Genomic DNA, 57,671 nt, shown 5'->3' with positions numbered 1-57,671 from the left:
GAACAGGACTTCACCGTTGCCGGCCATGCTTTCGTGGCGGTGGAAAATATCCATCTCGCCGAAACGCAGGCCGCTTTCCAGAATATTTTGCAGCAGGGCCGGGCCTTTGAAGCCGGCGGCGTCGCGGCAGATCACGCTGATCACCAGCACCTCTTCGGCAGCCGGTTGATCCTTGACGGATTCTTTATGGGCACTCTTGGTCGGGGACTCATCCGGGAAGTCATCATCACGGCTGCTGAAGCTCGGGCCTTCTTCCAGGTCCAGGTTCAGGTCGCCCTGCGATGGCTCGCTGGCCGCGCTGCGCTTGCCGCGCTTGGGCTCGCGGGCTTCACGCACCGGTGCGCTCATCGACGGCAGGTCGTGCTCGTCCAGTTGCGGCTCTTTATGGTTATCCAGGACACGTGGAGGCCCCAGCAGCTCGGCGCTGCCGTCGTCGTCCGGCAAATTGGACAGGTTGCGGTCCAGGCGAAATTTCAACTTGCCCTTGCCGCCGCGCATCCGACGCCAGCCATCAAAAAGAATACCGGCAATGACAATAATGCCGATGACGATCAGCCACTCGCGCAGACCGATTTCCATGTAATCCCGTGCCTCTAATAAAAAATGCTGAAAAATAAGGGGTTTAGCACCGTGCAAACCGCTTTAAAACGTGGCGCCAACTCTATGTTCTGAATGACGTTTTGCCCACGCATACGAAAATTTGACATTAAACTAGCACGACCAAAGATAACTTTACACCGTCTGTCAAAATGCCTTGAACAAATATGTCCATTTGCCACTTTTCCCAGACCGGTAAATCACCCTACATCGCGCTGGAAATCTTCCTACGAAGTGCGCCTCAGGATTCCACCAGCGCCATCGCCTCTTCGACATCCACCGCCACCAATCGCGAACAGCCCGGCTCGTGCATCGTCACGCCCATCAACTGATCGGCCATTTCCATGGCGATCTTGTTGTGGGTGATATAGATGAACTGCACGGTCTGGGACATCTCTTTAACCAGTCGCGCATACCGTCCAACGTTAGCGTCATCCAGCGGGGCGTCAACTTCGTCGAGCATGCAGAACGGTGCCGGGTTCAACTTGAAGATCGCAAATACCAGGGCCAATGCGGTCAGTGCCTTCTCGCCACCGGACAACAAATGGATGGTGCTGTTCTTCTTGCCCGGAGGCCGCGCCATGATCGTTACCCCTGTATCGAGTAGATCTTCGCCCGTCAGTTCCAAGTAAGCGCTGCCACCACCGAAAACTTTCGGGAATAACGCCTGTAAACCGCCATTAATCTGATCAAAGGTATCTTTGAAGCGATTACGGGTTTCCTTGTCGATCTTGCGGATCACGTTTTCCAGGGTGTCCAGCGCTTCCACCAGGTCGGCGTTCTGCGCGTCCAGATAACGTTTGCGCTCGGACTGCTGCTGGTACTCGTCGATGGCCGCGAGGTTGATCGCGCCGAGTCGTTGAATGCGTGCAGCAATCCGCTCAAGTTCTTCTTCGGCTTCTTTCTCGTTGGCCTGGGCGGTCAGGGTATTGAGCACGCCGTGCAAGTCGTAGCCGTCTTCCAGCAACTGGTCTTGCAGGGTCTTGCGGCGAACCGTCAGGGCCTGCCATTCCATGCGCTGTTGTTCGAGCTGGCCACGGATCAGTTGCGATTGCTGTTCGGCCTGGGTCCGACGCTTTTCGGCGTCGCGCAGTTCACGGTCGGCGTCTTCCAGGGCGATTTGTGCAGTCTTGAGTTCTTCGTCGACGGTCATGCGCTTGTCGAGCAACTCTTCGAGCTTCAGGCGCAGCTCTTCCAGCGGGGCCTCGCCCTCCTCCAGGTTGAGGCTCAGTTGCTCGCGCTTTTCGGTCAGGCGTTCGGACTGCATTTCCAGGCGCTCGAGGGCCTGGCGCGTGGAGTCGTGTTGCGCCCGCAGGGAGCCGAGGCGCACGGCCAGTTGATGGGCGTGGTCCTTGTGCTGGCGGGCTTCCTGACGCACCCGGTCGAGGCGCTCGCGCAAGCTGTCGCGCTGGGCCAGCAGCAACTCGCGCTGCTCGGTGTCCAGGGCCATGCTGTCGAGGGCGTCCTGCAGTTGCAGGCGCGCTTCGCCGACTTGTTCGTGTTCGAGGGCGCGCTGCTCGCCCATCTCGGCCACTTCTTCATCGAGCCGGGTGCGGCGCAAGGTCAGTTGTTCGACCTTGGCTTTGCTCGCCGAGAGCTGGGCTTTCAATTCGCCTTGCTGGCGCGCTTCGTCCTGCAACAGCCGGCGCAGGTGTTCGCGGCCGGTCTCTTGCTGACGCTGGGTGGCGCGCAGGGTTTGCAGCTGGTTTTCCAGGGATTCGAGTGTGGCTTCGCGCTCTTCGCGCTCGGCGGTCAGGTTGACGATTTCCTGGCCACGGGCCAGAACGCCGCTTTCCGCTTCGCTGGCGCGACGCACCCGCAAAAAGTGCCGGCCGACCCAAAAACCGTCACGGCTGATCAGGCTTTGCCCGGCCGCCAATTGGCCGCGCTGGGCCAGGGCCTGCTCGAGGCTGTCCACCGGCTTGACCTGGCCGAGCCAAGGCGACAGATCAATCGCCGCCTCGACCTTGTCCAGCAAGCTGCCCCGCACGCGCGTGCCGTCAGCTGCGGGGCTGAGCAAACGCAGATCGCCCTGGGTAAACCCCGCCAGGTCGAAACCGCCAAAATCATCCACCAACACGGCTTGCAGGTCGGCACCAAGCACGGTTTCCACCGCCAGTTCCCAACCGGCTTCGACCTTCAAGCCTTCGGCCAGGCGCGGGCGCTCGGCCAGGTGTTGCTCGCGCAGCCATTCGGCTGTGCCGGTGCCCGGGTCGAGCGCCGCTTGCTGCAAGGCTTCAAGGGAGGCCAATCGACCGTTAAGCCGCTGCAAATCGCCCTGAGCGGTTTGCTGCGCCTGGGTCGCCTGTTGCAGTTGCTGACGCAATTGCTCCAGGCGTTCCACTTGTTGTTCTTCGCTGGCTTCCAGCTCTTCCAGTGTCATTTCGCTTTCGGCGAGTTTCTCGCTCAGCTCGAGGATCGCCGCGTCTTCCGGGTCGGCCGCGAGCAACACGCGCTCTTCCACCAAACGCCGCTGACGCTCGGCCAGGCGCTCCATGCTGGTTTCCAGTTGCTGGATGCGCGACTGCTGCACCTCAGCCTGGCGGCGCGGCTCGGCGGATTGCAGGTTGAAGGTGTCCCACTGCTCCTGCCAGGCGTGCATGGTGGTTTCGGATTCTTCCAGGGCCGCAGCGGCTTCCTCGGCGGCAGCGCTGGTGACTTCCTGCTCGGGAGTGAGCATGTCCAGCTCCTCCCCGAGGGTCAGCAGCAAAGTGCGGTCGTGGCCCAGGTGCGATTCGGTTTCCAGGCGCGCGCGTTCGGCTTCCTTCAGGTCGTCCTGCAACTGGCGCAAGCGTTGCTGGCCGTGCTGGATGCTCTGCTCGACCCGGGCGATGTCACCGCCCACCGAATAGAAGCGCCCCTGCACCAGATTGAAGCGCTCGGACAGGTCATGGTGGCCGTCCCGCAGGCGCTCGATGCTGGCGTCGGCATTGCGCTGCTCGGCCACCAAGGCTTCGAAGCTGATTTCCTGGGTGCCGATGATCGCTTCGCGCTGGCCCACCTGGTCGTTCAACGCCTGCCAGCGCAAGGCCGACAGTTGCGCCTTGAGCTGACGCTCCTCGCCCTTGTATTCCTGATACTTCTCGGCCGCCTGGGCCTGACGGTGCAGCCGCTCCAACTGGCGCTCCAGCTCGTCACGCAGGTCAGTCAGGCGGGCGAGGTTTTCGTGGGTACGACGGATACGGTTTTCGGTCTCGCGGCGGCGTTCCTTGTACTTGGAGATGCCAGCCGCTTCCTCGATAAAGTTACGCAGGTCTTCGGGCTTGGCTTCGATCAGCTTGGAGATCATGCCCTGCTCGATGATCGAGTAGCTGCGCGGGCCCAGGCCGGTGCCGAGGAAGATGTCGGTAATGTCCCGGCGGCGGCACTTGGTGCCGTTGAGGAAGTAGCTGTTCTGGCTGTCGCGGGTGACTTTGCGGCGGATGGAAATTTCCGCATAGGCCGCGTACTCGCCCACCAGGGTGCCGTCGGAGTTGTCGAACACCAGCTCGATACTGGCCTGGCTCACCGGCTTGCGGCTGGTGGAGCCGTTGAAGATGACGTCGGTCATCGACTCGCCACGCAGGTTTTTCGCGGAGCTCTCGCCCATCACCCAGCGTACGGCGTCGATGATGTTCGACTTGCCGCAGCCATTGGGCCCGACCACCGCCGCCATGTTACTGGGGAAGTTCACCGTGGTCGGGTCGACGAAGGATTTGAACCCCGCCAGTTTGATGCACTTGAGCCGCACGCTTAGGCTTCCGCCAACGCAGCAATGACCAGCGAGCAACTGCGCTCGCCGTAGGCCGAGAGTACTTCGCGAATCTGTGGCAGGTCACGGGCCAGCACGGCGGCGAGCAATTGCTCGAACAGCACCAGGTACTCGCTCATGGACGCCTTGCGTTGATCCAGCGCCAGGTAATAGGCGCGGTTCATCGCCGGCTGCAGGTTCTCGACGGTTTCCTGCAAATACGGGTTGTTGGCGAACGGATACGCAGCGCGCATCACATTGAAGCTTTCCTCGACGAAGGCACGAATGTCCTGACGTTCGAAGCTGGCGACCAGGCGCTGCTGGATCTGCACGAACGGCGCCATGTCGGCCTGGGTCTGCCAACCGGCGGCGACGGCGTTGCCCAGCAAGATATACAGCTCGCCCATCAGCGTGCACAGGCTCTGCACCTTGTGGGCAGTCAGCTCGGTGACATGGGCGCCACGGCGCGGCAGGATCGCGATCAGGTGCCGACGCTCAAGGATCAGCAAGGCTTCGCGCACGGAACCACGGCTGACATTAAGCGCCAGTGTGACCTTCTGCTCCTGGATCCGCTCCCCAGGCTTGAGGTCCCCGCGAATGATACGTTCGGCGAGGTGGTGAGCGATTTGCTCGGCAAGACTATCCGGCGCCTTGAACGTCATGTTTTCCCTTCAAAATCTTCTATCGGTACAAGCGCGGCAGTGTAGCGCACTTGCCGGTTGATGGCGTACGGCCCACAAGCACGAATTTGGCATGAAATAAGCAGCCGTTAAAGTCCAGAAGCCCCCAAAAACGGCGGTTCCAGAGAACTGGACCATAATTAAGGATGTTGAAATCGCATTTTCTTGACCCTTAGGTCAGAAAATCGTTGACCGAAAAGTCAGACATGACTAGATTCGGCGCAAAGCGGTTAACAACAATAATGAGTCTGCGAGGCCTTCCGTGATCCAGTTTTTACTCAACCAGGAACTCCGTAGTGAGCACGCCCTGGACCCGAACCTGACTGTGCTCAACTATTTGCGTGAGCACCTGGGCAAATCCGGTACCAAGGAAGGCTGCGCCAGCGGCGACTGTGGCGCCTGTACCGTGGTGGTCGGCGAGCTGCACACCGACGATCAAGGCGCGGAGCAGATTCGCTATCGCAGCCTCAACTCGTGCCTGACCTTTGTCTCGTCCCTGCACGGCAAGCAACTGATCAGCGTCGAAGACCTCAAGCACCAGGGCCAACTGCACAGCGTGCAACAAGCCATGGTGGAGTGCCACGGTTCGCAATGCGGCTTCTGCACCCCGGGCTTTGTGATGTCGCTGTTCGCCCTGCAAAAGAACAGCGACGCGCCCGACAGCCAGAAAGCCCATGAAGCCCTGGCCGGCAACCTCTGTCGCTGCACCGGTTATCGCCCGATTCTCGCCGCCGCCGAACAGGCCTGCTGCAACAAGCCCCAGGACCAGTTCGACAGTCGCCAGGCCGAAACCATCGCCCGCCTGAAATCCATCGCGCCGACTCAAACCGGCGAGTTGAACAGCGGCGACAAACGCTGCCTGGTGCCGTTGACCGTCGCCGACCTGGCCGACCTTTACGACGCTTACCCACAAGCCCGGCTGTTGGCTGGCGGCACCGACCTGGCGCTGGAAGTCACGCAGTTCCACCGCACGCTGCCGGTGATGATCTACGTCGGCAATATCGAAGAAATGAAGCGCATCGAAAGCTTCGACGACCGCCTGGAAATCGGCGCCGCCACTTCCCTCTCCGACTGCTACACCGCACTCAACAACGAATACCCGGACTTCGGCGAATTGCTTCACCGCTTCGCCTCGTTGCAGATCCGCAACCAGGGCACCCTGGGCGGCAATATCGGCAACGCGTCGCCCATCGGTGATTCGCCGCCACTGCTGATCGCCCTCGGTGCGCAGATCGTACTGTGCAAAGGCAACACCCGCCGCACCCTGGCGCTGGAAGACTACTTCATCGACTACCGTGTCACTGCCCGCCAGGACAGCGAATTCATCGAAAAAATCATCGTGCCCAAAGGCGTGCCGCTGTTCCGTGCCTACAAGGTGTCCAAGCGTCTGGACGATGACATTTCCGCCGTCTGCGCCGCCTTCAACCTGAAGATTGATAACGGCGTGATCGCCGATGCCCGCGTGGCGTTCGGTGGCATGGCTGCCACCCCAAAACGTGCGAAAAGCTGCGAAGCTGCGCTGAACGGCGCCACCTGGAATTCCGCCACCGTGGAAAAAGCCTGCGCCGCGCTGGCCGAAGATTTCACCCCGCTGTCGGACTTCCGCGCCAGCAAGGAATACCGCCTGCTCAGCGCACAAAACCTGCTGCGCAAATACTTCATCGAACTGCAAACGCCGCACATCGAGACTCGGGTGACCGCTTATGTCTAACCATCATGCCGTGGAAAAATCCCAGGCCGAACTCGCCGAACTGTTCGCCAAGGACCTGACCAGCGGAGTCGGTCGCAGCGTCAAGCACGACAGCGCCGCCAAGCACGTCTCGGGCGAGGCGCAGTACATCGATGACCGCCTGGAGTTTCCGAACCAGTTGCACCTGTACGCACGCATGTCGGACCGCGCCCACGCGAAGATCATCAGCATCGACACTGCGCCCTGCTACGCCTTTGAAGGCGTGCGCATCGTCATCACCCACGAAGACGTGCCGGGCCTGAAAGACATCGGCCCGTTGATGCCCGGCGACCCGTTGCTGGCCATCGACACCGTGCAGTTCGTCGGCCAGGTAGTGCTGGCCGTTGCCGCCCGCGACCTGGAAACCGCACGCAAAGCCGCGATGGCTGCCGTGATCGAATACGAAGACCTCGAGCCGGTGCTGGACGTGGTCGAGGCGTTTCGCAAAAAGCATTTTGTGCTGGACAGCCACACCCACCAACGCGGTGATTCGGCGGGCGCGCTGGCGACGGCAAAAAATCGCATCCAGGGCACCCTGCACATCGGCGGCCAGGAACACTTCTACCTGGAAACCCAGATCTCCTCGGTAATGCCCACCGAAGACGGCGGCATGATCGTCTACTGCTCCACGCAAAACCCCACCGAAGTACAGAAGCTGGTGGCCGAAGTACTCGACGTATCGATGAACAAAATCGTGGTCGACATGCGCCGCATGGGCGGTGGTTTTGGCGGCAAGGAAACCCAGGCCGCCAGCCCGGCATGCCTGTGTGCGGTGGTCGCGCGCCTCACCGGCCAGCCGACCAAAATGCGCCTGCCGCGCGTGGAAGACATGCTGACGACCGGCAAGCGCCACCCGTTCTATATCGAGTACGACGTGGGCTTCGACGACACCGGCCGCCTGCACGGTATCAATCTGGAACTGGCGGGCAACTGCGGTTGCTCACCGGACCTGTCGAACTCGATTGTCGACCGTGCGATGTTCCACTCCGACAACTCGTATTACCTGGGCGACGCCACGGTCAACGGCCACCGCTGCAAGACCAACACCGCGTCCAACACGGCTTATCGTGGCTTCGGCGGCCCCCAAGGCATGGTCGCCATCGAGGAAGTGATGGACGCGATTGCCCGGCATCTGGCCCTCGACCCGCTGGCCGTGCGCAAGGCCAACTACTACGGCAAGACCGAGCGCAACGTCACCCACTATTACCAGACCGTCGAGCACAACATGCTCGAAGAGATGACCGCCGAACTGGAACAAAGCAGCCAGTATTTCGAGCGCCGCGAAGCGATCCGTCGCTACAACGCCAACAGCCCGATCCTGAAAAAAGGCCTGGCGCTGACGCCGGTGAAATTCGGGATTTCCTTCACCGCCAGCTTCCTCAACCAGGCCGGTGCGCTGATCCACATCTACACCGACGGCAGCATCCACCTGAACCACGGCGGCACCGAAATGGGCCAGGGCTTGAACATCAAGGTCGCGCAGGTGGTGGCCGAGATCTTCCAGGTAGAAATCGACCGCGTACAGATCACCGCCACCAACACCGACAAGGTGCCGAACACCTCGCCGACGGCGGCTTCCAGCGGCGCCGACTTGAACGGCAAGGCCGCGCAGAATGCCGCCGAAACCATCAAGCAGCGCCTGGTGGAATTTGCCGCGCGCAAGTATGAAGTCAGCGAGGCCGACGTTGAATTCCACAACGGGCATGTGCGGGTTCGCGATCACATCCTGACGTTTGAAGCGCTGATCCAGCAGGCGTATTTCGCCCAGGTTTCACTGTCGAGCACCGGCTTCTACAAGACCCCGAAAATCTTCTACGACCGCAGCCAGGCGCGTGGCCGGCCGTTCTACTACTTCGCGTTCGGCGCGGCCTGTTGCGAAGTGATCGTCGACACGCTGACCGGCGAATACAAAATGCTGCGCACCGACATCCTGCACGACGTGGGCGCCTCGCTGAACCCGGCCATCGACATCGGCCAGGTCGAAGGCGGCTTCATCCAGGGCATGGGCTGGCTGACCATGGAAGAGCTTGTCTGGAATAACAAAGGCAAGCTGATGACCAACGGCCCGGCCAGCTACAAGATCCCGGCCGTCGCCGACATGCCGCTGGACCTGCGGGTGAAACTGGTGGAAAACCGCAAGAACCCGGAAGACACCGTGTTCCATTCCAAGGCCGTGGGCGAGCCGCCGTTCATGCTCGGCATCGCCTCGTGGTGTGCGATCAAGGATGCCGTGGCGAGCCTGGGCGACTATCGTCATCAGCCGAAGATTGATGCACCGGCGACGCCGGAGCGGGTGTTGTGGGGGTGTGAGCAGATGCGCCAACTGACCGCTGCAAAAGCTGTGGAAACTGAAACCGAGTTGGCTTCGCTCTAGACCGAGGCGCTGCCTTCGCGAGCAAGCCCGCTCCCACATTTGAATGTGTTCACAAATCAAAATGTGGGAGCGGGCTTGCTCGCGAAGGCGGTCGAACTGACAACAGAGATGCTGAGGTAAACATGAACAACTGGATCAGCGCCCTCGCCGACCTGCAGAACCAGGGTGAACCCTGCGTGCTGGTGACCATCATCGAAGAGCTCGGCTCCACGCCGCGCAATGCCGGCTCGAAGATGGTCATCAGTGCCGCCCAGACGTTCGACACCATCGGTGGCGGGCACCTGGAATACAAGGCCATGCAGATCGCCCGGGACATGCTTGTGCGCGGCCAGCAGAACACGCACCTGGAGCGCTTCAGCCTCGGCGCCAGCCTGGGCCAGTGCTGCGGCGGCGTGACGGTATTGTTGTTTGAACCGATGGGCCAGGTGCAGGCGCAGATCGCAGTGTTCGGCGCCGGCCATGTGGGCCGCGCGCTGGTGCCGTTGCTGGCCAGCCTGCCGTGCCGGGTGCGCTGGATCGATTCCCGGGAACAGGAATTCCCGGAACACATCCCCCAAGGCGTGCGTAAAATCGTCAGCGAAGAGCCGGTGGATGAAATCGACCACTTGCCTGTGGGCAGTTACTGCATCGTCATGACCCACAACCACGCACTGGACCTGGAGCTGACCGCCGCCCTGCTCAAGCGCAATGACTTCACCTACTTCGGCCTGATCGGTTCGAAGACCAAGCGCGTCAAGTTCGAACACCGCCTGCGGGATCGCGGTTTCGACACCGCGCAACTGCAACGCATGCATTGCCCGATGGGGCTGACTGAGGTCAAAGGCAAACTGCCTGTTGAAATCGCCATCTCCATCGCCGGCGAAATCATCGCCACCTATAACGCCAATTTCGGCCAGCACACTGCGAGCGCCGAACCCATTGCCAAACTGCTGCCGGCTTCACGCCGCAGCCAAGCGACTAACTGAGACGACCATGCCTTTGACTCGCAAAGCCTACCGTGCCGCCATTTTGCACAGCATCGCCGACCCTGCCGAAGTAGGGATCGAAGCCTCCTACGAGTATTTCGAAGACGGCCTGCTGGTGATCGACAACGGCCAGATCAGCGCCCTGGGCCACGCCAGCGAATTGCTCGCTACCCTGCCCGCTGACATCGAAGTCACCCATTACCAGGACGCTCTGATCACCCCCGGCCTGATCGACACTCACATTCACCTGCCGCAAACCGGCATGGTCGGTGCCTATGGCGAGCAGTTGCTGGACTGGCTCAACACCTACACCTTCCCGTGTGAAAGCCAGTTCGCCGACAAGGCCCACGCTGAAGAAGTCGCGGACATTTTCATCAAGGAACTGCTGCGCAACGGCACCACCACCGCCCTGGTATTCGGCAGCGTGCACCCGCAGTCAGTGAACTCGTTTTTTGAAGCGGCCGAGAAGCTCGACCTGCGGATGATCGCCGGCAAGGTGATGATGGACCGCAACGCGCCGGACTATCTGACCGACACCGCCGAGTCCGGCTACCAGGAAAGCAAGGCGCTGATCGAGCGCTGGCACGGCAAGGGCCGTTTGCACTACGCGGTCACGCCACGTTTCGCACCGACCAGTACGCCTGAACAACTGACCCTCGCCGGGCAGCTGCTGGGGGAATACCCGGACCTGTACATGCAGACCCACATCAGTGAAAACCTGCAGGAAGTGGAGTGGGTGAAAGAACTGTTCCCGGAGCGCAAGGGCTACCTGGACGTGTACGACCATTACAAACTGCTGGGTGAGCGCTCGGTGTTCGCCCACGGTGTGCACCTGTGCGATGACGAGTGCGCGCGGTTGGCGGAAGCCGGGTCGGCAGTCGCATTCTGCCCGACGTCGAACTTCTTCCTGGGCAGCGGGTTGTTCAACCTGCCAATGGCTGAGAAGCACAAGTTGAATGTGGGCCTGGGTACGGATGTCGGTGGCGGCACCAGCTTCTCGCTGCTGCAAACCTTGAACGAAGCGTACAAAGTGATGCAGTTGCAAGGCGCGCGCTTGAGTCCGTTCAAGTCGCTGTACCTCGCGACCCTGGGCGGTGCGCGGGCATTGCGATTGGAAGACAAGATCGGCACATTGCAGCCGGGCACTGACGCGGACTTTTTGGTGCTGGATTACAACGCCACCCCGCTGCTCAGCTATCGCCTGAAGCAGGCCAATAACATTGCCGAGACGTTGTTTGTGTTGATGACGCTGGGGGATGACCGGGCGGTGTTGCAGACGTATGCGGCGGGGCAGCTCGTGCACCAACGCTGATTTAGCAGACGCCACATAACAAATGTGGGAGCGGGCTTGCTCGCTCCCACATTTTGTTAGTGGTGAGCCTGGCAAATTACAGTTTGACCGAAGAGCGCCCCGGCTTCTTGGTCTGCAACAAATGCGAGAACACCGCATGCAGATCATCAGAAGCGCTCTCCTCATCGAGGTTGAGCTTGCTGTCGATGTGATCCATGTGATGCATCATCAGGTTCACCGCCAGACCCGCATCCCGCGCTTCGATCGCGTCGATCAACTGGGTGTGCTCATCGTAGGAACAGTGGGAGCGGTTGCCGCTTTCGTACTGGGCGATGATCAACGATGTCTGGGACACCAGGCTGCGCTGGAAGCTGATCAGCGGCGCATTCTTCGCCGCCTCAGCCAGTTTCAGGTGGAATTCGCCAGAAAGCCGGATGCCCGCACCGCGATCACCCCGGGAAAAGCTGTCGCGCTCGTCGTTGACCATCTGCCGCAGCTCGGCCAGTTGCTCGGCCGTGGCATGCTGTACCGCCAATTCAGTGATCGCTCGCTCCACCAGACGCCGGGCGAGGAACACCTGACGTGCTTCCTCGACACTCGGGCTGGCCACTACCGCGCCGCGATTGGGCCGCAGCAGTACCACGCCTTCATGGGCCAGGCGCGACAGAGCGCGGCGGATGATGGTGCGGCTGACGCCAAAAATTTCGCCCAGCGCTTCTTCACTCAATTTGGTACCGGGCGCCAGGCGTTGTTCGAGGATCGCCTCGAAGATATGCGCGTAGACGATATCGTCCTGGGTTCCACTGCGACCGGCCTTACCGGCTCGCGGTTGTTTCTTGAGGGGCTGCAACTGTTCGTTCATGGGCACTCGGGTCGGGAGAACGGCGGCGAATTGACGTTGACTGTAATACGGCACAGAGGGTCGCTGGCAAGTATCGCGTAAAATCAGCGCACATTGTACACAACCCACTGCGCCAACACACTGTACGGCTGTTTGCGGCGCCGGCTGTATTGCAATGAATCGTTACGTTTGAGTTTAGGCTTGATTCCACGCTTTCTCCTTTGTAGGAGCGAGCTTGCTCGCGAAAAACGTATAAGCACCGCATTCATTCAGGATGCCAGCGTCATCGTTAACGACCTTCGCGAGCAAGCTCGCTCCTACAAAAACAACCCGGTAAAAGGAACACCGACCCATGTCAGACGTCCCCCCAGCGCGATTACGCCCACTGGCCGACACTTCGCCTTCGGCCATCGTCGCCGGTTTCATCGCCATGATGACCGGCTACACCAGTTCCCTGGTGCTGATGTTTCAAGCTGGCCAAGCCGCCGGCCTGACCACGGCGCAAATTTCCTCGTGGATCTGGGCGATTTCCATCGGCATGGCGGTGTGCAGCATTGGCCTGTCCCTGCGCTATCGCACGCCGATTACCATTGCCTGGTCCACCCCGGGCGCGGCGTTGTTGATCACCAGCCTGGGCGGTGTGAGTTACGGCGAAGCCATCGGCGCCTACATCACCTGTGCGGTGTTGGTGACGATCTGCGGGTTGACCGGCAGCTTCGAAAAACTCGTCAAGCGCATCCCGGCTTCCCTGGCGGCAGCCTTGCTGGCGGGGATTCTGTTCAAGATCGGCAGCGAGATTTTCGTCGCCGCGCAGCACCGCACCGGTCTGGTACTGGGGATGTTCTTCACTTACCTGGTCATCAAGCGCCTGTCGCCGCGTTATGCCGTGCTCGCGGCATTGCTGATCGGCACGGCGCTGTCCGGTCTGATGGGGCTGCTGGATTTCAGCGGTTTCCACCTTGAAGTGGCAACGCCGGTGTGGACCACACCGCACTTCTCCCTGGCCGCGACCATCAGCATCGGCATCCCGCTGTTCGTGGTGGCCATGACCTCGCAAAACATGCCCGGGGTCGCCGTGCTGCGGGCCGATGGCTATAACGTGCCGGCTTCACCCCTGATCACCACCACCGGCCTGGCCTCGCTGGTGCTGGCGCCGTTTGGCTCCCATGGCATCAACCTGGCGGCCATCAGCGCGGCGATTTGCACCGGGCCCCATGCCCACGAAGATCGCAACAAGCGCTACACCGCCGCGGTCTGGTGCGGGATTTTCTACGGGATTGCCGGGGTGTTTGGCGCGACATTGGCCGCGTTGTTCGCTGCGTTGCCCAAGGAGCTGGTGCTGTCGATCGCGGCACTGGCGCTGTTTGGCTCGATCATCAATGGCTTGAGCATCGCCATGAATGAGCCGAAGGAACGCGAAGCAGCGTTGATCACCTTTATGGTCACAGCGTCTGGGTTGACGTTGTTTTCCATCGGTTCGGCGTTCTGGGGGATTGTCGCGGGGGTGTTGACGCTGGTGATTCTGAACTGGCGCAAGGCCTGATTCTTTAGACCCAGTAACGAAAAAGCGACCCGGGCGGGTCGCTTTTTCATGACATCAGACTGCCGGGTTGATCGGCTTTTCTGGATGCCAAGCGTCCAACAGGGCGCTGACTTCAACGCGGGTCAGCTCTGGACGAGCCTTCAGCCACGCTTCAACAGCGGCACGCTGCTCTTCGTTGACCGAACCACGGGTGGCTTTGCAAACCAGACCGAAGTCATCACCGCCGACGTAGTCCAGGCCGTTGCCGTCCATTGCTTCAGTCAGGAATGCTTCGAGGAAAGCGTCAACCGCTTCATCGTCCAAACCTTCTTTGAAGTCCAGGTTCAGTTCGAAACCCAGCTCTTGAAATTCATCAACGCACAGTTTTTTGCGCAGACGCCGGGAACGGTTAGTCGCCATTGGAACAATCCTCTTAAGTAATAACGGGCGGCACTTTAGCAGTTTAAGCCGGCCTTTGCCCGCTTCTCTGGGACAGGCGGCAGAGTGCCAGTAAAAAAAACCGCGAATAGCAGCTATCGTTCAGGCACAAGTGCGACTGCCTTGGGGCATAATGCCGACACTTTCATGACCATTGAGGGATTTTTCGTACATACCCCTCACCTTTTTTACCCCTCAGCAGTAGGGTTTTAATTCTTATGATCAAATCTTTGCGTCCATTGTTACTGGCCGGTTTTCTTCTCCCACTGGCCTTTTCCGTTACCGCTGCCCCGATCAACACTTCCTTGCCACCCAAGGTCCAGGAAGCCCTTCAGAAAGCCAAGCTGCAAAACAACGCCCTGTCTCTGGTGATGATTCCCCTCAATGGCCCGGGCACACCCACCGTGTTTAACGCCGACGTGTCGGTCAACCCGGCCTCGACCATGAAGCTGGTCACCACCTACGCGGCCCTGGAAATGCTCGGCCCCAACCATCAGTGGAAAACCGAGTTCTACACCGACGGCACCCTCAGCGGCGGCATTCTGAACGGTAACCTGTACCTCAAGGGCGGCGGCGACCCCAAGCTGAACATGGAAAAACTCTGGCTGCTGATGCGCGACCTGCGGGCCAACGGCGTGCAGCAAGTGACCGGCGACCTGGTACTGGACCGTGGCTTCTTCATCCCGCCGCAACTGCCGGAGTTCAACGACGACGGCAACGACGAGAACAAGCCGTTCCTGGTCAAGCCCGACGCCCTGATGGTCAACCTCAAGGCGCTGCGCTTTGTCACACGTAATGATTCGGGCAAGGTGCTGGTATCGGTAGAGCCGCCGATTGCGAGCATTCGCATCGACAACCAGGTCAAGGTCTCCAACGCTAAGCAGTGCACCGGTGACGTGCGCTACAGCCCGATGACCGCCGCCGATGGCAGCGTCACCGTGACCGTCAGCGGCCAGTTGGCCGATGGCTGCAGCTCGCAGACTTATCTGTCTTTGCTGGACCACGCCACCTACACCGCCGGCGCCGTTCGGGCGATCTGGAAGGAACTGGGCGGCAGCATCCAGGGCCGGGATATCCAGGCGCCGGTACCGAAGAACGCCAAGGTGCTGGCCCGGGCGTTCTCGCCGGACCTGGCGGAAATCATCCGCGACATCAACAAATACAGTAACAACACCATGGCTCAGCAGTTGTTCCTGAGCCTGGGCGCGCAGTTCCGCACCGATGCCGACGGCGATGACGCCAAGGCAGCCCAGCGCGTGGTCCGCCAGTGGCTGGCGAAAAAGGGCATCACTGCACCGCATCTGGTGATGGAAAACGGTTCCGGCTTGTCCCGTGCCGAACGGGTCAGCGCCCGCGAAATGGCGACCATGCTGCAAGCAGCGTGGCGAAGCCCGTATGCAGCGGAATTTATCAGCTCGCTGCCGATTGCCGGTACCGACGGCACCATGCGTAAACGCCTGAAGACCACGGCCATGCGCGGCGAAGCCCACGTCAAGACCGGCACCCTGAACACCGTGCGCGCAATCGCCGGGTTCAGCCGCGACAACAATGGCAATACCTGGGCGGTGGTGGCGATTCTCAACGATACAAAACCGTGGGGCGCTTCTTCGGTGCTGGATCAAGTGCTGCTGGACCTGTATCGCCAGCCGAAGCTCGCGGCGGCTGCGCCGGTGCTCTAACGGCAACAAAGATCAAATGTGGGAGCTGACTTGCCTGCTCCCACATTGATCTCTAATAGCTTGAATGGCCGTGCACTTCAGGCAAGCGCCCGCTCTGCCTCAACTCTGTCCCGGCCCGCCTGCTTCGCCGCATACACCCCCGAATCCGCTCGCAGCAACAAGCCGTCAACGCCCTCCTCGACCCGCCAACTGGCCACGCCGAAACTCGCCGTCACAGTACCGACACCCTCCATCGACGCACTGCGCAACGCCTGCCACAACTCCAGGGCAACACTGAACGCCTGGCTGCCGTCGGTATTGGGGCACAGCACCACGAACTCCTCGCCCCCCAGCCGGCAAAACATATCCGTACGCCGCAATCGTTGGCTGATGCGCCGGCACAATTCCTTGAGCACCTCGTCGCCGACCGCATGGCCGTGCTGGTCGTTGATCCGCTTGAAGTGGTCGATGTCGAACATGATCACCGACAACGATCCAGAGGCGCGTTTGACTCGAATCATTTCAGCCTTCAAGCGGTCCTGAAAGTAGCGTCGGTTATGAATGCCCGTCAGCGAATCGGTAATCGACAGCGCGCGCAGCTCTTCCTCGACCCGCTTGAGATCGGAAATATCCGACACGTACCCATGCCATACCGTACCGCCGCCGGGCAGTTCTTCCGGCGTCGCTTCACCGCGAATCCAGCGCAGCCCACGCTGGGGCAATTGCACCCGGTACTCTTCACGCCAATGGCTCAGTTGCAGGGTGGACAGACGAATGGAATCCCGCACCCGCTCGACGTCCAGCGGATGAATGCGCTCGAAGACCTTTCGTGCATCCTGTTGCAGCACCCCCGGCTCGATCTCGTAGATATCGCGAATGCCGTCGCTGGCATAAATGAAACGCGAGTCGCCATTCGGTTCCAGGATGAACTGGAAAATACCGCCGGGCACATGGGCACTGAGTTTCTTCAGCAGGCGGTCCCGCGCGGCCAGTGCCTCATAGGCACGCTTTTGTTCGGTGACATCCAGGCAGATCGCCAAGTGCCCGACCCATAGGCCATGCTCATCCAGCAATACGGTGGCAAGCATGTTCACCGTCAGGTGGCTGCCGTCCTTACGCACCAGCGTCCATTCACGGGCTTGGTGCACCGCATCGGCGCCGTCCACCAGCATCGCCTGGCCAGGCGCAATGCGCTTGCCCAGCGCCGCACTCAACTGCGCGGCACGGGCTTCCAGCTCGGGCGCCAGGTGCAGGCTTTCGAGGGTCAGGCACCCGAGCACCTCATCCACCTCAAAACCCAGCATCTGCTCGGCGCCAGCGTTGAACGTGGTGATCACACCACGCAGGTCAGTGGCAATGATCGCCACCTGGGTCGCCGCATTCAGCACGCTGCGCAGTTGGCCGTGGGTGCCCCGCAGCTCCTGTTCGCGCTGACGCAATTGGGCCGTGCGCTGCTCCACCAGTTTCAACGCGCGTTGGCGCTGGCTGACCAACACGTAGAGCAGCGCACTGAGCAGCAGGCTCAGCAGGCTGCCCATGACCAGGATAGTCACCTGCGAAGAATGATTGCCCTGCTGGAACACCAGGCTGGGGCGCAGGCTCAAGGCGTAGATGTGGTCGCCAAGGGTCAGCCGGCGTGCGGCCATCAGGTCGCTGTCTGCCACGGCATTGCCGGATTCGTACAGCACACGTTTTTCTGCGTCGGAAGTATCGATGATCTGCGTCACCAGATTGTCCCGCTCAGCCTTGGGCAAGCCATCGGCCACCAGCTGGCGCATGCTGATCACTGCCATTACATAGCCGTAAGGTTCACTGATGGGCGCTTGTGGCGTCGGTGCCCGGCTGACCGGCGCCACCAGCAGCACGCCCATGGCATAGGCCGGCTCCACGCCTACCAGTTGCATGGGCTGGGACACCGCCATTTTCCCTGACTGTTGCGCACGCTCCACCGTCGAGCGCCGCAGTGGCTGGGCCAACAGGTCAAAACCCAGCGGCGAGCCGAGCAGGCTCTGGGTCTGGCTGTACAGCACCGGCACATACTCATCGTGCTGAGCGGCCGGGGCCAGTTCGCCCGCCGCGTTCAATTCGCGAATGGCAAAACTCGCGCCGCGCTCAGCCGTAATTTCTTGTTCAAACGCGCTGCGCTGGTCACGTAAAACCCGAGGAGCCCAGGCATAGGCACGGGTACGCAACAGCAAGGGCTGCGCAAAACCGTCGAACTCGTTGCGGGAGACCGAATTGGAATTGACGAAGAACCGCCGCAGGCTGCCCAGGCGTTGTTCCTGGTCCTCGAAACGCTCCTGGAGGCGGCTGTAACGCTCATTGACCAGCAACTGGAAGCGTTGGCGCACTTGCTGCTGATAGAGATCGGAGGCGGCCCAGGCGACGATGCTCGTCAGCGCAATACCGGCCAGAAACACCACCACCGCGACTAGCCACGCCGATACCTGCTCACTGATAAAACCTAGGATTTTCGGGCGGACGGCATGCAGCGGCATAGACAAGACTCGGAACGCCAGCGTGCGGGTGCGTCACTTTGGCCAAGCCTTAAGTTATAGCCACAGGACCTGCGTTTGACCAGCGCAAAAAAAACCGCAAGGCCGGAATGATCCGGGCTTGCGGCTTCAGAACGCAGTGATCAGCGAGCGGTGATTTTCCATGCCCGATGGATCTTGGCGTTGCGCGCAAAATCCGGGTCGATGGTCTTGTCACTGATCTCCTCGACGGCATAACGCTCGACGAGGTTGTCTTCCAGCTGGAACTTGCGGAAGTTGTTCGAGAAGTACAACACGCCGCCCGGCGCCAGGCGCGCCATGGCCAGGTCGAGCAACTGCACGTGGTCACGTTGTACGTCGAAGATGCCTTCCATGCGCTTGGAGTTGGAGAAGGTCGGCGGGTCGATGAAGATCATGTCGAACTCATCGCGGCTGGCTTCCAGCCAGGCCATCACGTCGCCCTGCTCCAGGCGGTTCTTGTCGGAGAATCCGTTGAGGGAGAAGTTGCGGCGCGCCCAGTCCAGGTAGGTTTTCGACAGGTCGACGCTGGTGGTGCTGCGCGCGCCACCCTTGGCGGCGTGCACACTGGCGGTGGCGGTGTAGCAATACAGGTTGAGGAAGCGTTTGCCGGTCGCTTCTTTCTGGATGCGCATGCGCATTGGGCGATGGTCGAGGAACAGGCCGGTGTCCAGGTAATCGGTCAGGTTGACCAGCAACTTGACGCCGCCTTCGCTGACTTCGGTGAACTTGCCCTGGGCACTCTGGCGCTCGTACTGCTTGGTGCCGCTCTGGCGTTCGCGACGCTTGACCACCACGCGGTTCTTGTCGATGCCCAGCGCCTGAGGAATGGCCGCCAGGGCATCGAACATGCGTGCCGAGGCTTTTTCCGGGTCAATCGACTTCGGCGCCACGTATTCCTGGACGTGAACCCAGTCGTGGTACAGGTCGATGGCCATGGAGTATTCCGGCATGTCGGCATCGTAAACACGGTAGCAATCGACGCCTTCGCGCTTGGCCCATTTGCCCAGCAGCTTCAGGTTCTTTTGCAGGCGGTTGGCAAACATCTGCCCGCCTTCGCTCAAACGCGCCTGCTCGACCACCGGGGCCGGGGCCGGGGCAGGTTTGATCGGGTTACCGTTCTTGTTGTACTGGCGCTCTTGCGGCTCGGTCGGCGCCTGGTCGTAGGCCGCTTGCTCACGCTCGGCCTGGCGTTGTTCCGGGGTGCGACGCTCGCCGGTGACGAACTGGTCCGGGGTGACCTTGATCAGCAGCAATTTGCACGGCAAGGCGCCGTTCCAGAACGAGTACTGTTTATGGCTGCGGATGCCCATGCGCTTGCCCAGGTCCGGGGCACCGGTGAACACCGCCGCTTCCCAGCCCAGGCACGCCTGGCGCAGACGCTCGCCGAGGTTCTGGTAGAGGTACAACAGGCTGGCTTCATCACCCAGGCGCTCGCCGTAAGGCGGGTTGCAGATCACCAGGCCCTTTTGGTTCTGGTCCGGACGCGGCTCGAAGGTGCCGACTTCGCCCTGGTAGATCTTGATCCAGTGGCTCAGGCCGGCGCGTTCGATGTTATTACGCGCTGGCTGGATCAGGCGTGGGTCAGCTTCGTAACCACGAACCCACAGCGGTGGCTTGGCCATGCCGATGGCGGCACGTTCGCTGGCCTCTGTATGAAGTTTCTTCCACAGCGCCGGAACGTGGCCGAGCCAGGCGGTGAAACCCCACAGCTCACGGTTCAGGTTAGGGGCCATGTCGGCGGCAATCATCGCGCCTTCCACCAGGAAGGTACCGACGCCGCACATCGGGTCCGTCAGCGCGCCGCCTTCGGCAGCAATACGCGGCCAGCCGGAGCGAATCAGGATCGCTGCCGCCAGGTTCTCTTTCAGCGGTGCGGCACCCTGCTGCAGGCGGTAGCCGCGCTGGTGCAGGCTGTGGCCGGACAGGTCGAGGGAGAGGATCGCTTCGCCACGGTCCAGGCGCAGGTGAATGCGCAGGTCCGGGTTGATCTTGTCGATGGACGGACGTTCGCCGGTCGGGGTGCGCAGCTTGTCGACAATCGCATCCTTGACCTTCAGCGCGCCGAAGTGGGTGTTGTCGATGCCCGAGCCATGGCCGCTGAATTCAACGGCCAGGGTGCCGTCGGCGAGCATGTGGTCTTCCCACTCGATGTCCAGCACGCCGTGGTACAGGTCTTCGGCGTCCTTCATCGGGAAGCGCTTGAGCACCAGCAATACGCGGTTGGCCAAGCGCGACCAGAGGCACAGGCGGTAAGCAGTCTCCATGTCGGCCATGCCGCGCACGGCCGAGGTGTGCTCGCGTGCTTCCTCAAGGCCAAGCCCGACGGCTTCCTCGATCAGCAGGCCTTCGAGGCCCTTGGGGCAAGTGAGGAAGAGTTCAAAACGGTCCGACATGGGGCATTCCAGGCTTTTCAGCAATAAGTGAACGGGCGACGCATCGCGCGTTCGGTTTTCAATCAAGCGCTTTTCTTGAAGAGCGCTCGTGTGGCACGAATGTGCCGTTCCACCCCGGCTACACGCCTTTTGGGCCTTTATCGACGGGGCAGTTCAAGTATTTGAAGCAACAAAAAGAAATATTCTGACCCTTCGTCGAATAATAACCGACTGCATCGGGTGGGCATTCTCACTAAAGGATTAAACCCATCCTCTTTGAAGGGCACATCATAGCTGGGTTTGCCCAAGAAAAGGGGCGAAAAGCCATGCCAGCTTATGGCTATAGCATCATTATCGTTACGTGCTTATGACAAAACGATCATTGAATCCATGTGACCTATTGGTTAGAACTCAACACAGGTTGGCGCCGTAACGACGCCGACACAGTGCTCGCCACGCCGGCAGCGAGCGCACCAACGGCAGAAAAACTCTGCCCGGCCTCGGACGGGGCCGAAGGATATCAAGACAGTCAACAAGTGAGGGAAACACCCTATGAGAAGACTTAAGCGTGATCCGTTGGAAAGAGCATTTTTACGCGGATATCAATATGGCGTTCATGGCAAATCCCGTGAGCTTTGCCCATTTACTCTACCGTCGGTACGCCAAGCCTGGATCAACGGCTGGCGAGAAGGACGTGGCGACAACTGGGACGGTATGACTGGCACTGCGGGAATCCACAGACTCAACGAACTTCACGCCGTCGGCTAATCAAGGGCATTTAATTCCGACACCAGCACGAATACGCAACCACTTAACCACGCACGCCCCATCCGGGCGGCGGGCTTCGGCCCAGGGGCTCCTTCGAGGAGCCCTTTTTAATGGGCCTCGATTAACCTTTTGGCAACGCCGCGATCGCATCCACCGACTGGCGAATCAATGCCGGGCCCTTGTAGATAAAACCGGAATACAACTGCACCAGGCTGGCGCCAGCGGCGATCTTCTCGGCCGCGTGCTTGCCCTCGGTGATGCCGCCCACCGCAATGATCGGCAAACGCCCTGCCAACTCTGCTGCCAGCACCTTGACGATGTGGGTGCTCTGGTCGCGCACCGGCGCACCGGACAGGCCACCCGCCTCGTCACCAAAAGCCAGGCCTTCGACACCGACGCGGCTCAGGGTGGTGTTGGTAGCAATCACCGCATCCATTCCCGAGTCCACCAGGGCCTGGGCCACCAGTACGGTCTCTTCATCGCTCATGTCCGGGGCAATCTTGATCGCCAACGGCACACGCCTGCCGTGACGCACAGCCAGATCTTCCTGACGCTGGCGCAAGGCTTCGAGCAATTGCTTGAGGGAGTCGCCAAATTGCAGGCTGCGCAGGCCCGGGGTGTTCGGCGAGCTGACGTTGACTGTGACGTAGCTGGCGTGGGCGTAGACCTTGTCCAGGCAAATCAGGTAGTCATCCACCGCACGCTCCACCGGCGTGTCGAAGTTCTTGCCGATGTTGATCCCCAGGATGCCCTTGTACTTCGACGCCTGAACCCGTGACAGCAAGTTATCCACACCCAGGTTGTTGAAGCCCATGCGATTGATGATCGCCTCGGCTTCCGGCAGGCGGAAGATTCGCGGCTTCGGGTTGCCCGGCTGCGGTCGTGGGGTCACGGTGCCGATTTCGACAAAGCCAAAACCCAACTGCGCAAAACCGTCGATGGCCGCGCCGTTCTTGTCCAGGCCGGCAGCCAGGCCCACCGGGTTGGGGAAATCGAGCCCCATCACCGACACCGGCATTTTCGCCGGGGCCTTGCACACCAGACCATTGAGCCCCAGGCGGCCACCGGCACCGATCAAATCCAGGGACAGATCGTGGGAGGTTTCCGGAGAGAGTTTGAACAACAGCTGGCGGGCCAGGGTATACATGGGCGGGATTGACTCGGATGGCGGCGAAAGGTGGCGGCGATTATAGCCGGGGTGAAGGGCTGCATGCGAGGCGTGCCGTCCAAACGTCAGTTGCGGTACGCCATCAGTTCCTCGTAGCGAACCCAGATTTTTTGCGCATAGCGAAGACGCAGAGCCTCGCGCTGAGGCCCGGGGCCTCCGCCCACATTGTAGGAACCGATGGCCGTCCAGTTGTAGCCGAACTGTTTGATAAAGTCGGCAAGGATCGACGCGCCGACTTCCACCGACAGACAAGGCTCATCCAGCAGGCGTTGTTCGGTAATGCCCAACTTGAGCAGGCGTGGCAGGTGAATGCTGTTGATCTGCATCAACCCGATATCACGGGTGCCGTTGTTGTTGGCGTAATTCATGGCCTCGGCGCGATAGCCCGATTCCACCGCAGCGATGGCCTGCAACAACTCCGGTTCGATGCCGTGCACGCTGGCGGCCTCTGCCCAGCAATAGGCCCTGGCTTCATTGCTCAAGCAGAGCGCGAGCAGTAGCACGCTATTGCGCCAGGCGCTTCTCATGCCTGACCTCGACCGCAGGTGGAACAGACATGGCTCGTCACCGTGACCGCACAGGTCACTCGGTACCCTTTGCCGTACACCGTCTTGATCAGGCCCCTGCCGTCCTTCAAGATTTTACGCAGCGAACAGATGCAACGGGTCAGAGACTCTTCGGTGGCCTCGTTATGAGGCCATGCCTGTTCCAGCAAGTGATCCTTGGTCACCAACACACCGGCCGACGCCAGCAGCACGCGCAGCACCTGCCCTTCCTTGGGCGGTAGTTGAATATCCGAGTCTTCATCGGTCAGCCTGCCGTCGCCATGCAATGTCCAGCGATCAAAGACCATCGGGGCAGCCAGCACCCCATCATTCAACACGGCCATTCAGTCCTCTGCACCCAACTCACCCTTATTTCCAACAATGGTTTTCCCGGAAAGTCGCGACTATAAAAAGCTCACCGGCGATATAGGAGAGGATAAAGCCCGCAGGCACTGTTTTTTTCCAGACAGGCTGCGTAGGATTTTTCGACACCACCCCGCACAGGACAACGACGGTTTATCCCTCAATCACGCGGGTAAATGCACGTTTCACCCGCTCGTGCTGGGAGGGTGTCAGCGGCGGCGCCTGCCCAGGCTCCGCCCGGGCATGCACGGCGTCCCTGACCGATGTCGCCTGAATGACAAACAGACGCACACTGTTGGCCATAGGCCCGTAATAACGTCCGGACAAGGCCGCTCCGGTATCGCGCTGAAAATCCCCCACCAGCAGCCGTCTGCCCGGTGCCACACGCACGACGCTGCTGATCCCCACACGCTCCACCGCCGCCGAGCGCTTGTCGCGACTGCCAGCCTTGCCCATCTGGCGGCCATCCTCAACGGTGAGCAGCATCTCGATTTCACCCGCCTCGGCGAAGCGCGGCAACACACTCAACTGTGTGCCATAGACCACCGGTTGCCACTCATCGCTGTCCTCACCTGGCCGGGGCAGATAGAACGTCTGGTTATCGTTGAACACCGCCGGCACATTCTCCTGGGTAAGAATCACCGGCAGCGCCGTGACCTTTGCGCGCCGACGCGGCTCCAGTGCCGAGATCCGCTTCATGAAGGTGTCGTCATCGACGGGCGCCATGACCCGGGTTGCGGAAGGCTCGCCGGCCCCCTCGTGCATGGCCGCACCCAGCTTCTTGAGCTCATCACGATCCACATCCACCAGCCACAACGAGACCTCCACCGCACGTTTCGGCACATCCAGTTCCGCCACCAGGCTTTCGATAAAGCTCACCTGCTCAGGCTTGCCCTTGATCAACAAGCTGTTGGTGTCCGGGTACGCCAGCACCGAAATATCCCTGTCGTCCAGTAATCCGGGTTGCCCCGGGGAGTCAGGCTTCTGCCCGACGGCCAGCAGTTTTTCGATCATCGAGGCCATGCCCGGTACCGTGACGGTTTTGTCGCCCATGTCGTACTCTCGGTCTGCAACGTGGGTGTTGAGTACCTGCACCACCCCGATCCGCTGCGACCCCGTGCGCAACTCCGCACGCTGGCGGTCCATCAGTTGCGCCAGGCGCAACACATGGTCGACATAGTTCGGCGGCCCGGATACGTAGAACATCCGCGCCCCACTCGCCCGCAGCGGGTAGCGCGCCTCGTCGAGCCCCGAGCGGCGCATGAACCCGCGCAGGATATCGACCGAAATGTGCCGCAAGGTCACCACTGAGCTTTTCGCCTCGTCGGCGTCATAGAGGTAAAGCACCTGGCCGTCGCTGTACCAGATCAGGCCTTGCTGCCGGGCGACCGACTCCAGCAGCGGTTGCGCCGAATCGAAATCGAACGCTCCGCTGATATGCTTGCGCGCCGCCGCTTGACTGACAACGATCGGCTGCCCCAGTGGCAACGACAGCGCGGTAAAAAAGGTGTGCAGGCTTTCATCGCGGGCCTGGTACGACGCCCCAAACGCGCAGGGACTGCCCAACAGCATCAGGCAGAAAAGCAGCGTCGAAAAACGGTGAGGGTTGATGAACATGCCTGCATGGCCCGGGCTGAAAGAGCGGCCATACTGCGAGGCACGTCAATTTCAATCCTGATGGAAAGCTGACGCCACGCCCATCCTGCGCACGTCGTGGCATGTGCCTTGCTTTGCCTTGTCTATCGCAGCCCGCGCCAACGGCGGAACGGGCTCAAGGACACAGACGTCGTTACCCCGGGCTTCTCCTGTGAGTGGCCCGACGGAACGGCGTTTTTTATGAAAGGTACGTATTGATGAGTGATCCCCTGGCTTGGGTCAACGGCAGCGATGCCCCGGAAAAGAGCAGTCTCAACCTGGGATTCATGGCCCTGAGCGATTGCGCCTCGGTGGTGGTCGCCGCCACCCAGGGCTTCGCGCAGCCCTATGGCCTGACGTTGAATCTCAAGCGTCAGTCGTCATGGGCGAGCCTGCGGGACAACCTGGTCAGCGGCGAACTGGACGCCGCCCACAGCCTGTACGGCCTGATCTACGCCGTGCACCTGGGCATCGGCGGCGTGGCGCCCACCGACATGGCCGTGCTGATGGGCCTGAACCAGAACGGCCAGAGCATCAACCTGTCCCGTGGCCTGCAGCAGCAGGGGGTGACCAGTCCTGAGGCACTGGATCGTCGCGTGCACCAAAGCCGAACAAAACTCACCTTCGCCCAGACCTTTCCCACAGGCACTCACGCCATGTGGCTGTATTACTGGCTGGCGAGCCAGGGCATCCATCCGTTGCAGGATGTGGACAGTGTGGTGGTGCCACCGCCACAAATGGTTGCGCACCTGCAAGCCGGGCGCATCGATGGTTTTTGCGTTGGCGAACCCTGGTGCGCCAGTGCGGTGAAGCAAAATCAAGGCTTCACCCTGGCGACTACCCAGGCGATCTGGCCGGATCATCCGGAAAAAGTCCTCGGCTGCACCCAGGCGTTTGTCGAGCAATACCCCAACACCGCCCGGGTACTGGTGATGGCGATTCTGCAAGCCAGCCGTTTTATCGAGGAAAGTATTGAGAACCGGCGCTCTACCGCGCAACTGCTGAGCGCCCCGCAATACCTCGACGCGCCGCTGGACTGCATCGAACCGCGGCTGCTGGGCAACTATGACGACGGCCTCGGCAACCACTGGCAGGATCTCCATGCGCTGCGCTTTTTTGGCCATGGCGAAGTCAACTTGCCGTACCTGTCCGATGGCATGTGGTTCATGACCCAGTTCCGCCGCTGGGGCCTGCTGCGGGAAGACCCGGACTACCTCGGCACTGCCCGCCGCGTGCAGCAACTGGATATCTATCGCCAGGCGGCCAGCGCCGTGGGTGTGCCCGCCGGAGGCGAGGCCATGCGCAGCAGCCAGTTGATCGACGGCAAGGTCTGGGACGGTTCGGACCCGGCCGGGTATGCCCGCAGCTTTCGCCTGCACGCCATGGCCGACGTTTCCAGTCGCCAGGCCTTGCGCTGACAGGAGGATCTTATGTTGCGAATCCTGTTGATCAACGACACGCCGCGCAAGGTTGGGCGGCTCAAGGCCGCGTTGACCGAGGCCGGGTTTGAAGTGATCGATGAGTCGGGGTTGACGATTGACCTGCCGGCGCGGGTTGAGGCGGTGCGCCCGGATGTGATTTTGATCGATACCGAGTCGCCGGGGCGGGATGTGATGGAGCAGGTGGTGCTGGTCAGTCGCGACCAGCCGCGGCCGATTGTGATGTTTACCGATGAGCATGATCCGGGGGTGATGCGTCAGGCGATCAAGTCCGGGGTGAGTGCCTACATTGTCGAGGGGATTCAGGCGCAGCGGTTGCAGCCGATTCTGGATGTGGCGATGGCGCGGTTCGAGAGTGACCAGTCGCTGCGCGCGCAGTTGCAGGCGCGGGATCAGCAGTTGGCCGAACGCAAGCGGATCGAAACGGCCAAGGGGCTGTTGATGAAAATGAAGGGGTGTAATGAGGACGAGGCCTACACGCTGATGCGGCGTCAGGCGATGAGTCGGCAGCAGAAGCTGATTCAGGTGGCGGAGCAGATTATTGCGATGAGTGAGTTGTTGGGGTGAGGGCTTCTTGTTGTGTGTATATCCGTTTTTTGGGTGATGGCTGGTATTGGTTCCGCTCTTACAGCGGCTCACTTTTGAAGAGCGCAAAAGTAAGCAAAACGCTCTTGCCCCACCACTCGGCACCTCGCCTAGGCTCGGTGTGCCCTCAGCTCCGGCAGCACGAAGCGGGCCGCCGCGACGGGGCGTCCCTGCCCCGTCGCGGCTAAACCGGCGTCCTGCCGGTTTACCCGCTCCGTACTGCCTACGTTCGGCCAGCGTGGTTTAACGGGGCGCCTAAGATCAAGATCACAAGCAGATCAACAGCACAGCGGCCTACCGGCCGGCTTGAGTGTGGTGAAGCAACAGCCAAATCAGAAGCTAAAGCGGGCACGGTCCAAATGTGGGAGCGGGCTTGCTCGCGAAGGTCGTTAACGATGACGCTGGCATCCTGGATGAACGCGGCGCCCTCTGGTTTTTCGCGAGCAAGCTCGCTCCTACAGGAAAGCAGCCCTGCTTTCGCTCTGGATCTTGCCTCTGCTTCTCACACTCAAGCCGGCCGGTAGGCCGCTGTGCTCTGCTTTTGATCTGCTTTTGATTTTGATCTTAGGCGCCCCGTCAACCACGATGGCCGCAAGCAGGCACGGTGGAGCGGGTAAATCGGCAGGGAAGCCGATTTAGCCGCGCCGGGCCATGGATGGCCCGTCGCGGCGGCCCGCGGAACCGGGCCGGAGTGCGGGCATGCCGAGCCTGGGCGAGGCACCGAGTGGTGGGGCAAAGACCTTTTGGTTACTTTTGGCTGGGCCGGCATTCCGGGCGTTTGCCAAAAGTGACCCGCTGTAAGAGCGGAACCATAAGCCGCCGTTACCTAAATAACGGATATACACACAATCAAAAAAACCACCTACCCCCTGTTGGCCCACCTCTTGCTAAAGAATCCCCACAGGTAGCCAACGGCGGTTGCCCCCTCCACGACAAAGACGTCGCACACCCGGTTTGCCCTCGCGAACCCGGTGGCGGCGTTTTTTCGTTTTGGCCCCATAGCCCGGGGCCGGTGGGGCGGCCACAGCCGTTCCATCACCAGGCCTTCTCATAAGACCCCTTTACCGCTGAGGTGCGTGATGAAATCAAGCTTCTGGAAATCCGGCCACACCCCAACCCTGTTCGCCGCGTTCCTGTATTTCGACCTGAGTTTCATGGTCTGGTACCTGTTAGGCCCCCTGGCGGTGCAAATCGCCGCCGACCTGCACCTCACCACCCAACAACGCGGCCTGGTGGTCGCCACCCCGATCCTCGCCGGCGCAGTGCTGCGCTTCCTGATGGGCATGCTCGCCGACAAACTCTCGCCCAAGACCGCCGGCCTGATTGGCCAGGTGATCGTCATCTGCGCCCTCTTCGGCGCCTGGAAACTCGGGATTCACAGCTACGAACAAGCCTTGCTGCTGGGGATGTTCCTCGGCATGGCCGGTGCCTCGTTCGCCGTCGCCCTGCCCCTGGCGTCCCAGTGGTACCCCGCCGAGCATCAGGGCAAGGCCATGGGTATCGCCGGCGCCGGCAACTCCGGGACAGTATTTGCGGCCTTGCTGGCACCCGTACTGGCCGCCGCATTTGGCTGGAGCAATGTGTTCGGCTTTGCGCTGATCCCGCTGATCCTGACCCTGATCGTCTTCGCCTGGCTCGCCCGCAATGCCCCGCAACGGCCCAAAGCCAAGTCCATGGCCGACTACTTCAAGGCACTGGGCGACCGCGATAGCTGGTGGTTCATGTTCTTCTACAGCGTGACCTTCGGCGGTTTTATCGGATTGGCCAGCGCCCTGCCCGGCTACTTCAATGACCAATACGGCTTGAGCCCGGTGACCGCCGGTTACTACACCGCTGCCTGTGTGTTCGGCGGCAGCCTGATGCGGCCTTTGGGCGGCGCCCTGGCCGATCGTTTTGGCGGGATTCGGACCCTGCTCGGCATGTACGGCGTGGCCGCGATCTGCATCACGGCGGTGGGGTTTAACCTGCCAAGTTCCTACGCCGCCCTGGCGCTTTTCGTCTGCACCATGCTCGGTTTGGGTGCAGGAAACGGCGCAGTGTTCCAACTGGTGCCCCAGCGTTTTCATCGGGAGATCGGCGTCATGACCGGCCTGATCGGCATGGCCGGCGGCATCGGCGGTTTCGCCCTGGCAGCGGGCATGGGCGCGATCAAGCAAAGCACCGGCAGCTATCAACTGGCACTGTGGTTGTTCGCCAGCCTAGGCGTGCTGGCATGGTTCGGCCTGTACGGCGTCAAGCGTCGTTGGAGAACCACCTGGGGCTCGGCAGCGGTGACGGCTGCGCGGGTCTGATGAGCCTGCAACTGAGCTTCGCCCAAGCCAGCGCCACCGGCCCTCGGCAGGAAAACCAGGACGCCTTGCGCCTGGTCACGCCAGCCCCGGAGCTGGCCGCGAGCAAAGGCTACCTGTGCGCCATCGCCGATGGCGTCAGCCAATGCGCCGATGGCGGACTGGCTGCTCGTTCGACCTTGCAAGCCCTGGCCCTGGACTACTACGCCACGCCGCAAACCTGGGGCGTGGCCCAGGCCCTGGAACGCTTGCTGGTGGCACAGAATCGCTGGCTGCAAGCCAACGGCGGCGGCCAGCCGTTGCTGACGACCCTGAGCGCTCTGGTGTTTCGCGGCCAGCGTTTCACCCTGGCCCACGTGGGTGATTGCCGGGTGTATCGCTGGCTCGATGGCGAGTTGCAGCGCCTGAGCCAAGAGCACGTGTGGGAGCAACCGGGCATGCAGCATGTGCTCAAGCGCGCCATGGGCCTGGATCAACATCTGGTACTGGATTTCCTCGACGGCGAGTTGCGGGCCGGTGAGTGTTTTCTGCTGCTCAGCGACGGTGTGTGGGCGACCCTGGATGACACCCGCATCAGCGCAATCCTGCGGGAACAGTCGGACCTGAACCTCGCGGTAAACACCTTGGTCAGCGCTGCGCACCTGGCGGGCAGTCAGGACAATGCCAGCGCCCTGCTGGTGCGTGTCGACCAGCTCGGCGCTGCCACCCTGGGTGATGCACTGGTGCAGTTGCAGCAATGGCCGCTGCCGCCGCCCTTGAAAGCCGGCCAGCGTTTCGAAGGCTGGCAGGTGGAAACGCTGCTGGGGCAAAGCCGCCAATCCTTGCTCTACCGGGTGCGCGATGCCCAGCAACAGGCCTGGCTGCTGAAAACCTTGCCGGTCAGCCATGACGATGACGTGTTCGCCGCTCAGGCATTGCTGTCGGAGGAATGGTTCCTGCGCCGCGTCGCCGGCCGCGCGTTTCCTGAAGTCCATCCCGCCAACGGTCGTCAGCATTTGTACTACGTGATGCGTGAATATGCCGGGCAAACCCTGGCCGAACTGTTCAAGCACCAGGGCCCACTGCCCCTGGCGCAGTGGCAGTCCCTGGCCGAACGCCTGTTGCGCGCGGTCGGGTTGCTGCACCGCCGGCAGATCCTGCACCGCGACATCAAGCCGGAAAACCTGCTGCTGGGCGACGATAACGAATTGCGCGTGCTGGATTTCGGCCTGGCCTACTGCCCCGGGCTTTCCGAGGATCGCGCGCACCTGCTGCCTGGCACGCCGAGTTTTATCGCCCCGGAAGCCTTCAACGGCGAACGCCCTACTCCGCAACAGGATTTGTATAGCGTCGGCGTGACCTTGTATTACCTGCTCACCGGGCATTATCCCTACGGCGAAATCGAAGCTTTCCAGCGCCCCCGGTTCACCGCGCCTGTCAGCGCCAGCCGCTACCGCCCCGACCTCCCCGACTGGCTGCAACAAAGCCTGGAGCGCGCCGTCGCCGCGCAACCCGAGCAACGTTATGAAACCGCCGAGGAATGGTTGCTGGTGCTAGAGCAGGCAGACCGCCGCGAGTTGAGCACGCGACCAAAACCACTGCTGGAGCGCGAACCGCTCAAGGTCTGGCAAACATTGGCGGTGCTGTCGCTGCTGATCAATCTGGTGCTGTTGTACTGGCTGTTGCACCACTAAGAGGCGAAATCCCCCGACACATCGGCGCCAGACCGAACAAATCCGGCCAAACCGCCACTTGGCACAACCACTGCATTAGCTTTTCCATCAACACACATATAGCCGCACCTTCAACGTCGAAGGTCGAGCTTCCCGAGAGAACGGGACCAGGACAAAGGCGTCCTCGCTACTTATCTAGCGGGGACGCCTTTTTTTGTTGCGCACGATTTGTCGAGCCACTGCGGAGAACGACATGAAGAAACTCAAACTGGTGATGATCGGCAACGGCATGGCCGGGGTTCGCACCCTTGAAGAATTGCTCAAGCTGAGCAGCGACCTGTACGACATCACCGTCTTCGGCGCCGAGCCCCACACCAATTACAACCGCATCCTGCTGTCGCCGGTGCTGGCCGGTGAGCAGACCTTCGAAGAGATCGTGCTTAACGATTTGAGCTGGTACCTCGATAACAACATCAAGTTGCTGCTCAACCGCAAAGTGGTGCAAATCGACCGGGTCAAACGCAAAGTCATCGCCGAAGACGGCAGCGAGGCCGAGTACGATCGCCTCCTGATCGCCACCGGCTCCACGCCGTTTATCCTGCCGATCCCCGGCAATACGTTGCAGGGTGTAATCGGCTACCGCGACATCGCAGACACCCAGGCCATGATCGACACCGCCAAGACCCACAAGCACGCCGTGGTGATCGGCGGCGGGCTGCTGGGCCTGGAGGCCGCCAACGGCCTGATGCTGCGCGGCATGCACGTGACTGTGGTGCATATCGGCGAGTGGCTGTTGGAGCGGCAACTGGACAAGACCAGCGGCCAACTGCTGCAAACCGAACTGGAAAGCCGCGGCCTGGTGTTCCGCCTGCAGGAACAAACCCAAGCGCTGCATGACGCCGGCAACGGCCGCGTCGGCTCGGTGCAGTTCAAGAATGGCGATGTGATCCCCGCCGACCTGGTGGTGATGGCTGCCGGTATCCGCCCCAACACCGAGCTCGCGGAAAAATCCGGCATCCCGTGCAACCGTGGGATTCTGGTCAACGACACCCTGCAAACCTACGACCCGCGCATCTATGCCATCGGCGAATGCGCCAGCCATCGCGGGATCGCCTATGGCCTGGTCGCACCGCTGTTCGAACAGGCAAAGGTCTGCGCCAACCACCTCGCCCAGTTGGGTTTCGCGCGTTATCAGGGGTCGGTGACCTCCACCAAATTGAAAGTCACTGGCATCGACCTGTTCTCCGCCGGGGATTTCATGGGTGGCGAAGGCACCGAAACCATCACCCTTTCCGACCCGATTGGCGGCGTCTACAAGAAGCTGGTGATCAAGGACGACATCCTCGTCGGCGCCTGCCTGTACGGCGATACGGCTGACGGCGGTTGGTATTTCCGGCAGATCCGTGAGAACCATGCCATTGGCGAGATCCGTGATCACCTGATGTTCGGCGAAAACGCCATCGGCGATGTAGGCCACCAAGGCCAGGACAAGGCCATGAGCATGGCCGACAGTGCTGAAGTCTGCGGCTGCAACGGCGTGTGCAAGGGCACCATCGTCAAGGCGATTCAGGAACACGGGCTGTTCAGCGTCGACGACGTGAAAAAACACACCAAGGCCGCCAGCTCCTGCGGCTCCTGCGCCGGTTTGGTGGAACAGATCCTGATCAACACCGTGGGCGGCGCAGCGGACGTCAAACCGAAAAGCGAAAAAGCCATCTGCGGCTGCAGCGACCTCAACCATGGCCAAATCCGCCAGGCCATCCGCGACCAGCACCTGCTGACGATCGCCGGCACCATGAGCTACCTGAACTGGCGCACCCCGAACGGCTGCGCCACCTGCCGCCCGGCACTCAACTATTACCTGATTTCCACCTGGCCCGGCGAGGCGAAAGACGATCCGCAATCGCGCCTGATCAACGAACGGGCCCACGCCAATATCCAGAAAGACGGTACCTACTCGGTAGTCCCGAGGATGTGGGGCGGTGTGACCAATCCATCGGAACTGCGGCGCATCGCCGATGTGGCCGACAAGTACAACGTGCCGATGGTCAAGGTCACCGGCGGGCAGCGTATCGACTTGCTGGGCATCAAGAAGCAGGACTTGCCCGGTGTATGGAAGGATCTCGACATGCCGTCCGGCCATGCCTACGGTAAATCCATCCGCACCGTGAAGACCTGCGTTGGCAGCGAGTTCTGCCGCTTTGGTACGCAGAATTCCACACAGCTGGGGATTGAGCTGGAACATGACCTGTTCAATATGTGGTCGCCCCACAAGGTCAAGCTGGCAGTGTCCGGCTGCCCGCGCAACTGCTCGGAAGCGGGGATCAAGGACGTGGGAATTATCGGCGTCGATTCCGGCTGGGAGATGTACATCGGCGGTAACGGCGGGATCAAGACTGAAGTTGCCGAGTTCTTCGTCAAGCTGAAAACCGCCGAAGAAGTGCGCGAATACAACGGCGCTTTCCTACAGCTCTACCGGGAAGAAGCCTTCTACCTGGAGCGCACCGTGCACTACCTGCAACGGGTGGGCATGGAGCACATCAAGAAGGCCGTCCTGGAAGACCCGGCGCGGCGCCAGGCGCTCAATGACCGCCTGCAATTCTCCCTGTCGTTCGAACAGGACCCGTGGAAAGAACGCCTGGAACAGCCACTGCTGAAAAAGGAGTTCGACACCCTCCCCGTCAAACTGCTGGAGGTGCCGGCATGAACTGGCTGGATATCTGCGCCCTTGAAGAAATCAACGCCCTGGGCTCGCGCATCATCACCGGGCCCAAAGGTGACATCGCGATTTTTCGTACCAGTGACGACGAAGTTTTCGCCCTCGACGACCGCTGCCCGCACAAGGGAGGTCCACTGTCCCAAGGCTTGATCTACGGCAAGCGCGTGGCCTGCCCGCTGCATAACTGGCAGATCGACCTGGAGTCCGGTGAAGCCCAGGCACCGGACGTCGGCTGCGCCCATCACCACCCGGCCCGTGTGGAAAACGGCCGGGTGATGCTGGCCCTGCGGGACGCCGGTTGATGAACCGCCAGACCACCGCGTCCACCTGCTGCTACTGCGGGGTCGGTTGCGGCGTGCTGATCGAGCATGATGGCTCGCAGATCCTCGGCGTCAGTGGCGACCCGAGCCATCCGGCCAACTTCGGCAAGCTGTGCAGCAAGGGTGCAAGCCTGCATCTTACTGGCGATCTTGCTGCCCGTGCGTTGTACCCGGAACTGCGGCTGGGCAAAGGCCTGGGCCGCACCCGCACTGACTGGGACACCGCCCTGGAACACGCGGCCAATGTGTTCGCCGAGACCATCGCCGAACACGGGCCGGACCGCGTGGCGTTTTATATCTCCGGGCAGTTGCTGACCGAGGATTACTACAGCTTCAACAAGCTGGCGCGGGCGCTGGTGGGCACCAACAATATCGACAGCAACTCGCGGCTGTGCATGTCTTCGGCGGTGGTCGGCTACAAGCGCAGCCTGGGGGCCGACGCGCCGCCCTGCAGTTATGAGGACCTGGAGTCGAGCGACTGCGTGATGATCGTCGGCAGTAACATGGCCTACGCGCATCCGGTGTTGTTCCGTCGCCTGGAGGAAGCCAAGGCCCGTCGGCCACAGATGAAGGTGGTGGTGATTGATCCCCGGCGCACCGACACCTGCGACCTGGCGGACCTGCACCTGGCGATCCTGCCGGGTACGGATGTCGCGTTGTTCCATGGGATCTTGCACTTGTTGTTGTGGGAAGACTGGATCGACCGCGATTTTATCCAGGCCCATACCGACGGGCTGATGGAGCTCAAACGCCTGGTTCACGACTACACGCCGCAGATGGTTACGCAGCTGTGCGGGATCAGTATCGAGCAACTGCGCCTGTGCGCAGAATGGGTCGGCACCTCGGCGAGCTTCCTGTCGTTGTGGTGCATGGGGCTGAACCAGTCCACAGCAGGCAGCGCAAAGAACAGCGCGCTGATTAACCTGCATCTGGCGACCGGCACCATCGGCCGTCCGGGCTGTGGACCTTTCTCCCTGACGGGTCAGCCGAATGCCATGGGTGGACGGGAAACAGGAAGCTTGTCGAATCTGTTGCCAGGCCATCGTGAGGCTGCCAATCCTGAACATCGGGCAGAAGTGGCCGCGTATTGGGGTGTAGAACAACTCCCCGCCAGCACCGGGCTCACGGCCATCGAACTGTTTGAACAGATGCAGACTGGCAAGATCAAGGCCGTGTGGATCGCCTGTACCAACCCGGCCCAATCACTGCCTGACCAAAACAGCGTGCGCCAGGCCCTGGAGGCGTGTCCGTTCGTGGTGCTACAGGAAGCCTTTCGTACAACCGAGACCGCACGTTTCGCCGACCTGTTGTTGCCGGCGGCGAGCTGGGGCGAGAAAGAAGGCACAGTCACCAACTCTGAACGGCGCATTTCCCACGTCCGGCCGGCCATCGACCCACCAGGGGAAGCGCGGCCGGACTGGGCCATCACCGTGGATTTTGCCCAGCGCCTGGAGCGGCGTCTTCGTCCCGGAAAACCGGGTCTTTTTGCCTTTGAGCAACCCGCGCAGATCTTTGAAGAATACAAATTGCTGACCCGTGGGCGCGACTTGGACCTCTCGGGTATCAGTCACGCCCTGCTGGACCGGATCGGCCCACAGCAATGGCCATTCCCGGCCGATGCCGTGGGCGGAACACCGCGTCTGTATACCGACGGGATTTTCCCTACTGAGACTGGCCGTGCGCACTTTGTCGCCGACCCTTATCGCGCCGCCAAGGAGCAGCGTGATGCGCGTTTCCCACTGACCCTGATCACCGGGCGCCTGCGGGACCAATGGCATGGCATGAGCCGCACGGGTACTGCTGCGCAGCTGTTCGGGCATGTCAGTGAAGCGTTGCTCAGCCTGCACCCGGATGAACTGCGCCGACATCGTTTGAAGGAAGGTGACCTGATCAGCCTGAAAAGTCGGCGCGCCAGCGTGATCGTGGCGGTCAACAGCGATGACAGCGTGCGTCCCGGCCAGGCTTTCCTGCCGATGCATTGGGGCGACCGGTTTCTTAAAGGTGGCGTCAATGCGCTCACCCAGCCGGCGTTCGATCCGCTGTCCAAACAGCCGGAACTCAAACACAGCGGCGTGCGCCTGGAGGCGGTGCAACTGCCCTGGCACTTGTTTGCGCTGATTGAGGGCGATGTGCAGCAACACTTCGAAGCGTTGCGACCGCTGTGTGAGGGCTTTGCCTACGTCAGCCTGAGCCTGACCGGGCGCGAGCGGCCCGCCCTGCTGATTCGTGCGGCGCATCACGAGGCGCCTGCGCTTGACCTGCTCAAGCAGATTGACCAGTTGCTGGGCCTCAATGACGGTCCGGTCATGGCCTACGACGACCCGCGGCGCTCCATTGGTAAGCGGGTAAAAATTGAAAAGGGCCGTATCACCGCGATCCGCCTGGCCGGCGAAACCCTGGCTCGCCACTGGTTGCAAAGCCTGTGGTTGGAAGGTCGCACCGATGAACAGTTGCGACGCTGGCTGCTGGCGCCATTGAGTGCGCCACCGGGGGGCGGTTCGACCCGCAACAAGACGTTGTGCAACTGCAGGAACGTCAGCGAAAACGCGGTCTGCGCCGGCATTGCCCGGGGCCTGGACCTGAATGGGCTGAAGCAGGAGTTGGGTTGCGGTACGCAATGCGGCTCCTGTGTGCCGGAAATCAAACGGCTATTGGCGAACGGCACGCAGCCAATCGCGATCACGGTGTGAGGAAAGCATATGAGCGCAAAAGTCTGGCTGGTGGGCGCAGGTCCCGGCGATCCGGAGCTGCTGACACTCAAGGCGGTGAGAGCCCTGCGGGAAGCCGATGTGGTGCTGATCGATGATCTGGTCAACCCGGCGCTGCTGGAGCATTGCCCCACTGCACGGCTGATCACCGTGGGTAAACGCGGCGGTTGCCGTTCCACACCACAGGCATTTATTCATCGCCTGATGTTGCGCTATGCCCGGCAAGGCAAATGCGTGGTGCGGCTCAAGGGCGGCGATCCGTGCATTTTTGGTCGCGGCGGCGAAGAGGCGGCATGGCTCAGGCAGCAAGGGGTGGAGGTGGAGTTGGTCAATGGCATTACGGCGGGGCTGGCCGGTGCAACGAACTGTGATATTCCGCTGACACTGCGCGGTATCAGCCGGGGCGTCACGCTGGTCACGGCTCACACTCAGGACGACAGTAGCCTCAATTGGCGAGCACTGGCCGAGAGTGGTACGACGCTGGTGATTTACATGGGTGTGGCCAAGTTGGGGGAGATTCGCCAACAGTTGCTGGAAGGTGGAATGAGCGACGACATGCCGGTGGCGATGATTGAAAACGCTTCATTGCCACAGCAACGTGAGTGTCGCAGCAGCCTTTCCCGGATGCAGGACGATGCACAGGATTTCGCCCTGAAGAGCCCGGCAATCCTGGTGATTGGCCGGGTAATCCAGGCAACGCAAGCGGTTGAGGCCCTGGCCAGCGCTACTGCGTGAGACAAATTGCAGGCGAAAAAAAGCCCGGCCTAAGCCGGGCTTTTTTCTACAACTCAGTAATTACTGAGCTGCTTGTGCTTCTACCGAGGCTTCTACGCGACGGTTGATAGCACGGCCAGCTTCAGTTGCGTTGTCAGCAACTGGGCGGGATTTGCCATAACCAACCGAGCTTACACGGTTAGGAGCAATACCGTCTTTGACCAGGACTTGCTTAACAGCGTCAGCACGACGCTGGGACAGCTTCTGGTTGTAAGCGTCAGGACCGACGGAGTCAGTGTGACCTTCAACAACGGTGGTGGTTTGTGGGTACTGTTTCATGAAGTCAGCGAGGTTTTTCACGTCGCCGTAGCTGTTAGGCTTAACAACCGACTTGTCGAAGTCGAACTTCACGTCCAGCTCAACACGAACAACCTGAGCAACCGGAGCTTCTGGCTCTGGAACTGGCTCTGGAGCTGGTGCTGGGGTAGGAGCTGGAGCAGTTTTGCCAGCGTTGCCGCCGAAGTTTACGCCCAGACCAACCAGTGCCGAGTAGTCCCACTTGCCGTTGTCGATAGCGTAGTCAGCTTCAACGCCAGCACGTGCGAACAGGTTGTCGGTGAAGTAGTACTTCACGCCAGCGCCAGCGATAGCCAGGGTCGATTGATCGCGACCTTTGTGACCATCAGCTTCAACGTTGGTACGGCTCTGGTGGCCGAAACCGCCCTCTACGTATGGACGCAGGGAGTCGACACCAGCTTGACCGAAGTGGTACTGGGCAGTAACGCTGCCGGTATCACCTTTGATCTTCTGGCTACCAGTACCGTCGTTCGAACGGGTGTGGTTGGTAGTGTCGTAGTTCAGGTTGATCGACACGTCGTCGGTCAGGAAGTAACCGATGCTGGCGCCAGGGTTGAAGCCGTCTTCGATATGCTTAACGCTATCGTTGAACTGCTTTTTGTAGAACAGCTGGCCTTCAACTGCGCCTTGGCCTTGTGCCAGAGCGCCGACTGAAGTGGCAGCAATAAGAGTACCAATGGCCAAGCCCAAGGTGTTTTTCAGTTTCATCCGTTAAATCCCCATCTGGTGATTGTAAAGCAGTCCCACATACCGGGGGACAACTCGGCGACAAGTCTAACAGAACTTGCCTACACGTAAGAGATATTTGCCACGCACTAAGTTTCAGTGCTGACCGCAAATTTCTCACGTAATTTATCAAGAGCGCGTTTGTAACGCATTTTTGTAGCACTCAAACCCATATGCATGATGTCAGCGATCTCCTGAAACTCCAGCTCTGCGACAAATCGTAGCACCAGAATTTCCCGGTCAATCGGATTCACATACACCAGCCAGCGATCGAGTCCGCCCTTCTCTTCCGGGGTTGGCGCCTTTTCTTCAGACGCTTCCTCAAGTGGGTCCAGACTCAAAGCATCCATCAAGCGACGCTTTCGCCGTTCCTTCCGATACTGCGTGATGCACTCGTTGTACGTGATGCTGTAGAGCCATGTCTTGAACTTCGATTTGCCCTCGAAGTTCTTCAGGCCGTAGAGCACCTTGAGCATCACTTCCTGACAGACATCATCCGCATCTCTATCGTTCCCTAAATACCTTGAACAAACGTTGAACAGAGTGCGTTGATACCTGCGCATCAATTCTTCGTACGCGCGTGTTACGTGAAACAGCTCCGTGTGCGAGCGCGCGACCAACTCCTCATCAGAGAGCTCACGGGGGTCATAGCGCGTGGACAGCGTTTGGGCTTTATTCAAAACAAGTCGTGCCGACAGTCAGGTCAATGTCCGCCAGAGTCTGGATACCCAGGTTCGCGGCGGCGTACATTAGCAGGATTCGCCGGGTTAGCGGCTAGTCACATGCTGTTCCAGCAAGATCCGGTTCGAAAGCGACACCAGTTCGCCGTCGTCAGTCAGCACTGTCGTCTTGACCGTGCCGATCTCCTCGATCTGCCCTTCGACCTCGCCCACACGCACTTGTTGCCCAACCTGATATAGCTCACGCACATAGATTCCCGCAAGAATCTGCCCGGCAATTTCCCGGCTTCCCAACCCCATGGCCAGCGCAACGGCCAGACCAACGGTAATCAAAACAATCACAATCACGTGGTTCAGCAGGTCAGTCTTGACCTCCAACTGGCTGATCGCGACCGAAATACTGATGATAATCACCAGGCCCTGGGCTATTCGCCCCAGGCCGCTGGCGTAATCCAGCCCGACGCCTTCAGCCGCCCCGCGCACCAGGCCATTGGCCAGTTGCGCCAGCAAAACCCCTACCAGCAGTACCAGCGCGCCACCGAATACCTTCGGCAAATATAGCGCCAACATGTCGAGCGTAGCTGAAACTCGTTCAAGTCCAAGTGATTCAGCCGCAGAAACCAGAAAAATCAGCAAAACAAACCAATAAACGATCTTGCCGATCAATGTCGAGATCGGTACCTGCAACCCGGCACGCCCCAAAATCTTGGTCAGGCCGGTACCACCCATCAATCGATCAAGACCCAGTTTAGCCAGCAATTTGGAAAGCAGGGTGTCGAGCAGCTTGGCCACGACAAACCCCAGCAGTACCACCACCAATGCACCAAACAGGTTGGGAATGAAATTCGCCACCTTGGTCCACAGTGCAGTCATTGCAGTTACCAGACTCTGGGTCCAGAGATCGAGTTCCATATTCATTCAGCCTTATCAGCAGTGCGAGCAAGAGGTTTACGACGGGAAACCGGTGAAACGTGGGCCGAACCATTGTTCAACGCCATCATCAATGCCGGCAACCAGCGGCCGAGCAGACCGAACAGATCCCCCGCCCCGACCTGGCGGTTGGCGGTTTTCAAAACGCGACCCAGGCAAGCATCGTCGTCCCGGTTGGACGGCGAGGCATTCAGCATGTCACGCAAAGACTGTTCGAACGGATCGTGCATAAAAAACCTCTCGCAAGTGATTTAAAAGACGAGGGTAAAATTCTTCGGGTCACATGACCTCTTTCCACGTTCAGGTCACATTCAGCTCAAACCCAACGTAAACGTCGAAACAACCACCACTGCCCGACCGCCACCGATACCATCATCAGGCAGGCAATCAGGAATCCGTAAGGGCTGGAAGAGAACGGAATTCCGCCCACATTGATCCCCAGCAAACCGGTCAGAAAACTCATCGGAAGGAAGATCCCGGTGATGATCCCGAAGCGGTACATGGTGCGGTTCATGCGCAGGCTCAAACGCCGGTCTTCGGTCTCCAGCACAAGCCCCACGCGCTCCCGGGACAATTCCAGCTCCTCGAGGTAACGGGTCAGGCTGTTGTTCAATTCGTTCCAGTAGTCAGCATCGTCGTCACAGAACCAGGGCAATTTGATCCGGGTCAACTGCGCGAAAATATCCCGCTGCGGCGACAGGAAACGCTTCAGCCCGGCGGCGCGCCGACGGATCTGCAAAACGCTGCCATGCTCCGGAGTATACCGTTCGTCGGCATCCAGTTTTTCTTCTTCGATATCGACAATTTCGGACAGATCGCTGACCAGATCCTGGACCTTGTTGGTCAGGTACTGCGCCATATACAGGACCAGTTCCGAGGAAGTCTTCGGCCCCTTGCCGTCCGCCAGTTGCACCAGCAACTCGTCGGTGGCGCGCAACGGGCGCAAACGCAGGGAAATCACTCGCGCTGCCGAGGCAAAGATCCGCACCGAGACCATGTCTTCCGGTTCGGCGCCGGGATTGAGGTTGACCCCGCGTAAAAACAGCAACAGTTCAGCGTCCGGCAGTGGCAACAGGCGTGGGCGGGTGTTCTCCTCCAGCAGCAGGTCACAGGCGAACTCGCTCAAACCGCTGGATTTGCGCAACCAGGTCTGGGTCTGGGGGTGACTACGGTCCCAATGCAGCCACAGGCTTTCCTGAGGCTGCAGTTGCAGCTCATCAAGCTCTGTCCGGGCAATCGAACGCGCGCCACCTTTACCGTCCAGCACCAGGGCATGCACCAGCCCCCACTGCGCGTTTTCTTCCTCGAACATCCTCACCCCTGTCGGCTACGGCTATTTATTCAGGCATTTTCAGCGGGCTGGGGGAGACGATCACACCGTTATTGTCGGCATACACGTACTCGCCCGGGCGGAAGGTCACGCCGGCGAATGTCACCGCCACGTTCAAATCGCCAATACCGCGTTTGTCAGTCTTCATCGGGTGACTGGCCAGGGCCTGCACGCCGAGGTCGGTTTGGGCGATCACGTCCACATCGCGGATGCAGCCGTAGATCACCAGCCCTTCCCAGCCGTTTTTCGCGGCTTTCTCGGCGATCATGTCGCCCAGCAACGCGCGGCGCAGGGAACCACCACCATCAACCACCAGCACCTTGCCGGCGCCGTTGAGTTCGGCTTGTTCCTTGACCAGGGAATTGTCTTCAAAGCACTTGATGGTCACGATCTCGCCACCAAAGGAGTCTCGGCCGCCGAAATTGCTGAACATCGGCTCAACCACCTGCACCAGCTCCGGGTAGGCGTCACACAGGTCGGGGGTAAGGTAATGGTTCATCGAGAAACTCCTGTAGGTGAAAGAAGGTGTCGAACATCCCACTGTTTACTTACATCTGGAAACGCTTTGCCATGAAGGTTCTTTAATCCGGGTCGGATAGTCGGGCCCATCGGACAGCAACGCAAGACCTACTGCGCGACTGAATATGACCAGAACCACCCAACGCGTCATATCTTATCCGCTACGGCAAACAAGCGAAACGCCCTTGATAGAGCCTCCCGCTCAAACTGCTACAAGCTCCCGTGCCTCCGCTGCCGCCAAAGGTGTAAGCGGATCTTTCAACCAACGCCTTACCAACGGCCACACTTCAGCCTGGGCAGCCTTGCTGACGAGCATCTCGACATGCCCGAAATCCCCGCTGAACCCTTGCTGGCGCCCCAGGCACAGGTACTGGCGATGCTCGGAGCCGACCTGTTCGAAGAGCTTGCGACAGGCCCAGTCCGGGTCCTGGTGATCGCCGGCAGCGCTCACCGCCAGTAGCGGCACGTCGACACCTGCCAGGCCTTTCCACCAATCCTGCTTTCCTTCGCCAAAGCGGCCGAACAGACCATTCCAGCGCATGGCTTCAATCAACACGCCGGCTGGCTCGTCCTCTGGGCCGCGTTTCAGCCGGGAGCCAGACAACTCGCCAAAACGCTTCAAGAGCAGGCGACCGGTCCATTCCACCGGTGGCAGCTTCAACGGCCAATGGGTGCGGCTGACCTGGCAGCCAAACAGCGCCACCGAGGCCACCGCAGGCGCGCCCAGGTGCTGCCCACCCAGGGCCGCAGCCAAGGTTGTGCCGCCCAGGGAATGCCCGACCCAGTGGGGAATCTGCCCGCTTTGCTCACGCACAAAGGCGGCAATGGCCGGCAAGTCGTAGCGAGCATAGTCGGCGACGCGGTTTTTGGCGTAATCGTGGTTACGTCGGGACAGCCCATGGCCGCGCATTTCCGGAATCCAGACATCGAACCCCTCGCGCGCCAGGTAGGCACCCAAACCAATACCCTTGGGCGAATACCAGAAGCGGCGGTTGGAGAAACTGCCGTGCAACAAAACCACCGGCACGCCCCGGTTTTCCGGGACATCAGCCAGGCCCAGGCGGGTCACGGCCAGCTCGACGGTGCCGTCGGGGCTGTTGCCAGGTTTCAGCCGGTACACATCTTCACTCAGGTCGCCACGACGCTCAGCGCTGATCAAGGCGACGGGGAACAGGTTGCTGCTGCTTTGCATAATGCTCTTGCACAAAAAAGGGCGGCGTCCGGAAGGAGTTCCGCCCTGTACAGAATGAGAAATGCCGGCCAACCGCAAGATTGACCGGCACTTTGGGGTGCTACACCTTACGCTGGCGCTTGGCCTTCAGCCAGGAAGAACCAGGTTTCCAGTACGGAATCGGGGTTCAGCGAGACGCTTTCGATGCCCTGTTCCATCAGCCATTTGGCCAGGTCCGGGTGATCGGAAGGGCCTTGGCCGCAGATGCCGATGTACTTGCCAGCCTTGTTGCATGCCTGGATAGCGTTAGCCAGCAGCTTCTTGACCGCAGGGTTACGCTCGTCGAACAGGTGAGCGATGATCCCCGAGTCGCGGTCCAGGCCCAGGGTCAGCTGGGTCAGGTCGTTGGAGCCAATGGAGAAGCCGTCGAAGAACTCCAGGAACTCTTCGGCCAGGATGGCGTTGGACGGCAGTTCGCACATCATGATGACGCGCAGGCCGTTCTCGCCACGGGACAGGCCGTTCTCTGCCAGCAAGTCCACCACCTGGCTCGCCTCACCCAGGGTGCGTACGAACGGCACCATGATTTCGACGTTGGTCAGGCCCATCTCGTTGCGCACGCGCTTGAGGGCACGGCATTCCAGTTCGAAGCAGTCGCGGAAGGCTTCGCTGATGTAACGCGAGGCACCACGGAAGCCCAGCATCGGGTTTTCTTCTTCCGGCTCGTAGAGTTTGCCGCCGATCAGGTTCGCGTATTCGTTGGACTTGAAGTCCGACAGCCGCACGATGACCTTTTTCGGGTAGAACGCCGCCGCCAGGGTGCTGATGCCTTCCACCAGCTTCTCGACGTAGAAGCCCACCGGGTCGTTGTAGCCGGCGATGCGCTTGTCGACGCTTTCCTTGATGTCCAGCGGCAGGCCGTCGTAGTTCAACAGTGCCTTGGGGTGCACGCCGATCATGCGGTTGATGATGAACTCGAGGCGGGCCAGGCCCACACCGGCGTTCGGCAACTGCGCGAAATCAAAGGCGCGGTCCGGGTTGCCGACGTTCATCATGATCTTGAACGGCAGGTCCGGCATGGCGTCGATGGAGTTTTGCTTGATGTCGAAACCCAGCTCACCTTCGAAGATAAAGCCAGTGTCGCCTTCAGCGCAGGATACGGTCACGCCCTGGCCGTCTTTCAACAGTTGGGTCGCGTTGCCGCAGCCAACCACTGCCGGAATCCCCAGTTCACGGGCGATGATCGCCGCGTGGCAGGTACGCCCGCCACGGTTGGTGACGATAGCGCTGGCGCGTTTCATCACCGGTTCCCAGTCCGGGTCGGTCATGTCGGAGACCAGCACGTCGCCTGGCTGGACCTTGTCCATCTCGGACACGTCCTTGATGATCCGCACTTTGCCGGCGCCGATGCGCTGGCCGATGGCACGGCCTTCCACCAGCACGGTGCCGGTTTCTTTCAACAGGTAGCGTTCCATGACGTTTGCCGAAGTACGGCTCTTCACGGTTTCAGGGCGGGCCTGAACGATGTACAGCTTGCCGTCGTCGCCATCTTTGGCCCATTCGATGTCCATCGGGCACTTGTAGTGCTTCTCGATGATCATCGCTTGCTTGGCCAATTCGCTGACTTCGGCGTCGCTCAGGCAGAAACGCGCGCGTTCGGCCTTGTCGACATCAACGGTTTTCACCGAGCGACCGGCCTTGGCCTCGTCGCCGTAGATCATCTTGATAGCCTTGCTGCCGAGGTTACGGCGCAGGATGGCCGGGCGGCCGGCTTCAAGGGTGTGTTTGTGGACGTAGAATTCGTCCGGGTTCACCGCGCCTTGTACGACGGTTTCGCCGAGGCCGTAGGCGCCGGTGATGAACACCACGTCGCGGAAGCCCGACTCGGTGTCCAGGGTGAACATCACGCCGGCGGTGCCGGTTTCCGAACGCACCATGCGCTGCACACCGGCAGACAGGGCCACCAGCTTGTGGTCGAAACCCTGGTGCACGCGGTAGGAAATGGCGCGATCGTTAAAGAGGGAAGCAAATACTTCCTTGGCCGCGCGGATCACGTTTTCCACGCCGCGGATGTTCAGGAAAGTTTCTTGCTGGCCGGCAAAGGAAGCGTCTGGCAGGTCTTCGGCGGTAGCCGAGGAGCGCACGGCGACGGCCATGTCCGGGTTACCGGCCGACAGCGTGGCAAACGCGGTGCGGATCTCGGCGTTGAGCTTCTCGGGGAACTCGGCTTCCATGATCCATTGACGGATCTGGGCGCCGGTCTTGGCCAGGGCGTTGACGTCATCGACGTCCAACGCATCGAGGGCGGCGTGGATCTGATCGTTGAGGCCGCTCAACTCGAGGAAATCACGGTAAGCCTGGGCAGTGGTGGCAAAACCACCTGGCACCGATACACCGGCGCCCGCAAGATTACTGATCATCTCGCCCAGGGATGCGTTCTTGCCCCCTACGTGCTCCACATCATGGACGCCGAGCTTATCGAGGGAAACTACGTACTCTACCAAGGTGATCTCTCCACTTTCTGTGTTGGAAAAGCTCAGGACGCCGGCGGCTCAGTAGGAGCAGTTACCGGCGTTTGTGGCCTGGACCTGGAAAATAAGTGAGAATGCGGCCCACTGCGGGACGGCAAAATCGCGCCTATCATATCCAAGATTCGTCATCAGCTTAAGGCCCAAGGCTCAAATGAAACGATCTGCTTTCTTTATCTCCGACGGCACCGGCATTACAGCCGAAACCCTGGGTCAAAGCCTGCTGGCGCAGTTCGAAAACATTACCTTCAGCAAATTCACGCGACCCTATATCGATAGCGTGGATAAAGCGCGAGCCATGGTACAACAAATCAATCTGGCGGCCGAAAAAGACGGATTTCGTCCGATCATTTTCGACACCATCGTCAATCAGGACATTCGTGAGATCCTCGCCACCTCCAATGGTTTCATGATCGACATCTTCTCTACCTTCCTGGCGCCGCTGGAACAAGAGTTAAGTGAACATTCGTCATACTCCGTCGGAAAATCTCACTCCATTGGCCACAACTCCAACTATATGGAGCGGATCGAGGCGGTGAACTTCGCCCTCGACAACGACGACGGTGCCCGCACCCACTACTACGACAAGGCTGATTTGATCCTGGTAGGCGTGTCCCGCTGCGGCAAGACGCCGACCTGCCTTTATATGGCCATGCAATTCGGGATTCGCGCGGCCAACTACCCGCTGACCGAAGACGACATGGAGCACCTGACGCTGCCAAGCGCCCTGCGCGCGCACCAGCACAAGCTGTTCGGGCTGACCATTGACCCAGACCGACTGACGGCGATTCGTAACGAGCGCAAGCCCAATAGCCGTTACTCCAGCTATGCGCAGTGCGAATTTGAAGTGAGGGAAGTGGAAAATCTGTTCCGCCGGGAGAATATTGCGCACATCAATTCCACGCATTTTTCGGTGGAAGAGATTTCGGCGAAGATTCTGGTGGAGAAAGGTGTGGAGCGGCGGTTTWAGTAAATACGCTCTCTGGCCAACCTGCTTGTGTGGCGAGGGAGTTTCTGTGGCGAGGGAGCTTGCTCCCGCTCGACTGCGCAGCAGTCGCAAACCAGACGACTGGTATTTAGTGAGTGGCCTTGGGGCTGCTTCGCAGCCCAGCGGGAGCAAGCTCCCTCGCCACAGGGGCCATGTTCAAAACAGACTGTTGGGTTCACAGGTGAAACCGTCCCCCACCCTGCCCCAGCGCCGTCGCCAGTGCATCAAACCCGTCCAGCAGCAACTGATCATCTCCCGACGTATTGCAGATACTCGCCCGGATAAACTGCGGCACCGCCGTCTGCCCCACCGCAAACGCTTCGGCTGTCGCGATCAGGTAATTGTTCTGCTTTAACTCCGCCTCTATTTCCGACGCGCGCCAAGGCTCCGGGACTTCGATCCAGAAGTGCGGGCTGTTCAGGTGAGTGCGGTACTCCAACCCGATCAACAACCCTTCAACCAGTGCCTTGCGGCGGCTGATTTCCTGGATCTGCTGGTGCAGCAGGTGTTCTGCGGTGCCGTTTTCGATCCATTGCGTGGCCAGTTCCAGGGTGACCGGCGTGGCCATCCAGCAGGTGGAACGCAAGGCCGCAGAAATCCGGCTGACCAGCGCCGGCGGCGCATGCACGTACCCAACGCGCAACCCCGCCGACACCGCCTTGCTCAGGCTGCTGATCAGAATCGTACGTTCCGGGGCGAAATGACTCAGGGGCGGCGGACGGTCTTCCACCAGTACCCCGTGGGCCTCGTCCTCAAGAATCAGCAGATTGTGTTCACGGCACACCTTGACCAGCGCCTCACGGCGCGCGACCGACAGCACGGCTGTCGTAGGATTCTGGATGGTGGGCGTGCAGTACAACGCCGAAACCCGATGATTGCGACAGACTTCATCCAGCGCCCCGGGCAGCAACCCTTCTTCATCCATTTCCAGGCCAATCAGGCGTATCCCCAGCATCCGCGCGGCGGTGATCAGCCCCGGGTAGGTCAACTGTTCGGTGACCACCGTGTCGCCGGCCCGTAGCAGCGCCATCAGTGCACACAGCAGCCCATGCTGGCCGCCGTTCACACAGATCACTTGCTCGGGAATCGGGTGGAAATCCCGCTGCACCAGCCACTGCGCACCCGCCGCCCGATAGCGCGGCAGCCCGGCATCCGGGGTGTAGGCACTGATGTCCTGCAAAAACTTGGCGTTGGTGGCCAGCGTCTGGAAGCTCTGGGCCAGGAACGTGGTCTCCTGCCCCGGGATATGCATATTGCGGCTCATATCAAAGTATTGCCGCGGCTCGTCGCTGAAGTTGCGAAAGCCTTCATCCCGTTGGCGTTCCATCCCACGCTTGCGCACGAAGGTGCCGTCACCTACTCGCGCCACCACCAACCCCAGCCGCTCCAGCTCACCGTAGGCGCGGCTGATGGTGCCGATGGTGACCCCCAGATTGTCGGAAAGCACCCGATGGGGCGGCAGCTTTCTTCCCGGTTCAATCAAGCCTTCAAGAATGCCCCGCTCCATGACATCGGACAGGCGTTTGTACTTCACGCCCTGCCCGTTGGAGAGTCCTTCCCGCATAATTGACACCATGTCAATATTTGTTTTGACAGCCATCTTTCGCCCTAATAGTGTGCTTTTACGGGTTCAATCACCGAATCAAGGCTCTCAATATAGAGGTCAATTCGGTCTCATGGAAGCAATGTCACGATGCCAATGTCCGCCGTTCTCGAAAATGCTGAAAAAACAAAAACTCACAAGCAGTGGTTGGCTGGGCTAATTACCAGCGTCATGTTTCTGATCGTGTGTCTGAGCTGGGGTACCACCTGGCTGGGCATTAAAATCGCCGTGGAAAGCGTGCCGCCGCTGACCTCTGCCGGGCTGCGGTTTTTGATCGCGTTTCCGCTGTTCCTGTGTTTCGCCTGGGTGCGCCGCGAGCCGATCCTGTTTCCCCGGGAGAGCCGCTGGTTCTTCGTGTTTGTGACGCTGTCCTACTTCAGCGTTCCGTATTACCTGCTCAATTACGGCGAGATGCATGTCTCGTCCGGCCTTACCGCGCTGCTGTTCAGCTGCATGCCGGTGTTTATCCTGATTTTCTCTGCGTTGTTTTTGCGCGAGCGCATCTACTTCTCGCAAGTGGTCGGTATCGCCATCGGTTTCGGTAGCCTGTACATGATCATCAAGAGCCAGGGCTTGCACCTGGACCACGCCGAGTTCTTCGGGGTGCTGGCGATCCTGGCCGCGGCGATCATGCATGCCTTGTGCTACGTGATTACCAAGAAACAAGGCAGCGCCATCAGCGTGATCACCTACAACACCCTTCCCATCGGCATTGCCGGGCTGATGCTGTTTGTCGCCGGGCTTTTCTTTGAAACCCCGACCTTTGAAGACATCACCCTGCGTTCCTGGAGTGCGCTGTTCTACCTCGGCCTGGTGGCCTCGGTGGGCGGGTTTATCGTGTATTTCATGCTGCTCAAGCGCCTGAGCCCGATCATTCTGTCCTTCGTATTCATCATCTTCCCGGTGTTCGCGGTGATCATCGGTGCCTGGTACGAAGGCATGCAGATTTCCAAGGACTTGATGATGTATTCGGCGATCCTGCTGGCCGGTTTTGCCATCACCAAGCTGCCCGTCGAAAAGCTCCTGGCGAAGAAAAACTGAGATGAAGGTCCTGAGCCCAAGCGCCTTGGAGCAGATTTACGCCCACGCCGACCGCAGCTACCCCGAGGAATGCTGCGGTTTCGTTTTCGCCGATGGCAGCGTGTACCTGGGCAGCAATATCCAGAACGAGCTGCACCGCAAGAACCCCGAGATGTATTCACGCAGCGCCGCCAACGGCTACACCTTTTCGGTGGCCGACACGCTGATGATGAACAAGGCTTTTCGCAGTGATAACCCGGTGGTGGTGATCTACCACTCCCACCCTGACGTCGGCGCATATTTCAGCGACGAAGACCAGGACAAGGCCCTTTTCATGGGCGAGCCGATCTACCCCGTAAGTTACCTGGTGGTGGATGTTCGCCAGGGCAAGACCCAAGGTTCCAAGCTGTTTGCCTGGGATGGCAAACACTTCGCCCAAAACCCCTTCAACGACCTGCAAACGGAGTTGTGCATGAACGCTGTCTCTTTCCCCGACATCCTGGTCCGCGTGGCCAAGCTGCCAGCATCGACCCTCGAGGGTGCCGGATCGACATTGCGCGAAGTCATTGAAAACCTCTGCATTGAGCACCCGCAATTGCGGGCTCACCTGCTCTACGAGAACAACCAGCTCAAGGAACACTTCCTGTTCACCGCCGAAGAGGAACTGATCGACGCCAACGACCCGTTGCCCGAAAAAGCCAAAATCGAAGTACTGCTGGCCACCTCCGGCGGCATGGACGTCGACCAACTGAGCAACGAAGAAGTGCAGCGCTACGTGCGCCACATCACCCTGCCCGGCGTAGGCCGCGAAGGCCAACTGAACCTTAAGAAAGCCAAGGTGCTGATCATCGGCACCGGCGGCCTCGGTTCGCCCATCAGCCTGTACCTGGCGGCGGCCGGCATCGGCACCCTGGGCCTGGTGGATTTCGACGTGGTGGAAAGCAGCAACCTGCAACGCCAGATCGTCCACGGCAACAGCACCTTGGGCCTGCCCAAGGTCGAGTCCGCCAAGCAGCGCTTGCAGGACCTCAACAGCCACATCCAGATCAACACCTACGACACCGCCTTCAACACCGACAACGCCCTGGAACTGGTGGGCGCCTATGACCTGGTGATCGACGGCACCGACAATTTCGAAACCCGCTACCTGGTCAACGACGCCTGCGTGCAATTGGGCAAGCCGTTGGTGTACGGCGCCATCTACCGCTTCGACGGGCAGATCAGCGTGCTCAACTATAAAGGCGGGCCGTGCTATCGCTGTCTGTTTCCCCAGGCACCGCCGGCGGAACTGGCGCCCAACTGCAGCGCCGGCGGGGTCATCGGCGTATTGCCCGGCGTGGTCGGGATGATCCAGGCCACCGAGGCGATCAAGCTGTTGATCGGCATTGGCGAACCGCTCTCGGGCCGGCTGATGCGCTTTGATGCGCTGGCGATGAAGTTCAGCGAGATCCGCTTCAAGCGCCGCGCCGACTGCCCCTGCTGTTCCGAGCTGCGCCACACCCAAAGCCTCGCACCCGCCGTCTGCGCCGATGCGATGCCAAGCCAACCGTCCCTGGCCGAAGAGCGCTACATCAAGCCGCGGGTGCTCAAGCAACTGCTCGAACGCCACAGCAAGGCCGACGTGCTGCTGGACGTGCGCGACGCCAGTGAGCTGGAAGTATGCAAATTGCCGGGGGTGGTGCACATCCCGCTGGCCGAGCTCGACGGGCAACTTGCCAACCTCAGCCGCGACAACACGCACTACCTCATCTGCTACGCCGGAACCCGCGCGGAGCAAGCCGCCAGCACGTTGCTGGCCGCCGGATTCGCCAATACCAAAGTACTGCAAGGTGGCATGAAACACTGGGTTCGCGACGTCGAACCCGACATGCCTTTGTACTGATCAGCGGCCATGGGCTCTTACTTGATGTTGCATAACTCGATACTCGACGCCATTGGCCAAACGCCCATCGTGCGTCTGGAACAGTTTTCCGAAGACCTTGGCATCGAGGTCTACGCCAAGCTGGAATCCCTCAACCCCGGCGGCAGCCACAAGGCGCGCATCGCCCTGGGCATGATCCTCGACGCCGAGCGCCGGGGCATTCTGATTCGCGGCTCCGGGCAAACCATCATCGAACCCAGTGGCGGCAACACCGGCATCGGCCTGGTGATGGCCGGCAACGTGCTGGGCTACAAAGTGGTGCTGGTGATCCCCGACAACTACAGCCCGGAAAAGCAGAAACTGCTGCGCCTGTACGGCGCCAAAGTGGTGCTGTCGGACAGCCGCCAGGGCAACAATTCCCACGGCGAAAAATGCATGGAGCTGCAGTTGGAAAACCCCAGCTACGTGATGCTCAACCAGCAGCGCAACGGCGCCAACCCACAGACCCACCGTGACACCACCGCCCGGGAAATCATCCGTGCCTTCGGCGAGCTGCGGGTTGACTACTTCGTTAGCGGCATCGGCACCGGCGGCCATATCACCGGCATCGGCGAAACCCTCAAGAGCACCTGGCCAGCGATCCGCGTGATGGGCGTGGAACCGGAAGAATGCGACCTGCTCAGCGACCGCCACGCGCCGCACCATATCCAGGGCCTGTCGATCGGTTTAATCCCGAGCATTCTCAACGTCGCAATCATTGACGGAATGCTCAAGGTGTCCCGCCAGGAATGCCTCGACATGATCAAACGCATCATGCGCACCGACGCCATCAGCCTCGGGCTGTCGTCGGCCGCCAACATGGTGGCGATCGCCAAGCTGGCGCCGGAACTGCCCACCGACACCGTCGTGCTGACCATGGTCTACGACAGTGCCGACAGCTATTTGCCCTGTTTTGAATAACAACTATTGCGGGGGTGCCTCCATGGGGGGCTTTATCGACATGCAACAGCTGCACGATGAGTTGCTCACCCACCTCATCACCACGCTTACGCCTGCGCAGTTGAAGCAGCTGGAGGCGCATCTTGCGCCGCTGATCCAGGCGGCGGCCCAGGCGGTGGCCGAAGACCTGATCGCCTATGCCTGGCGCGACCCGGCGTCCCGTGGGCGGGGTGAACTGATCCTGGAGTCCTACGCCTCGTTCAAGGCCGTGCTGTACTACCGGCTGGCGCACCTGGTGTGGAATTTCCCGGACACGAACAACGGCGTGTTTTCCACCATCGCCCTGAAGCTGAGCAACCAGGGCAAGATTCTGTCCGGCGCCGAAATCCACCCCGCTGCGCGGATCGGCCGACGCTTTGTGCTGGACCACGGTTACGGCACGGTCATCGGTGAAACCTGCGAGATCGGCAACGACTGCTACATCCTTTGCGGCGTGACCCTCGGCGCCCGGGGCATCGCCAACAATCCGGACGGCAAGCGTCACCCACGGCTGGGCAACAACGTGGAGGTCGGCTCCGGCGCGCGGGTGCTGGGTTATGTGCTGATCGGCGACAACGTGTTTATCAGCCCGTCCTGCGTGATCACCCAGGACGTGCCGGCCGGCACCAAGGTCAAGGTGGTCAACCAGATCCAGCTGCAGAAAAACGATGAGTCAGACCACAGCAATTACCTCGGTGCGTTTGCCCTCGACGAACGCCTGCACGTGGTGGGTGAAGTCAATGCAAGCCAAAAGGTGATGGTGCTCGACGCCGATTTCCATCCCTTGCCCGGCCTGCTGCTGGAGCCAACGGTCAAGGAACGCCACCATTTGCAGTTTCGCCTGCGCTATATCGAGACAACGGCCTACCCGCCGCGCCTGCCGCTGAACCTGAAAGTGACCGGGCCCGAATTTGAAATCACCCTGCTATCTCCCCCTGGCTTGAGCGCGATGGTTCGTCGCTTGCTGCAAGCCAGCCCACTGATCGTCGGAGGTTGAACATGTCCGTGCACACCATGGAAACCCTCGCGCTGTTCGACAGCGCGCCTTACCAGAATGCGTTCAGTGCGCGGGTGATTGCCGTCAGCGAACAGGGGATCGCCCTGGAGCACACGCTGTTCTACCCCACCGGCGGCGGGCAGCCGGGTGACACCGGGCACTTCATCCTGCCCGACGGCAGCCGCGTGGACATCACCGGCACCGTGCGTGATCCGGTGCTGCGCTCGATCATCTGGCACCAAGTCGAACAGTGCCCTGAACAACTGGCCGCCGGAATGCAGGTGGACGCCAGCCTGGATTGGGAGCGGCGCTACCAGCACATGAAAATGCACACCTGCCTGCACCTGCTGTGCTCGATCATCGATGCACCGGTGACCGGTTGCAGCATCGGTGCCGACAAGGGCCGCCTGGATTTCGACCTGCCGGAAATGACCCTCGACAAAGACACCATCACCCGCGACCTCAATGCCCTGATCGAACAGGCTCACGCGGTGAAAACCCTGTCGATGCCCGCCTCGGAGTACTCGACCCTGCTACAGATCACCCGCACCCAGGCGGTGGCGCCACCGGTGATCCAAGGCTCAGTAAGGGTGATCGAAATTGCCGGCATCGACATACAGCCCTGTGGCGGCACCCATGTGACCAATACCGAGGAAATCGGCCGGGTGTTCTGCGAAAAAATCGAGAAGAAGAGCAAGCACAACCGTCGGGTGATCCTGCGGTTTGAATAGCAGCCGAGAAGCAGCTGGGGCGCCACCGCCCTAGCTGCAGTTCGTACAGGAAACTGACAGCAAATTTATGTGCCTGTAACATTTAGAAACGTACAATCCCGCCTGCAACGCCTCGTTGCCCTGACTCGCGAAAACAGCGCCCTTCCTTCTCGTAGGGTCATTCGTGCAGCAGCTAAGCTCACTCCCATCACGCCCCTGAACCTGAACGCTGCAGGACTGACTGCCTATGAAAAGAGTGCTCCGTCACTACATCCCTGCGTCCACATTGCGTTTGTTGCCCAACCGCTGGGACTTGGTCGCCCTGCCCCTGGTGATCGGCTTTTTACTGTTTTTCTCCATCACTGCCCGGGAAACCTGGGCGCCCATCGCCACCTTGCAAAGTGAAGTCATCTCCCTCGACCCGGCCAACCTGCCGGAATACGCGATGCGCACCACCCTGCGCATGCTGGCGGCGATGGTTGCAGCGCTGGTGTTCACCCTGTTGTACGGCACCCTGGCCGCCAAAAGCCGGCGCGCCGAGAAACTGCTGGTGCCCGTGCTGGATATCCTGCAATCGGTACCGGTACTGGGCTACATCTCGTTTACCGTGACGTTCTTCCTGCTGCTGTTCCCCGGGCGCGTGCTCGGTGCGGAGTTCGCCGCAATCTTTGCGATCTTCACCAGCCAGGCCTGGAACATGACGTTCAGCTTCTACCAGTCGCTGCGCATGCTGCCCAATGACCTGGTGGAAGTGTCGACCAACCTGCGGCTTTCCGGTTGGCAGCGGTTCTGGAAGCTCGACGTACCCTTCGCCATGCCCGGGCTGGTGTGGAACATGATGATGAGCATGTCCGGCGGCTGGTTTTTCGTGGTCGCCTCCGAGGCCATTACCGTCGGCGACAAGACCATCACCTTGCCGGGTGTAGGTTCCTACCTGGCCCTGGCGATTGCCCAAAAAGACCTGCACGCCGTGGGTTACGTGATCCTGGCGATGATTGTGGTCATCCTGATGTACGACCAGTTCCTGTTCCGCCCGTTGGTGGCCTGGGCCGACAAGTTCCGCATGGAAACCACTGCCTCCCAAGGCGCCGCGCCGCAATCCTGGCTGCTGAACCTGATCCAGCGCACGCGCATCGTCCAGCGCAGCCTGCGGCCGCTCACCCGCACCATCAGCCGCATTGGCAACAAGCGCTTCAGCCTGGCTGGCGGCGCACTCAAGGCGTTGCCGGCAGAAACACCAAGGGCGTCAAAAGTGATCGACTGGGTGTGGGGCACGCTCATCGCGCTGCTGGCCGCTTATGCGCTGTACCACATCGTGCAGTACGTCGGCACCGAAGTGACCCTCGCCGAAGTCGGCCATGTATTCGTGCTGGGGCTGATCACGTTGTTGCGGGTGGTCGGCCTGATCCTGATTGCCTCGCTGATCTGGGTGCCGTTGGGCGTGATGATCGGCTTGCGCCCTGCGCTTGCGGAAAAAATCCAGCCGCTGGCGCAGTTCCTCGCGGCATTCCCGGCGAACCTGCTGTTCCCGGTGTTCGTCATCGTGATCCTGCACTACAACCTCAACCCGGATATCTGGCTGAGCCCGCTGATTGTGCTGGGCACCCAGTGGTACATCCTGTTCAACGTGATCGCCGGCGCCAGCGCGTTCCCGAATGACTTCAAGGAAGCCGCGGCCAACTTCCGCATTCGCGGCTGGTTGTGGTGGCGCAAAGTGATGCTGCCGGGGATTTTCCCGTACTACGTCACCGGCGCCATTACCGCCTCGGGCGGTGCCTGGAACGCCAGTATCGTGTCAGAGTACGTGTCCTGGGGCCAGGACAACGTAGTCGCCCACGGGCTCGGCGCCTACATCGCACAGACCACCGCCGCCGGCGACTTCCCGAAAATTGCCCTGGGCGTGGTGGTGATGTCGATCTTCGTGGTGGCGTTCAACCGCGCGGTCTGGCGGCCGATGTACGCCCTGGCTGAAAACAAACTTCGTCTGAATTGATGGGATTCGCAGTGATGACTACCTATACCGAGCATGCCGCCGACACCCCGGAAATCTACTCGTTGAAAAACGTGAACCGGGTGTTCGGCAAAGGTAAAGATGAGCTGCAAGTCCTCAGCGGCGTGGACTTGAGCCTGCACGAAGGCGAGATTGTCGGCATGCTCGGCCGTTCCGGCTCGGGCAAGTCGACCTTGCTGCGCATCATCGCGGGGCTGATTCAGCCCTCGTCGGGCGAAGTACGCTACAACGGCGCGCCACTCACCGGCCCGGCCGAAGGCGTGGCCATGGTGTTCCAGACCTTTGCACTGTTCCCGTGGCTGACCGTGCTGGAAAACGTCGAGGCCGGCCTGCAAGCCTTGCAGGTCGAGCGCAAGGAATCCCGCAGGCGCGCCCTGGCGGCCATCGACTTGATCGGTCTGGACGGTTTTGAAAACGCCTACCCGCGCGAACTGTCCGGTGGCATGCGCCAACGCGTCGGTTTCGCCCGCGGGCTGGTGGTGAACCCGACCCTGCTGCTGATGGACGAACCGTTCTCGGCGCTGGACGTGCTCACCGCTGAAACCCTGCGCACCGACCTACTGGATCTGTGGAGCGGCAAGCAACTACCGATCAAATCGATCCTGATCGTGACCCACAACATCGAAGAAGCGGTGCTGATGTGCGACCGCATCCTGGTGCTGTCGTCCAACCCTGGCCGGGTGGTGGCCGAGATCAAGGTGCCGTTTGCCCACCCGCGAAACCGTCTGGACCCGACCTTCCGGCAAATGGTCGACGACATCTACGCCCTGATGACCGACCGGCGCAGCGCTGACGCCAGCAGAGGTTTGCCTGAGCTGAAAATGGGCAGCCTGTTGCCGGAAGTCTCCACCAACCTGATGGCCGGCTTGATCGAAACCCTGGCCGCCGAGCCCTACAACGGCCACGCCGGCCTGCCGACCGTGGCCGAACGGCGCTTGCTGGAAGTCGACGATCTGTTCCCGGTGGCGGAGATGCTTGAGCATTTGGGCTTCGCCGAACTCAAGGGTGCCGACATCACCCTCACCGACGCCGGCAAACTGTTCGCCGACTACGGCACCCAGGAGCGTAAAACCCTGTTTGCCGAACACTTGATCCGCCACGTGCCATTGGCCGCACGTATTCACCAGGTGTTGCTTGAGCGCAGCGGCCACCGGGCGCCACGGGTGCGTTTCGAGCAGGAACTGGAAGATTCGATGACGGAAGCCTTTGTGGAAAAGACCCTGGAAAGCGTGGTGGCATGGGGACGGTATGCGGAGATTTTCTCCTATGACGACCATACCGAGACGTTCAGCCTGGATGATGTGGAAGGCAGCATGTAGGTTTTGAGGCGAACACCCATCAAAATGTGGGAGCGGGCTTGCTCGCGAATGCGGTGGATCAGCCACACATGTATTGGCTGACACTCCGCTTTCGCGAGCAAGCTGAACTGGCCTAATGAATTTGGACACATCAATAGGGCGCTATGATGGCGCCCAAACCTGAGGTGTGCAGATGATGCGAAAGTCCTATTCCAGCGAGTTCAAACTCAACGCCGTCAGTATGGTGCTTGATCAAAACCTGCCTGTTCCCGAAATTTGCGCCAGTTTGGATATCGGCCCTACGGCTTTGCGTCGCTGGGTCGAGCAGGTGCGCAAAGAGCGCGCCG

General features: G+C 60.6%; 44 protein-coding genes (1 of these 44 running past the window's edge). 24 read left to right on the top strand and 20 right to left on the bottom strand.

Translation table 11 applies throughout. The features are described 5' to 3' along the window. The 3 genes from zipA to AU074_RS26150 all read right to left on the bottom strand — a co-directional run. Positions 1-579, bottom strand: partial view of a cell division protein ZipA gene (gene zipA / locus AU074_RS26160; RefSeq protein ID WP_076017196.1) — the 5' portion only. Its footprint begins 273 nt before the window's first position; 579 of the gene's 852 nt are visible here — the first part of the coding sequence; the start codon lies at positions 577-579; the stop codon falls past the left edge of the window. A gap of 259 nt (positions 580-838) precedes the next feature. Further along, positions 839-4,327, bottom strand: coding sequence for a chromosome segregation protein SMC (gene smc, locus AU074_RS26155; RefSeq protein ID WP_076017195.1), 3,489 nt, complete (start codon positions 4,325-4,327; stop codon positions 839-841). Positions 4,328-4,329: 2 nt separating this feature from the next. Next, positions 4,330-4,989, bottom strand: a complete 660-nt coding sequence (locus tag AU074_RS26150) for a GntR family transcriptional regulator (RefSeq protein ID WP_076017194.1) — start codon at positions 4,987-4,989, stop codon at positions 4,330-4,332. Between the two features lie 280 nt (positions 4,990-5,269). Here AU074_RS26150 and xdhA point away from each other — a divergent pair, with 280 nt between their 5' ends. The 4 genes from xdhA (at position 5,270) to guaD (ending at position 11,387) form a co-directional block, all read left to right on the top strand. Beyond that, entirely contained in the window at positions 5,270-6,718 is a 1,449-nt protein-coding gene (xdhA, locus tag AU074_RS26145; RefSeq protein ID WP_076017193.1) for a xanthine dehydrogenase small subunit, read from the top strand. Beyond that, the gene (xdhB, locus tag AU074_RS26140; RefSeq protein WP_076017192.1) at positions 6,711-9,110 is read left to right on the top strand and encodes a xanthine dehydrogenase molybdopterin binding subunit; all 2,400 of its coding nucleotides are present in this window, start codon (positions 6,711-6,713) and stop codon (positions 9,108-9,110) included. The genes xdhA and xdhB overlap by 8 nt, the downstream gene beginning before the upstream one ends. A 122-nt stretch (positions 9,111-9,232) precedes the next feature. Next, a complete protein-coding gene (gene xdhC, locus AU074_RS26135; RefSeq protein ID WP_076017191.1) occupies positions 9,233-10,075 on the top strand; it encodes a xanthine dehydrogenase accessory protein XdhC in 843 nt (280 codons plus the stop codon). A 7-nt stretch (positions 10,076-10,082) separates the two neighbouring features. Beyond that, positions 10,083-11,387 (top strand): guanine deaminase, encoded by a 1,305-nt coding sequence (guaD, locus tag AU074_RS26130; protein ID WP_076017190.1) that lies wholly within the window; start codon positions 10,083-10,085, stop codon positions 11,385-11,387. Positions 11,388-11,463: 76 nt separating this feature from the next. On the opposite strand, the gene AU074_RS26125 is transcribed toward guaD, so the two are convergent. Next, positions 11,464-12,228 carry a GntR family transcriptional regulator gene (locus AU074_RS26125; protein ID WP_017477154.1) on the bottom strand — a complete coding sequence of 255 codons (765 nt, stop codon included), beginning with the start codon at positions 12,226-12,228 and terminating at the stop codon, positions 11,464-11,466. A gap of 331 nt (positions 12,229-12,559) precedes the next feature. Here AU074_RS26125 and AU074_RS26120 point away from each other — a divergent pair, with 331 nt between their 5' ends. Beyond that, complete coding sequence (locus AU074_RS26120) at positions 12,560-13,750, top strand: benzoate/H(+) symporter BenE family transporter (protein WP_076017189.1); 1,191 nt, start codon at positions 12,560-12,562, stop codon at positions 13,748-13,750. Between the two features lie 54 nt (positions 13,751-13,804). On the opposite strand, the gene AU074_RS26115 is transcribed toward AU074_RS26120, so the two are convergent. Then, positions 13,805-14,149: a YggL family protein gene (locus tag AU074_RS26115; protein WP_003219101.1), complete on the bottom strand. Its 345-nt coding sequence runs from the start codon at positions 14,147-14,149 to the stop codon at positions 13,805-13,807. 236 nt (positions 14,150-14,385) lie between these two features. Here AU074_RS26115 and dacB point away from each other — a divergent pair, with 236 nt between their 5' ends. Next, a complete protein-coding gene (gene dacB / locus AU074_RS26110) occupies positions 14,386-15,846 on the top strand; it encodes a D-alanyl-D-alanine carboxypeptidase/D-alanyl-D-alanine-endopeptidase (protein ID WP_076017188.1) in 1,461 nt (486 codons plus the stop codon). A gap of 77 nt (positions 15,847-15,923) precedes the next feature. Here dacB and AU074_RS26105 read toward each other — a convergent pair whose 3' ends face one another. After that, positions 15,924-18,323, bottom strand: coding sequence for a diguanylate cyclase (locus tag AU074_RS26105; RefSeq protein WP_076017187.1), 2,400 nt, complete (start codon positions 18,321-18,323; stop codon positions 15,924-15,926). Between the two features lie 140 nt (positions 18,324-18,463). Then, positions 18,464-20,734 carry a bifunctional 23S rRNA (guanine(2069)-N(7))-methyltransferase RlmK/23S rRNA (guanine(2445)-N(2))-methyltransferase RlmL gene (gene rlmKL / locus AU074_RS26100; RefSeq protein WP_076017186.1) on the bottom strand — a complete coding sequence of 757 codons (2,271 nt, stop codon included), beginning with the start codon at positions 20,732-20,734 and terminating at the stop codon, positions 18,464-18,466. Between the two features lie 531 nt (positions 20,735-21,265). Between rlmKL and rmf the strand changes: the two genes are divergently transcribed. Further along, a complete protein-coding gene (gene rmf / locus AU074_RS26095) occupies positions 21,266-21,481 on the top strand; it encodes a ribosome modulation factor (protein ID WP_002553055.1) in 216 nt (71 codons plus the stop codon). Between the two features lie 121 nt (positions 21,482-21,602). Here the strand turns inward: rmf and AU074_RS26090 are convergent, their stop codons facing one another. The 4 genes from AU074_RS26090 to sctC all read right to left on the bottom strand — a co-directional run bounded on the left by AU074_RS26090 (position 21,603) and on the right by sctC (position 25,174). Continuing rightward, a complete protein-coding gene (locus tag AU074_RS26090; protein ID WP_076017185.1) occupies positions 21,603-22,628 on the bottom strand; it encodes a quinone-dependent dihydroorotate dehydrogenase in 1,026 nt (341 codons plus the stop codon). 86 nt (positions 22,629-22,714) lie between these two features. Then, positions 22,715-23,176 carry a transglycosylase SLT domain-containing protein gene (locus AU074_RS26085; RefSeq protein ID WP_076017184.1) on the bottom strand — a complete coding sequence of 154 codons (462 nt, stop codon included), beginning with the start codon at positions 23,174-23,176 and terminating at the stop codon, positions 22,715-22,717. Continuing rightward, entirely contained in the window at positions 23,173-23,538 is a 366-nt protein-coding gene (locus AU074_RS26080) for a winged helix-turn-helix domain-containing protein (RefSeq protein WP_076017183.1), read from the bottom strand. Before AU074_RS26080 ends, AU074_RS26085 begins: the two co-directional genes overlap by 4 nt. A gap of 172 nt (positions 23,539-23,710) precedes the next feature. After that, entirely contained in the window at positions 23,711-25,174 is a 1,464-nt protein-coding gene (gene sctC / locus AU074_RS26075; protein ID WP_076017182.1) for a type III secretion system outer membrane ring subunit SctC, read from the bottom strand. Between the two features lie 236 nt (positions 25,175-25,410). On the opposite strand from sctC, the gene AU074_RS26070 reads away from it, so the two are divergent. The 8 genes from AU074_RS26070 to cobA all read left to right on the top strand — a co-directional run bounded on the left by AU074_RS26070 (position 25,411) and on the right by cobA (position 37,638). Continuing rightward, complete coding sequence (locus tag AU074_RS26070) at positions 25,411-26,610, top strand: CmpA/NrtA family ABC transporter substrate-binding protein (RefSeq protein WP_076017181.1); 1,200 nt, start codon at positions 25,411-25,413, stop codon at positions 26,608-26,610. Between the two features lie 12 nt (positions 26,611-26,622). Next, positions 26,623-27,198: an ANTAR domain-containing response regulator gene (locus tag AU074_RS26065; RefSeq protein WP_076017180.1), complete on the top strand. Its 576-nt coding sequence runs from the start codon at positions 26,623-26,625 to the stop codon at positions 27,196-27,198. Between the two features lie 1,097 nt (positions 27,199-28,295). Next, complete coding sequence (locus tag AU074_RS26060) at positions 28,296-29,507, top strand: NarK/NasA family nitrate transporter (protein WP_076017179.1); 1,212 nt, start codon at positions 28,296-28,298, stop codon at positions 29,505-29,507. After that, the gene (locus AU074_RS26055) at positions 29,507-31,177 is read left to right on the top strand and encodes a bifunctional protein-serine/threonine kinase/phosphatase (protein WP_076017414.1); all 1,671 of its coding nucleotides are present in this window, start codon (positions 29,507-29,509) and stop codon (positions 31,175-31,177) included. The genes AU074_RS26060 and AU074_RS26055 overlap by 1 nt, the downstream gene beginning before the upstream one ends. Positions 31,178-31,409: 232 nt before the next feature. Beyond that, the gene (gene nirB, locus AU074_RS26050) at positions 31,410-33,863 is read left to right on the top strand and encodes a nitrite reductase large subunit NirB (RefSeq protein ID WP_076017178.1); all 2,454 of its coding nucleotides are present in this window, start codon (positions 31,410-31,412) and stop codon (positions 33,861-33,863) included. After that, entirely contained in the window at positions 33,860-34,177 is a 318-nt protein-coding gene (nirD, locus tag AU074_RS26045) for a nitrite reductase small subunit NirD (protein WP_063032355.1), read from the top strand. Before nirB ends, nirD begins: the two co-directional genes overlap by 4 nt. Continuing rightward, a complete protein-coding gene (locus AU074_RS26040; RefSeq protein ID WP_076017177.1) occupies positions 34,177-36,885 on the top strand; it encodes a nitrate reductase in 2,709 nt (902 codons plus the stop codon). Before nirD ends, AU074_RS26040 begins: the two co-directional genes overlap by 1 nt. Positions 36,886-36,894: 9 nt before the next feature. Beyond that, positions 36,895-37,638 (top strand): uroporphyrinogen-III C-methyltransferase, encoded by a 744-nt coding sequence (gene cobA, locus AU074_RS26035; protein ID WP_076017176.1) that lies wholly within the window; start codon positions 36,895-36,897, stop codon positions 37,636-37,638. Positions 37,639-37,698: 60 nt separating this feature from the next. Here the strand turns inward: cobA and AU074_RS26030 are convergent, their stop codons facing one another. From AU074_RS26030 to ppsA, 8 genes are all read right to left on the bottom strand, one after another. Next, a complete protein-coding gene (locus AU074_RS26030; RefSeq protein WP_076017175.1) occupies positions 37,699-38,682 on the bottom strand; it encodes an OmpA family protein in 984 nt (327 codons plus the stop codon). A 107-nt stretch (positions 38,683-38,789) separates the two neighbouring features. After that, positions 38,790-39,380 carry an RNA polymerase sigma factor SigX gene (sigX, locus tag AU074_RS26025; RefSeq protein WP_076017174.1) on the bottom strand — a complete coding sequence of 197 codons (591 nt, stop codon included), beginning with the start codon at positions 39,378-39,380 and terminating at the stop codon, positions 38,790-38,792. 87 nt (positions 39,381-39,467) lie between these two features. After that, positions 39,468-40,292, bottom strand: a complete 825-nt coding sequence (locus tag AU074_RS26020; RefSeq protein WP_008432650.1) for a mechanosensitive ion channel domain-containing protein — start codon at positions 40,290-40,292, stop codon at positions 39,468-39,470. A gap of 2 nt (positions 40,293-40,294) precedes the next feature. Next, positions 40,295-40,540, bottom strand: a complete 246-nt coding sequence (locus AU074_RS26015; RefSeq protein ID WP_003215011.1) for a hypothetical protein — start codon at positions 40,538-40,540, stop codon at positions 40,295-40,297. A gap of 86 nt (positions 40,541-40,626) precedes the next feature. Continuing rightward, positions 40,627-41,622, bottom strand: a complete 996-nt coding sequence (locus tag AU074_RS26010) for a zinc transporter ZntB (protein ID WP_076017173.1) — start codon at positions 41,620-41,622, stop codon at positions 40,627-40,629. A gap of 25 nt (positions 41,623-41,647) precedes the next feature. Continuing rightward, positions 41,648-42,139, bottom strand: coding sequence for a ribonuclease E activity regulator RraA (gene rraA / locus AU074_RS26005; protein WP_003215007.1), 492 nt, complete (start codon positions 42,137-42,139; stop codon positions 41,648-41,650). Positions 42,140-42,361: 222 nt separating this feature from the next. Further along, positions 42,362-43,351, bottom strand: a complete 990-nt coding sequence (locus tag AU074_RS26000; RefSeq protein ID WP_076017172.1) for an alpha/beta fold hydrolase — start codon at positions 43,349-43,351, stop codon at positions 42,362-42,364. A 107-nt stretch (positions 43,352-43,458) separates the two neighbouring features. Further along, entirely contained in the window at positions 43,459-45,834 is a 2,376-nt protein-coding gene (ppsA, locus tag AU074_RS25995) for a phosphoenolpyruvate synthase (protein WP_076017171.1), read from the bottom strand. Positions 45,835-46,012: 178 nt separating this feature from the next. On the opposite strand from ppsA, the gene AU074_RS25990 reads away from it, so the two are divergent. Beyond that, positions 46,013-46,831: a pyruvate, water dikinase regulatory protein gene (locus AU074_RS25990; RefSeq protein WP_076017170.1), complete on the top strand. Its 819-nt coding sequence runs from the start codon at positions 46,013-46,015 to the stop codon at positions 46,829-46,831. 190 nt (positions 46,832-47,021) lie between these two features. On the opposite strand, the gene AU074_RS25985 is transcribed toward AU074_RS25990, so the two are convergent. After that, positions 47,022-48,446, bottom strand: coding sequence for a PLP-dependent aminotransferase family protein (locus AU074_RS25985; protein WP_017479080.1), 1,425 nt, complete (start codon positions 48,444-48,446; stop codon positions 47,022-47,024). A gap of 150 nt (positions 48,447-48,596) precedes the next feature. On the opposite strand from AU074_RS25985, the gene AU074_RS25980 reads away from it, so the two are divergent. The 8 genes from AU074_RS25980 to AU074_RS25945 form a co-directional block, all read left to right on the top strand. Then, a complete protein-coding gene (locus AU074_RS25980; protein WP_173860409.1) occupies positions 48,597-49,490 on the top strand; it encodes a DMT family transporter in 894 nt (297 codons plus the stop codon). Position 49,491: 1 nt separating this feature from the next. Next, positions 49,492-51,351 carry a molybdopterin-synthase adenylyltransferase MoeB gene (moeB, locus tag AU074_RS25975; protein ID WP_076017168.1) on the top strand — a complete coding sequence of 620 codons (1,860 nt, stop codon included), beginning with the start codon at positions 49,492-49,494 and terminating at the stop codon, positions 51,349-51,351. Positions 51,352-51,375: 24 nt separating this feature from the next. Beyond that, entirely contained in the window at positions 51,376-52,290 is a 915-nt protein-coding gene (locus AU074_RS25970; RefSeq protein WP_063034033.1) for a PLP-dependent cysteine synthase family protein, read from the top strand. A 22-nt stretch (positions 52,291-52,312) separates the two neighbouring features. Next, positions 52,313-53,305, top strand: a complete 993-nt coding sequence (locus AU074_RS25965) for a serine O-acetyltransferase (protein WP_076017167.1) — start codon at positions 52,313-52,315, stop codon at positions 53,303-53,305. 2 nt (positions 53,306-53,307) lie between these two features. Further along, positions 53,308-54,036 carry an alanyl-tRNA editing protein gene (locus AU074_RS25960; RefSeq protein WP_076017166.1) on the top strand — a complete coding sequence of 243 codons (729 nt, stop codon included), beginning with the start codon at positions 53,308-53,310 and terminating at the stop codon, positions 54,034-54,036. Positions 54,037-54,262: 226 nt separating this feature from the next. After that, positions 54,263-56,008 carry an ABC transporter permease subunit gene (locus AU074_RS25955; protein ID WP_076017165.1) on the top strand — a complete coding sequence of 582 codons (1,746 nt, stop codon included), beginning with the start codon at positions 54,263-54,265 and terminating at the stop codon, positions 56,006-56,008. A 14-nt stretch (positions 56,009-56,022) separates the two neighbouring features. Then, positions 56,023-57,345: an AAA-associated domain-containing protein gene (locus tag AU074_RS25950; RefSeq protein ID WP_076017164.1), complete on the top strand. Its 1,323-nt coding sequence runs from the start codon at positions 56,023-56,025 to the stop codon at positions 57,343-57,345. 172 nt (positions 57,346-57,517) lie between these two features. Next, positions 57,518-57,671 (top strand): transposase (locus AU074_RS25945; protein WP_371916661.1); only part of this gene is annotated, 154 nt, incomplete at its 3' end.

The organism is Pseudomonas sp. ATCC PTA-122608 (assembly GCF_001952855.1).
In the GTDB taxonomy this organism is placed as follows: Bacteria; Pseudomonadota; Gammaproteobacteria; order Pseudomonadales; family Pseudomonadaceae; genus Aquipseudomonas.
The sequence above is the reverse complement of the archived record's forward strand: the minus strand, read 5'-3'. Positions and strand labels throughout refer to the sequence as shown.

Coding starts and splice junctions, on each gene's coding strand:
- AU074_RS26150 (WP_076017194.1), bottom strand. CDS start 4,989: ATGACGTTCAAGGCGCCGGATAGTCTTGCCGAGCAAATCGCTCACCAC.
- xdhB (WP_076017192.1), top strand. CDS start 6,711: ATGTCTAACCATCATGCCGTGGAAAAATCCCAGGCCGAACTCGCCGAA.
- xdhC (WP_076017191.1), top strand. CDS start 9,233: ATGAACAACTGGATCAGCGCCCTCGCCGACCTGCAGAACCAGGGTGAA.
- guaD (WP_076017190.1), top strand. CDS start 10,083: ATGCCTTTGACTCGCAAAGCCTACCGTGCCGCCATTTTGCACAGCATC.
- AU074_RS26125 (WP_017477154.1), bottom strand. CDS start 12,228: ATGAACGAACAGTTGCAGCCCCTCAAGAAACAACCGCGAGCCGGTAAG.
- AU074_RS26120 (WP_076017189.1), top strand. CDS start 12,560: ATGTCAGACGTCCCCCCAGCGCGATTACGCCCACTGGCCGACACTTCG.
- AU074_RS26115 (WP_003219101.1), bottom strand. CDS start 14,149: ATGGCGACTAACCGTTCCCGGCGTCTGCGCAAAAAACTGTGCGTTGAT.
- dacB (WP_076017188.1), top strand. CDS start 14,386: ATGATCAAATCTTTGCGTCCATTGTTACTGGCCGGTTTTCTTCTCCCA.
- AU074_RS26105 (WP_076017187.1), bottom strand. CDS start 18,323: ATGCCGCTGCATGCCGTCCGCCCGAAAATCCTAGGTTTTATCAGTGAG.
- rlmKL (WP_076017186.1), bottom strand. CDS start 20,734: ATGTCGGACCGTTTTGAACTCTTCCTCACTTGCCCCAAGGGCCTCGAA.
- rmf (WP_002553055.1), top strand. CDS start 21,266: ATGAGAAGACTTAAGCGTGATCCGTTGGAAAGAGCATTTTTACGCGGA.
- AU074_RS26090 (WP_076017185.1), bottom strand. CDS start 22,628: ATGTATACCCTGGCCCGCCAGCTGTTGTTCAAACTCTCTCCGGAAACC.
- AU074_RS26085 (WP_076017184.1), bottom strand. CDS start 23,176: ATGAGAAGCGCCTGGCGCAATAGCGTGCTACTGCTCGCGCTCTGCTTG.
- AU074_RS26080 (WP_076017183.1), bottom strand. CDS start 23,538: ATGGCCGTGTTGAATGATGGGGTGCTGGCTGCCCCGATGGTCTTTGAT.
- sctC (WP_076017182.1), bottom strand. CDS start 25,174: ATGTTCATCAACCCTCACCGTTTTTCGACGCTGCTTTTCTGCCTGATG.
- AU074_RS26070 (WP_076017181.1), top strand. CDS start 25,411: ATGAGTGATCCCCTGGCTTGGGTCAACGGCAGCGATGCCCCGGAAAAG.
- AU074_RS26065 (WP_076017180.1), top strand. CDS start 26,623: ATGTTGCGAATCCTGTTGATCAACGACACGCCGCGCAAGGTTGGGCGG.
- AU074_RS26060 (WP_076017179.1), top strand. CDS start 28,296: ATGAAATCAAGCTTCTGGAAATCCGGCCACACCCCAACCCTGTTCGCC.
- AU074_RS26055 (WP_076017414.1), top strand. CDS start 29,507: ATGAGCCTGCAACTGAGCTTCGCCCAAGCCAGCGCCACCGGCCCTCGG.
- nirB (WP_076017178.1), top strand. CDS start 31,410: ATGAAGAAACTCAAACTGGTGATGATCGGCAACGGCATGGCCGGGGTT.
- nirD (WP_063032355.1), top strand. CDS start 33,860: ATGAACTGGCTGGATATCTGCGCCCTTGAAGAAATCAACGCCCTGGGC.
- AU074_RS26040 (WP_076017177.1), top strand. CDS start 34,177: ATGAACCGCCAGACCACCGCGTCCACCTGCTGCTACTGCGGGGTCGGT.
- cobA (WP_076017176.1), top strand. CDS start 36,895: ATGAGCGCAAAAGTCTGGCTGGTGGGCGCAGGTCCCGGCGATCCGGAG.
- AU074_RS26030 (WP_076017175.1), bottom strand. CDS start 38,682: ATGAAACTGAAAAACACCTTGGGCTTGGCCATTGGTACTCTTATTGCT.
- AU074_RS26020 (WP_008432650.1), bottom strand. CDS start 40,292: ATGGAACTCGATCTCTGGACCCAGAGTCTGGTAACTGCAATGACTGCA.
- AU074_RS26015 (WP_003215011.1), bottom strand. CDS start 40,540: ATGCACGATCCGTTCGAACAGTCTTTGCGTGACATGCTGAATGCCTCG.
- AU074_RS26010 (WP_076017173.1), bottom strand. CDS start 41,622: ATGTTCGAGGAAGAAAACGCGCAGTGGGGGCTGGTGCATGCCCTGGTG.
- rraA (WP_003215007.1), bottom strand. CDS start 42,139: ATGAACCATTACCTTACCCCCGACCTGTGTGACGCCTACCCGGAGCTG.
- AU074_RS26000 (WP_076017172.1), bottom strand. CDS start 43,351: ATGCAAAGCAGCAGCAACCTGTTCCCCGTCGCCTTGATCAGCGCTGAG.
- AU074_RS25985 (WP_017479080.1), bottom strand. CDS start 48,446: ATGGCTGTCAAAACAAATATTGACATGGTGTCAATTATGCGGGAAGGA.
- moeB (WP_076017168.1), top strand. CDS start 49,492: ATGAAGGTCCTGAGCCCAAGCGCCTTGGAGCAGATTTACGCCCACGCC.
- AU074_RS25970 (WP_063034033.1), top strand. CDS start 51,376: ATGTTGCATAACTCGATACTCGACGCCATTGGCCAAACGCCCATCGTG.
- AU074_RS25965 (WP_076017167.1), top strand. CDS start 52,313: ATGGGGGGCTTTATCGACATGCAACAGCTGCACGATGAGTTGCTCACC.
- AU074_RS25960 (WP_076017166.1), top strand. CDS start 53,308: ATGTCCGTGCACACCATGGAAACCCTCGCGCTGTTCGACAGCGCGCCT.
- AU074_RS25955 (WP_076017165.1), top strand. CDS start 54,263: ATGAAAAGAGTGCTCCGTCACTACATCCCTGCGTCCACATTGCGTTTG.
- AU074_RS25950 (WP_076017164.1), top strand. CDS start 56,023: ATGACTACCTATACCGAGCATGCCGCCGACACCCCGGAAATCTACTCG.